Origin of the sequence: Saccharopolyspora mangrovi, from assembly GCF_035320975.1 — a bacterium.
Classification (GTDB): Bacteria; Actinomycetota; Actinomycetes; order Mycobacteriales; family Pseudonocardiaceae; genus Saccharopolyspora; species Saccharopolyspora mangrovi.
In genome coordinates this window covers 112,937-170,295 of record NZ_JAWLNX010000013.1, presented here as the reverse complement: position 1 = coordinate 170,295, position 57,359 = coordinate 112,937, and the positions used below count along the sequence as shown (strand labels likewise).

The 57,359-nt window shown below is 70.2% G+C and carries 51 protein-coding genes, 1 tRNA gene and 1 other RNA gene (2 of these 53 running past the window's edge); 23 read left to right on the top strand and 30 right to left on the bottom strand.

Translation table 11 applies throughout. The features are described from left to right. Positions 1–33: the beginning of a GlxA family transcriptional regulator gene (locus R4I43_RS19585; RefSeq protein ID WP_407691275.1), read on the bottom strand. Its footprint begins 981 nt before the window's first position; 33 of the gene's 1,014 nt are visible here — the first part of the coding sequence; it begins with the start codon at positions 31–33; its stop codon lies beyond the left edge, outside the window. 229 nt (positions 34–262) lie between these two features. On the opposite strand from R4I43_RS19585, the gene R4I43_RS19580 reads away from it, so the two are divergent. Then, positions 263–847: a recombinase family protein gene (locus R4I43_RS19580; protein ID WP_324267099.1), complete on the top strand. Its 585-nt coding sequence runs from the start codon at positions 263–265 to the stop codon at positions 845–847. A 531-nt stretch (positions 848–1,378) separates the two neighbouring features. Here the strand turns inward: R4I43_RS19580 and R4I43_RS19575 are convergent. Further along, complete coding sequence (locus R4I43_RS19575; protein ID WP_324267098.1) at positions 1,379–2,725, bottom strand: hypothetical protein; 1,347 nt, start codon at positions 2,723–2,725, stop codon at positions 1,379–1,381. A 267-nt stretch (positions 2,726–2,992) separates the two neighbouring features. Then, on the bottom strand, positions 2,993–3,703 hold the full coding sequence (locus R4I43_RS34330) for a ribonuclease HI (RefSeq protein ID WP_407691272.1): 711 nt from the start codon (positions 3,701–3,703) through the stop codon (positions 2,993–2,995). A gap of 264 nt (positions 3,704–3,967) precedes the next feature. On the opposite strand from R4I43_RS34330, the gene R4I43_RS19565 reads away from it, so the two are divergent. Then, positions 3,968–4,426, top strand: coding sequence for a TspO/MBR family protein (locus tag R4I43_RS19565; protein ID WP_324267096.1), 459 nt, complete (start codon positions 3,968–3,970; stop codon positions 4,424–4,426). 90 nt (positions 4,427–4,516) lie between these two features. Next, positions 4,517–4,966 carry a DUF1203 domain-containing protein gene (locus R4I43_RS19560; protein ID WP_324267095.1) on the top strand — a complete coding sequence of 150 codons (450 nt, stop codon included), beginning with the start codon at positions 4,517–4,519 and terminating at the stop codon, positions 4,964–4,966. Here the strand turns inward: R4I43_RS19560 and R4I43_RS19555 are convergent, their stop codons facing one another. After that, positions 4,967–5,914: an EamA family transporter gene (locus R4I43_RS19555; RefSeq protein WP_324267094.1), complete on the bottom strand. Its 948-nt coding sequence runs from the start codon at positions 5,912–5,914 to the stop codon at positions 4,967–4,969. Between the two features lie 38 nt (positions 5,915–5,952). Between R4I43_RS19555 and R4I43_RS19550 the strand changes: the two genes are divergently transcribed. Then, positions 5,953–6,486, top strand: coding sequence for a CGNR zinc finger domain-containing protein (locus tag R4I43_RS19550; RefSeq protein WP_324267093.1), 534 nt, complete (start codon positions 5,953–5,955; stop codon positions 6,484–6,486). A gap of 46 nt (positions 6,487–6,532) precedes the next feature. Continuing rightward, the gene (locus R4I43_RS19545; protein ID WP_324267092.1) at positions 6,533–8,368 is read left to right on the top strand and encodes a S9 family peptidase; all 1,836 of its coding nucleotides are present in this window, start codon (positions 6,533–6,535) and stop codon (positions 8,366–8,368) included. Between the two features lie 89 nt (positions 8,369–8,457). Here the strand turns inward: R4I43_RS19545 and R4I43_RS19540 are convergent, their stop codons facing one another. Beyond that, positions 8,458–9,006: a GNAT family N-acetyltransferase gene (locus R4I43_RS19540; protein WP_324267091.1), complete on the bottom strand. Its 549-nt coding sequence runs from the start codon at positions 9,004–9,006 to the stop codon at positions 8,458–8,460. Between the two features lie 62 nt (positions 9,007–9,068). Here R4I43_RS19540 and R4I43_RS19535 point away from each other — a divergent pair, with 62 nt between their 5' ends. Beyond that, complete coding sequence (locus R4I43_RS19535; protein WP_324267090.1) at positions 9,069–9,593, top strand: TetR/AcrR family transcriptional regulator; 525 nt, start codon at positions 9,069–9,071, stop codon at positions 9,591–9,593. 47 nt (positions 9,594–9,640) lie between these two features. Further along, positions 9,641–10,708, top strand: a complete 1,068-nt coding sequence (locus R4I43_RS19530; protein ID WP_324267089.1) for an NADH:flavin oxidoreductase/NADH oxidase — start codon at positions 9,641–9,643, stop codon at positions 10,706–10,708. A gap of 99 nt (positions 10,709–10,807) precedes the next feature. Here the strand turns inward: R4I43_RS19530 and R4I43_RS19525 are convergent, their stop codons facing one another. Then, positions 10,808–11,335, bottom strand: a complete 528-nt coding sequence (locus tag R4I43_RS19525; RefSeq protein ID WP_324267088.1) for a Dps family protein — start codon at positions 11,333–11,335, stop codon at positions 10,808–10,810. 78 nt (positions 11,336–11,413) lie between these two features. Continuing rightward, positions 11,414–11,971: an NADPH-dependent FMN reductase gene (locus R4I43_RS19520; RefSeq protein ID WP_324267087.1), complete on the bottom strand. Its 558-nt coding sequence runs from the start codon at positions 11,969–11,971 to the stop codon at positions 11,414–11,416. A 174-nt stretch (positions 11,972–12,145) separates the two neighbouring features. On the opposite strand from R4I43_RS19520, the gene R4I43_RS19515 reads away from it, so the two are divergent. After that, the gene (locus R4I43_RS19515; protein ID WP_324267086.1) at positions 12,146–13,213 is read left to right on the top strand and encodes an alpha/beta hydrolase; all 1,068 of its coding nucleotides are present in this window, start codon (positions 12,146–12,148) and stop codon (positions 13,211–13,213) included. Between the two features lie 118 nt (positions 13,214–13,331). Here the strand turns inward: R4I43_RS19515 and R4I43_RS19510 are convergent, their stop codons facing one another. Together R4I43_RS19510 and R4I43_RS19505 are read right to left on the bottom strand one after the other, a co-directional pair. Further along, positions 13,332–15,791, bottom strand: a complete 2,460-nt coding sequence (locus tag R4I43_RS19510; RefSeq protein WP_324267085.1) for a helix-turn-helix transcriptional regulator — start codon at positions 15,789–15,791, stop codon at positions 13,332–13,334. Between the two features lie 121 nt (positions 15,792–15,912). Continuing rightward, complete coding sequence (locus R4I43_RS19505) at positions 15,913–17,268, bottom strand: Hsp70 family protein (RefSeq protein WP_324267084.1); 1,356 nt, start codon at positions 17,266–17,268, stop codon at positions 15,913–15,915. 297 nt (positions 17,269–17,565) lie between these two features. Between R4I43_RS19505 and R4I43_RS19500 the strand changes: the two genes are divergently transcribed. From R4I43_RS19500 to R4I43_RS19490, 3 genes are all read left to right on the top strand, one after another. Further along, on the top strand, positions 17,566–19,359 hold the full coding sequence (locus R4I43_RS19500) for an IniB N-terminal domain-containing protein (RefSeq protein WP_324267083.1): 1,794 nt from the start codon (positions 17,566–17,568) through the stop codon (positions 19,357–19,359). A gap of 176 nt (positions 19,360–19,535) precedes the next feature. Then, entirely contained in the window at positions 19,536–21,347 is a 1,812-nt protein-coding gene (locus R4I43_RS19495; RefSeq protein ID WP_324267082.1) for a dynamin family protein, read from the top strand. After that, the gene (locus R4I43_RS19490) at positions 21,344–23,404 is read left to right on the top strand and encodes a dynamin family protein (protein WP_324267081.1); all 2,061 of its coding nucleotides are present in this window, start codon (positions 21,344–21,346) and stop codon (positions 23,402–23,404) included. The genes R4I43_RS19495 and R4I43_RS19490 overlap by 4 nt, the downstream gene beginning before the upstream one ends. A gap of 212 nt (positions 23,405–23,616) precedes the next feature. On the opposite strand, the gene R4I43_RS19485 is transcribed toward R4I43_RS19490, so the two are convergent. The 4 genes from R4I43_RS19485 to R4I43_RS19470 all read right to left on the bottom strand — a co-directional run bounded on the left by R4I43_RS19485 (position 23,617) and on the right by R4I43_RS19470 (position 28,202). Next, positions 23,617–25,095 (bottom strand): gluconokinase, encoded by a 1,479-nt coding sequence (locus tag R4I43_RS19485; protein ID WP_324267080.1) that lies wholly within the window; start codon positions 25,093–25,095, stop codon positions 23,617–23,619. Positions 25,096–25,151: 56 nt separating this feature from the next. Then, positions 25,152–25,757: a Uma2 family endonuclease gene (locus tag R4I43_RS19480; RefSeq protein WP_324267079.1), complete on the bottom strand. Its 606-nt coding sequence runs from the start codon at positions 25,755–25,757 to the stop codon at positions 25,152–25,154. Between the two features lie 127 nt (positions 25,758–25,884). Next, positions 25,885–26,937 carry an aspartate-semialdehyde dehydrogenase gene (locus R4I43_RS19475; RefSeq protein WP_324267078.1) on the bottom strand — a complete coding sequence of 351 codons (1,053 nt, stop codon included), beginning with the start codon at positions 26,935–26,937 and terminating at the stop codon, positions 25,885–25,887. Beyond that, positions 26,937–28,202: an aspartate kinase gene (locus tag R4I43_RS19470; protein WP_324267077.1), complete on the bottom strand. Its 1,266-nt coding sequence runs from the start codon at positions 28,200–28,202 to the stop codon at positions 26,937–26,939. Before R4I43_RS19470 ends, R4I43_RS19475 begins: the two co-directional genes overlap by 1 nt. Positions 28,203–28,609: 407 nt before the next feature. Here R4I43_RS19470 and R4I43_RS19465 point away from each other — a divergent pair, with 407 nt between their 5' ends. Next, on the top strand, positions 28,610–29,722 hold the full coding sequence (locus R4I43_RS19465; RefSeq protein WP_324267076.1) for a hypothetical protein: 1,113 nt from the start codon (positions 28,610–28,612) through the stop codon (positions 29,720–29,722). A 19-nt stretch (positions 29,723–29,741) separates the two neighbouring features. Then, entirely contained in the window at positions 29,742–30,356 is a 615-nt protein-coding gene (locus R4I43_RS19460; RefSeq protein ID WP_324267075.1) for a nitroreductase family protein, read from the top strand. Between the two features lie 86 nt (positions 30,357–30,442). On the opposite strand, the gene R4I43_RS19455 is transcribed toward R4I43_RS19460, so the two are convergent. Then, positions 30,443–30,682 carry a DUF3817 domain-containing protein gene (locus R4I43_RS19455; protein WP_324267074.1) on the bottom strand — a complete coding sequence of 80 codons (240 nt, stop codon included), beginning with the start codon at positions 30,680–30,682 and terminating at the stop codon, positions 30,443–30,445. Positions 30,683–30,684: 2 nt separating this feature from the next. Then, positions 30,685–31,110 (bottom strand): hypothetical protein, encoded by a 426-nt coding sequence (locus R4I43_RS19450; RefSeq protein WP_324267073.1) that lies wholly within the window; start codon positions 31,108–31,110, stop codon positions 30,685–30,687. An 85-nt stretch (positions 31,111–31,195) separates the two neighbouring features. On the opposite strand from R4I43_RS19450, the gene R4I43_RS19445 reads away from it, so the two are divergent. From R4I43_RS19445 to R4I43_RS19435, 3 genes are all read left to right on the top strand, one after another. Then, positions 31,196–31,528, top strand: coding sequence for a PadR family transcriptional regulator (locus R4I43_RS19445; protein ID WP_324267072.1), 333 nt, complete (start codon positions 31,196–31,198; stop codon positions 31,526–31,528). Next, entirely contained in the window at positions 31,525–32,148 is a 624-nt protein-coding gene (locus R4I43_RS19440; protein ID WP_324267071.1) for a permease prefix domain 1-containing protein, read from the top strand. The genes R4I43_RS19445 and R4I43_RS19440 overlap by 4 nt, the downstream gene beginning before the upstream one ends. Positions 32,149–32,361: 213 nt before the next feature. Continuing rightward, positions 32,362–33,489 (top strand): aminotransferase class V-fold PLP-dependent enzyme, encoded by a 1,128-nt coding sequence (locus tag R4I43_RS19435; RefSeq protein WP_324267070.1) that lies wholly within the window; start codon positions 32,362–32,364, stop codon positions 33,487–33,489. Between the two features lie 5 nt (positions 33,490–33,494). Here the strand turns inward: R4I43_RS19435 and R4I43_RS19430 are convergent, their stop codons facing one another. After that, positions 33,495–35,297: an FUSC family protein gene (locus tag R4I43_RS19430; RefSeq protein WP_324267069.1), complete on the bottom strand. Its 1,803-nt coding sequence runs from the start codon at positions 35,295–35,297 to the stop codon at positions 33,495–33,497. 131 nt (positions 35,298–35,428) lie between these two features. Beyond that, positions 35,429–35,779 carry a hypothetical protein gene (locus tag R4I43_RS19425; protein ID WP_324267068.1) on the bottom strand — a complete coding sequence of 117 codons (351 nt, stop codon included), beginning with the start codon at positions 35,777–35,779 and terminating at the stop codon, positions 35,429–35,431. A gap of 252 nt (positions 35,780–36,031) precedes the next feature. On the opposite strand from R4I43_RS19425, the gene leuA reads away from it, so the two are divergent. After that, a complete protein-coding gene (gene leuA / locus R4I43_RS19420; protein ID WP_324267067.1) occupies positions 36,032–37,825 on the top strand; it encodes a 2-isopropylmalate synthase in 1,794 nt (597 codons plus the stop codon). 163 nt (positions 37,826–37,988) lie between these two features. Here the strand turns inward: leuA and R4I43_RS19415 are convergent, their stop codons facing one another. Then, the gene (locus R4I43_RS19415; protein WP_456115130.1) at positions 37,989–38,621 is read right to left on the bottom strand and encodes a DedA family protein; all 633 of its coding nucleotides are present in this window, start codon (positions 38,619–38,621) and stop codon (positions 37,989–37,991) included. Between the two features lie 460 nt (positions 38,622–39,081). Between R4I43_RS19415 and R4I43_RS19410 the strand changes: the two genes are divergently transcribed. Together R4I43_RS19410 and R4I43_RS19405 are read left to right on the top strand one after the other, a co-directional pair. After that, positions 39,082–39,294 (top strand): hypothetical protein, encoded by a 213-nt coding sequence (locus tag R4I43_RS19410; RefSeq protein ID WP_324267065.1) that lies wholly within the window; start codon positions 39,082–39,084, stop codon positions 39,292–39,294. Then, entirely contained in the window at positions 39,291–40,904 is a 1,614-nt protein-coding gene (locus R4I43_RS19405) for an alpha-amylase family protein (protein WP_324267064.1), read from the top strand. The genes R4I43_RS19410 and R4I43_RS19405 overlap by 4 nt, the downstream gene beginning before the upstream one ends. 58 nt (positions 40,905–40,962) lie before the next feature. Here R4I43_RS19405 and R4I43_RS19400 read toward each other — a convergent pair whose 3' ends face one another. Next, positions 40,963–41,868, bottom strand: coding sequence for a LysR family transcriptional regulator (locus R4I43_RS19400; RefSeq protein ID WP_324267063.1), 906 nt, complete (start codon positions 41,866–41,868; stop codon positions 40,963–40,965). 72 nt (positions 41,869–41,940) lie between these two features. Here R4I43_RS19400 and R4I43_RS19395 point away from each other — a divergent pair, with 72 nt between their 5' ends. Beyond that, positions 41,941–42,840 carry an EamA family transporter gene (locus R4I43_RS19395; protein WP_324267062.1) on the top strand — a complete coding sequence of 300 codons (900 nt, stop codon included), beginning with the start codon at positions 41,941–41,943 and terminating at the stop codon, positions 42,838–42,840. A gap of 17 nt (positions 42,841–42,857) precedes the next feature. Here the strand turns inward: R4I43_RS19395 and R4I43_RS19390 are convergent, their stop codons facing one another. The 8 genes from R4I43_RS19390 to R4I43_RS19355 all read right to left on the bottom strand — a co-directional run bounded on the left by R4I43_RS19390 (position 42,858) and on the right by R4I43_RS19355 (position 50,229). After that, a complete protein-coding gene (locus R4I43_RS19390; RefSeq protein ID WP_324267061.1) occupies positions 42,858–43,037 on the bottom strand; it encodes a hypothetical protein in 180 nt (59 codons plus the stop codon). Positions 43,038–43,112: 75 nt separating this feature from the next. Continuing rightward, positions 43,113–44,162: an ABC transporter ATP-binding protein gene (locus R4I43_RS19385; RefSeq protein ID WP_324267060.1), complete on the bottom strand. Its 1,050-nt coding sequence runs from the start codon at positions 44,160–44,162 to the stop codon at positions 43,113–43,115. Between the two features lie 70 nt (positions 44,163–44,232). Then, the gene (locus R4I43_RS19380; RefSeq protein WP_324267059.1) at positions 44,233–45,231 is read right to left on the bottom strand and encodes an ABC transporter ATP-binding protein; all 999 of its coding nucleotides are present in this window, start codon (positions 45,229–45,231) and stop codon (positions 44,233–44,235) included. Between the two features lie 11 nt (positions 45,232–45,242). Continuing rightward, positions 45,243–46,175 carry an ABC transporter permease gene (locus R4I43_RS19375; protein WP_324267058.1) on the bottom strand — a complete coding sequence of 311 codons (933 nt, stop codon included), beginning with the start codon at positions 46,173–46,175 and terminating at the stop codon, positions 45,243–45,245. A 6-nt stretch (positions 46,176–46,181) separates the two neighbouring features. Further along, the gene (locus tag R4I43_RS19370) at positions 46,182–47,192 is read right to left on the bottom strand and encodes an ABC transporter permease (protein ID WP_324267057.1); all 1,011 of its coding nucleotides are present in this window, start codon (positions 47,190–47,192) and stop codon (positions 46,182–46,184) included. 83 nt (positions 47,193–47,275) lie between these two features. Next, positions 47,276–48,970 (bottom strand): ABC transporter substrate-binding protein, encoded by a 1,695-nt coding sequence (locus R4I43_RS19365; RefSeq protein WP_407691271.1) that lies wholly within the window; start codon positions 48,968–48,970, stop codon positions 47,276–47,278. A 325-nt stretch (positions 48,971–49,295) separates the two neighbouring features. After that, positions 49,296–49,892 carry a recombination mediator RecR gene (gene recR / locus R4I43_RS19360; RefSeq protein ID WP_324267055.1) on the bottom strand — a complete coding sequence of 199 codons (597 nt, stop codon included), beginning with the start codon at positions 49,890–49,892 and terminating at the stop codon, positions 49,296–49,298. Positions 49,893–49,908: 16 nt separating this feature from the next. Continuing rightward, entirely contained in the window at positions 49,909–50,229 is a 321-nt protein-coding gene (locus tag R4I43_RS19355) for a YbaB/EbfC family nucleoid-associated protein (RefSeq protein ID WP_324267123.1), read from the bottom strand. Between the two features lie 173 nt (positions 50,230–50,402). On the opposite strand from R4I43_RS19355, the gene R4I43_RS19350 reads away from it, so the two are divergent. Further along, positions 50,403–52,205 (top strand): S9 family peptidase, encoded by a 1,803-nt coding sequence (locus R4I43_RS19350; protein WP_324267054.1) that lies wholly within the window; start codon positions 50,403–50,405, stop codon positions 52,203–52,205. Between the two features lies 1 nt (position 52,206). Here R4I43_RS19350 and R4I43_RS19345 read toward each other — a convergent pair whose 3' ends face one another. Continuing rightward, positions 52,207–54,423, bottom strand: coding sequence for a DNA polymerase III subunit gamma and tau (locus R4I43_RS19345; RefSeq protein ID WP_324267053.1), 2,217 nt, complete (start codon positions 54,421–54,423; stop codon positions 52,207–52,209). Positions 54,424–54,482: 59 nt separating this feature from the next. Further along, positions 54,483–54,577, bottom strand: an RNA gene (gene ffs, locus R4I43_RS19340) — signal recognition particle sRNA small type. Between the two features lie 122 nt (positions 54,578–54,699). Here ffs and R4I43_RS19335 point away from each other — a divergent pair. After that, positions 54,700–54,785, top strand: a tRNA-Ser gene (locus R4I43_RS19335). Between the two features lie 159 nt (positions 54,786–54,944). Here R4I43_RS19335 and R4I43_RS19330 read toward each other — a convergent pair. Further along, positions 54,945–55,169, bottom strand: a complete 225-nt coding sequence (locus R4I43_RS19330) for a hypothetical protein (protein ID WP_324267052.1) — start codon at positions 55,167–55,169, stop codon at positions 54,945–54,947. A gap of 999 nt (positions 55,170–56,168) precedes the next feature. On the opposite strand from R4I43_RS19330, the gene R4I43_RS19325 reads away from it, so the two are divergent. Next, on the top strand, positions 56,169–57,359 hold the 5' portion of the coding sequence (locus R4I43_RS19325) for an FAD-binding oxidoreductase (RefSeq protein ID WP_324267051.1). It continues 177 nt past the right edge of the window; the window shows 1,191 of its 1,368 coding nt (coding positions 1–1,191); the start codon lies at positions 56,169–56,171; its stop codon lies off the right edge, out of view.

Below are 57,359 nucleotides of genomic sequence, written 5' to 3'. Positions count from 1 at the left end.
GAAGAGGACGATGAGCACGGTTTGGGGCCGCATGGAGATCATGTTGTCCTAGACCGGCAGATGGCCACAATGTCGAATTTCCCAACTTTTCTGACATGGGTTGCGCTCGCTGGCGGCATACACGCGGCCGCAGCCCAGTGTCGAAAAACGGTCGTTTGCCGACATCTTGGGCTGGCGAAGCCTTTCCGCAGGTGATCAGTGTCGACAACTCGCGTCGACAAACAACGTTGATAAACGGTGTGATCGACTATTGTCGACGCTCATGGAGATCGGCTACATGCGCGTGTCCACTGGAGACCAGAACCCCGACGCCCAGCGCGACGCGCTGATCCGTGCCGGCGTCGCCGAGGAGAACATCTACGTCGACCACACCTCCGGCGCGAAGTCCTCCCGGCCGCAGTGGGACGTGGTGAACAAGGTGCTGCGCGCCGGGGACGTGCTCGTGTGCACCCGCCTGGACCGAGTCGGGCGCTCGACCGCGCATCTCGTCTCACTGCTGGACGAATTCCGGCAACGCGATGTCGCCTTCCGGTTCCTGGAGCAGGGCATCGACACCACCACCGCCGAAGGACGCATGGTCTACCGGATGCTCGCCGCCGTCGCCGAATTCCAGCGCGACCTCATCGTGGCCAACACCAACGAGGGCCTGGCCGCCGCTCGTGCGCGCGGCAGGAAAGGCGGCCGTCGGCCGAAGCTCACCACACACCAGGCCGAGCTCGCCCAGCAGCTCTACGACGCACGCGAGAAAACCGTCCAGGAGATCGCCGACCTGTTCACCGTGCCCCGCAGCACGATCTACGGCTACCTCAACAAGGAAACCCGCACCGTAGCCGCTGATCAGAGCTAAGCGTTGTTTTTTCGGCGTGTGCTACCGGGACGCCTATTTACGGCAAATGCGCGTTCAAACGACCAAACAGGACGACAAAAAGACTGGTCAGAAGGCATCTGGCTGAGAGCCTGTAAATCAGCTGGCGACAGGCTTTGGTCGTGGTTTCGGCTGGAGAGGTGACTCCGCTCCTGCGTAGCCGTTCGTTGCGTGACGCAGCAGGGGCCCTGCAACCGGATTGGGAGTCAGATTGGGAGTCAACCCCGCAAGCGGGAGCAACTGAAGCCTACGGACACCAACGCAGCCCGAAGGGCTGACCTGCACCTTTCTTAGACCTCGCTGGTACAGATCATCGCGAACCTTCGTTCGGGTCGAAGAGGTCGTGGGTTCAAATCCCGCCACCCCGACAAGGCAAAGGGCCTGGTCAGGACTCCACAAGGAGTTCCGACCAGGCCCTTTTCCCATGTCCGGATCCGCCGCTGGGAGAAAATGGGGAGAAGATCTTGGTATTTGGACTTGCGTACGCGTGCCCACGCACACAAGTCCGAAGGGTCAGGGCACCGTGTCGACGAGGACGAGAGTGCGCGGCCGCTCGGCCGAATCCAACAGCTCCCAGCGAGCCACTTCCCGCCCGGGCACGGGAACTGGGCCAGGAAACACGAGTCGGTAGCGCAGTGGTTGAGCCGGCGGCACCACCTCCCGGTGGGCCCAGTTCCAACGCAGCAAGGTCTGCTTTAGCGGTCCGGCGGCGTTGTAGCGCTCCTCGAGCAGCGGCTGAGTCACGGCCGGGTCAGTGAGGTAATCGACAACAGGCACTGACGCGTGGAACGCAAGCGCACCGACCTCCCCTGGGCTCGCGACGGGCTGTCCGCCCGTGAGCCGTCCAAGGTCGGCAGCGACTGCGGCGTATTGGGCGGTACGGGCATAGTTCCCGGTCAGATAGCCCATAGTCCAAGGGACTGGAAACGACGCGGCGAGCGACCCAGTAGCCAGAACAAGAGCAACAGTCATCGCGGTAGCCCCGAGCCACGTTGAGCGGTACGGAGTAAGTGCCGTAGCCAGGATCGAACAGATCACCAGTGGAGCGAAGTACCAAAATTGCGGGTACGCCTCGCCCAGCAACATCACCACCCAGTGAGCCCATCCCGCAGCCAGGACTACCAGCACCACGCGAGCACGACGGTCTCTCCTGATCAGAGCCCACACACCGCACATGAGTCCCGTGAGCACTGGCAACGCAGTCAGCACCGTCGCAACTGGCCACAAGGCGGTGTAAAACGACCCCACCGAGGTCACCATGGTGAAGGACGAGCCGCTGTTGCTCTTGAGCCACGTCGTATCCGGCACGGCGCCGCCGAGCGCGAACCACGACCACAAATGCCACGGCGCAACGACCATGGCACCGATCACGGCAACAGAGAGCCAGCGCCTCCATGGCAGCATCCCAAAGATCAGCATGGCCGCTGGCACTACTAGGTCAAGACGAGTCAGCAACGCCAAACCGGCGAGCACCGCGACTCCCACAACTCGGCCTTCGACCGCGTAGCGAGCGACGCCTGTGAGTGCCGCAACCCCGAGATAGGTCTCGAGACCCACAGTCGACGCCAACAGCGGGGAACATGCCAACAAAGTCAAAGCGACGTATGGCGCTGCTGAGTGAAGCCCGAGAGTGCGACGCAGCCTTTGAGTCCACCAACCAGTCATCGCGAATGCCGCAGCCAGCACGAGCCCAGCGGCAGTCACCACGTGACCATCGGTGAGCACGCCCCCCGCAGCCAGCAACCACATATTCAGCGGTGAGCTCTGCGTGTTCGCAGTAACGCCAGGCAGCGCTCCCCACACACCGTGCTCAGCAAGGTTGCGGGCATACGTCAGCGTGATCATCGCATCGTCAGACATGGCCCGGTAGGTGACCAAGAACAGTGCCAGCCCAAGAAAGGCGCCATACGCTGCCGGAGCCCACTCGCCCAGGCTTGGCCACCGCCAGCGGGTCGGAACGCTGTCTACGACCCCGGTTGCTTTTTCCGTTTCCGACAAAGCCGTCACTCCGGGGAAGATTCCGCCTAGAGCTCCTCTCGAACCGCATGTCACTCCTGAGAGGGCGTGTCGTCTGCGCGCAGGAGGCAGGTGGTCGCCGCGTTTGGGAGAAAGACAAGACCAACGGATCTACCTGCGCATATGCGCAGCGATGCGGGCTGCGGCGGTCGAAGAAGCCACCGCAATACAAAGGGCCTGGTCAGGACTCCGCAAAGAGTTCCGGCCAGGCCCTTTTCCTATGCCCAGATGCGTCGCTCGGAGAAGAGCTTGGTCTTTGCCTCTCCCCCGTTCTCTCCACACCGTGCCTGCAGAAGGTCGTCCAGGACGGCCACCGCGCCGCCGACTCCAGTTCGATGCGCGGGAACGATCAGGCGTCACAGGCTCCTGACCGACGCTGATCGCGTTAGCAGCCGGGCCCGTCCAGCGCCGTCCCCGGCGACTGCGGACGGCCTCTTGGGCGGCATGATCAGCATGGGCGTTGAGGAGATCACCATCGGCCTGGTGCGCGGGAACCCATTTGAACGTCACGTCTCGACCGGAGAGCATCCGCTGGATGCGTGCGGCCAGATCCAGGTTCTTGGACGCCCCGCTCCGCCCGGTCACGACGTTCATCGCGTACTGGGAATCGATGCGGATTTCCAGGGGCACGCCAGGATCCGTCGAGTCGAGCAGTTCTGCCACTGCGGTGAGCTCGCCGATGTTGTTCGTGGCATTCCCCAAGAACCCGGATTCACCTCGGCTGGGACGACCTTGGGCGTTCCCCAGCACCCACGCCCACCCCGTTGGTCCGGGATTGGGCTGAGCTGAGCCATCCGTTGCGGCGATCACGCGTTCCGTCATGGCCCGGCACGCTAATCCCACCGCGGCAAGGTGTTCCACCAGCACATTCGCTGGTGAAGGTGCGAGGAGCGCAAGCGCCCACGTGGGCTCGCACCTTAGTACTGTGGGGCAAATCACAAGACGGCTTGAGGGTCCACTCGCACCCGACGCTGGGGAGGGCGCTGTAAGGGCTCCCGCCGCGCTGGGGGGTCAAAACCTTCCCCAACGCGATGCTCAGCCCGGGTTTGCTGAGCGGGTTGTTCGGGAGCGGTTGAGAATCGGGGGATGCGGTGGAGGGTTCTGGGCGGCACGGGTGCCGCGGTCGTCGCGACCGCGGTCGTCGGTGCGGCTGCGGTGGAGGCTGACGGGTCGTGGTTCCGGGGTTTGCGCAAGCCTCGTTGGCAGCCGCCCCCTGCGGTGTTCGGGCCGGTGTGGACCGCCCTGTACGCCGACATCGCCGTCGCCTCCGCCGCGGCGTTGTCCCGGGTTCCCCGGGGTTCTCGTTACGTCCCGGCCCTGGCCGCGAACCTGGTGCTCAACGCCGGGTGGACCTGGGTCTTCTGGGGCGCTCGGCGGCCCTGGTCGGCGGCTGCGGAGGCCGGGGCGCTGACCGCCAGCTCGGTCGACCTGCTCGCGCGGACGGCACGAGTCGATTCGCGCGCCGGAGCCGCCTTGGCTCCGTACGTGGCGTGGTGCGCGTTCGCCACCGCTCTGTCGGCGGAGATCGCCCGCCGCAATCCCTGATCCGGCGCGATGGCCGATTCCCGCCGGATCGGGGCGGCTTCGGCGGTGACCATCGAGGCATGGACTTTCGAGTGCTGCCGATCGCCACTGATGTGCTGGCGGAGCTGCGGGAGGTCGACGGCGGGTCGCCGGGTCGAGCCGTTCGTCGACGAGGTGGGCGGTGGGCCGTTGCGGTGCTGCCTGCGGCGGATCCGGGCCGGTGAGCGAGTCGCGCTGGTGGGCTACGCGCCGTTGCGGCGGTGGGCCGCGGAGACCGGGGCCCACCCTGGGGCTTACGACGAGGTCGGGCCGGTGTTCATCCACTGCGAGTCCTGCACGGGCCCGGACCTTCCCGGATGGCCGGAGCAGATCCGGGGCGCTCGGCGGGTCCTGCGCGCGTACTCCGCCGAGGGCCGGATTTCGGGTGGATGCCTGCTGGCGGGAAACACCGAACTCGCCGAGCGAACCGCGTCCGACCTGCTGATGGATCCAGCAGTGGCGCTCGTGCACGTACGCGCGGTCGAGTTCGGGTGCTTCCTGTTCGAGGTGCGCCGCCGTTGATCAGGTGGGGTTGCGGTCGCCGAGGCGGACGAGGACCACGCCGGTGATGATCAGGAGGCCGCCGAGGACGATCGCCGCGCCCGGCCGCTGGTCGAGCAGGGCCCAGGCGAACAGGGCGCTGGCGAGGACCTCGGTGAGGGCGACGAACGAGGCCAGGCGGGAGCCGAGGCGGCGGGTGGCGGCGGTGCCCGTCACGTAGGCGACCGCGGCGGAGACCACGCCCAGCGCGACCAGCGGTGCCCACCAAGGCGTTTCGCCGATGGCGTAGGCGGCGGGATCGAAAGTCGCGTGCATGGGCAGGATCCCGACCGCGCCGAGGACCGCGAGGATCACCGCCGACAGGGCGAGCCCGACGCCGGCCAGGGTGATGGGCGGGAGGACCCCGTCCGTCTCGCCTGAGATCAGGAAGTACGCCGCGTTGCCGATCATGGCCGCGAAGGCCCACGCCGCACCGGTCCACGCGACGTCCGCGCCCGAGGCCAGGTCCAGCGCGAACACCAGGCCCGCGATCGCCGAGGCCGCGCCCAGCAGCGTCAGCGGCCCGGGGCGCTGACCTCGCCGCAGCCACAGCCAGCCGACGATCGCCACCGGTGCGGTGAACTCGATGAGCAGGGCGGGAGCCACGTCCATCGTGCTCACCGCCGAGAAGTAGCAGAACTGCGTGCCCGCCATCCCCAGCGCGCCGTAGATCAGCACCGGGCGCGCCTGCGCCCGCAGCAACCACCACCGGCCGCGCAGCGCGATCAGGGCGAACGGCGCCAGCACCAGCGCGCCGACGCTGAGCCGAGCGAGCACCACCGCACCGGGGCTCCACCCGGCTTCGAGCAGACCGCGCGCCAGCGCGCCCGACATGCCGAACGAGCCTGCCGAGAGCAGGGCGAGCAGCAGTCCGCCGCTGATCCCCGGAGCAACGCGCACACCAGCGCTGTCATCTGCTAACTGAGTCATGGCAAATGACATTATGGAGGGCCATGTAATATGTCAACATGATTTTTGGGCATGACACGGAGGAGGCGCTGCAGGCTGCCGTCTCCCTGGTCAACAGCGCCGGAGATCCCGATTCGCTGACCACGGTCGAAGCCGTCGACGCCTGGTACGCCGAGCACCGCTACACCGGGCGCCGCGACCGCGACGAAGCCGAGCTGGAGGAGCTCCGCGCGCTGCGGCCCGTCCTGCGCGACCTGCTGACCACCGACCGCGACCGCGCGGCGAGCCTGGTCAACGGCATGCTCGCCGAGGCCGGGGCTCTCCCCCAGCTGGTGCGCCACGGGGGCGAGGACTGGCACCTGCACGCCGTCGCCTCCGACGCGCCGCTGGCCCACCGGGTGATCGTCGAGGCCGCGATGGCGATGGTCGACGTGGTCCGGCTCGACGAGATGTCGCGGCTGTCGGTGTGCGCGGACGAGAACTGCCAGGGCGTCGTCATCGACCTCACCCGCAACCGCTCCCGCCGCTTCTGCAGCACCGCCTGCGCCAACCGCAACGCCGTCGCCGCCTACCGGGCCCGCAAGAACCGCTGAGACCGGGTGCGCGCACCGGTCGAACCGATCGGGCAGTATCGGGGGCGTGAGCACCTATCCCGAGGCGAAGATCCCCACTGCCCTGTTCGAGGACCCGGAGCGCGAGACCCGGTGGCGGACGCGGTTCACCGCTCCGCGCGTGTCGTTGCCGGACTGGGCCCGGGACGCCCCGCAGCGCAGCCTGTACGTGTCGAACACCAGCGGCACCTGGGAGATCTACGCCTGGGACCGGCACTCCGACGAGCACCGCCAGGTCACCGACCGTCCACAGGGGACGTTCCACGGGACGCTGTCGGTCGACGGCGGGAAGATCTGGTGGTTCGACGACACCGACGGCGACGAGTTCGGCAGCTGGATCGTCGAACCGTTCGCGGCGGGCACCGCCGAACCCGCCGTTCCCGGCACCCACCCCGGCTACCCGGCCGGCCTGGAGCTCGGCAGCTCGGTGATCGGGCTGGGCATGTCCACCGACGACGGCGTGACCGTGTGGGTGGTGCGCGACGGCGGCGAACCCGAGGTGCTCTACCAGCACGAGCAGGACGGCGGCCTGTCCGCGATGTCCTGGGACGAGACGATGCTGGTCATCTCGCACTCCGAGCACGGCGACTCCCGGCACCCGGCGCTGCGGGTGCTGCGCGTCGACGGCTCCGCGGTCGCCGAGAAGTGGGACGGGCCCGGCAAGTCGCTGGACGCGCTGGCGTTCGCGCCGGTCACCGGCGACCCGCGGCTGCTGGTGCTGCACGAGCGCCGCGGCAAGGAAGAGCTGCTGATCTGGGACGTCGCGGCCGACACCGAGACCGAGATCGAACTGGACCTGCCCGGCGAGGTCTCCGCCGACTGGTACCAGGACGGCAAGGCGCTGCTGATCGCCCACACCCAGCACGCGCGCACCACCATGCACCGCTACGACCTGCACTCCGGCGAGCTCACCGAACTCGCCACTCCCCCGGGCACGGTCGCGGGCGCGGCGGTGCGCCCGGACCACGCGGTGGAGTACGTGTGGTCCTCGGCGGCGACGCCGTCGCTGGTGCGCACCGTGTCGGCCACCGGCGACGACCAGGTGCTGCTCACCCCGCCCGGCGAGCGCCCGCCGGGTTCGCAGGCCGTGGAGGACGTGTTCGTCGCGACCCCCCACGGCCCGAACGACACCGTGCACGCGCTGGTCGCGCGGCCGGAGGGCGCTGGGGACGGCCCGCTCCCGGCGGTGTTCAACCTGCACGGCGGCCCGCACGCGGCTGACGAGGACCGCTTCTCCGCCTACCGCGCGGCCTGGCTGGACGCCGGGTTCGCCGTGGTGGAGATCAACTACCGGGGCTCCACCGGCTACGGCTCGGCGTGGCGGGACGCCATCGAGGGCAGGCCGGGCACCACCGAGCTCGAAGACGTCGCGCGGGTGCACGACTGGGCGATCGAGGCCGGGCTGACCACGCCGGAGCTGAGCGTCGTCGCGGGCGCGTCCTGGGGCGGCTACCTGACGCTGCTGGCGCTGGGCACCCAGCCAGAGCGCTGGGCGGGCGGTGTCGCCGGTGTGCCGGTGGCCGACTACGTCTCGGCGTTCGCCGACGAGATGGAGCCGCTGCGGGCCTACGACCGCGCGCTGTTCGGCGGCTCCCCGGAGGAGATCCCGGAGGTCTACGAGAAGGCCTCGCCGATCACCTACATCGACCAGGTGCGCGCGCCGGTGCTGGTGCTGGCCGGGGACAACGACCCGCGCTGCCCGATCCAGCAGATCCTCAACTACCTGGACCGGCTGGGCGAGCGGGAGATCCCGTTCGAGTTCTACCGCTACGACGCCGGGCACGGCTCGCTGGTCGTGGCGGAGACGTTGCGACAGGTCGCGACCGAGATCCACTTCGCCCGCCGCGCCGTCGGCCTGGCCTGAGCCCGTCTCCGAGGTGGTGTCGAATTTCGCGCGAAGTTCGACACCACCACATCGGATTCGAATTTCGCGCGAAATTGGAACCCCGCTGGTCAGGACCGTACTTCGCGCGCGTGGGGTGCGCCAGGGTTGGCGGGTCGGGTCAGGTGCAGGTCGTAGCGGAGTTCGTCGAGGTCGTGGCCCCACTGCCGGACCGGGTGGCGTTCGGTGACGCGGAACCCCGCGGCGAGGTAGAGGTGCGCAGCGGCCTCCAGCCGGTCGACGGTCCAGAGCCGGATCTGGCGGTAACCGCGTTCCCGGGCGTGCTCGAGCAGGACGCCCAGCAGACGTCGCCCCAGCCCGGTTTCCCGAGCCGAGGGTTCCACCAGGAACCAGCGGAGCTGCGCCAGCCCGCCGCCCTCGTCGGTCAGCGCCACCGTGCCGACGACCTGTCCGTCGCGTTCCGCCGCCCAGAGCCTGCCCGGTTCCCCACCGGCCGCCCGCGCTGCGGCGAAGCCGGCGAGACCGCGCGCCACGTGCGCTTCGAATTCCTCGTCGAAGCCGTGCTCGCGGGCGTAGAACTCGCCGTGCATGGTCAGCACCTTGCCCAGGTCCCCGGGACGCGGGCCGGTGCGGATGGTGATCTCGGCCGTCTCGGTCATGACGCGACTCCACGGTGGGTGAAACAATCGTTTCACCCGTCAGAGTAGCCGAGAGGACCACCATGACCCAGCCCGGACGACGCGAGGAACTGCTGGCCAAGCTGCTCGACTACTCAGCTGACCACGGGCTGTCGGAGGTGTCGCTGCGTCCGCTGGCGGCGGCGGTCGGGTCGAGCCCGCGGATGCTGCTGTACTTCTTCGGCTCCAAGGAGGGGCTGGTCCGCGAGGTGCACCGGCACGCCCGCGACGTGCAGCTGGAGCTGCTGTCCGAGGCCCTCGCCGATCACCCGGACCGGATCGACGCGCTCCGGGCGCTGTGGCGGTGGCTGCGCGATCCCGCCCACCACAACGTCATCCGCTTCTTCTTCGAGAGCTACGCCCGCTCGCTGCACGGCGGCGCGTGGGACGGCTTCGGCGAGTCCAGCGTGCGCGAATGGCTCCCCCGGCTGCGCACAGCGCTGGGCGATTCGGAGACCGAGGCGACGCTGACGCTCGCGGCGCTGCGCGGACTGGTGCTGGACCTGCTCGCCACCGGTGATGCCGAACGCGTCGACGCGGCCTTCGAAGAACTCCTCGCCCGGTTGTGAGCGACGCCCCTCGTCGGGGCCGGAATATCTCGTTCCGCGCGGTCGTCATGCTCGGTGTGAGCCATCTGTTTGAACCGATCAAGCTGCGTGATCTGACCGTCCGCAACCGCGTGTGGGTCTCGCCCATGTGCCAGTACTCGGCCACCGACGGCGTGCCCGACGACTGGCACCTGGTCCACCTGGGCCAGTTCGCCATCGGCGGCGCCGGTCTGGTCATCGCGGAGGCCTCCGGGGTCGTGCCGGAAGGCCGCATCACCCCGCACGACACCGGCATCTACAACGACGAGCAGGTCGCCGCGTGGCGCCGGATCAACGACTTCGTGCACGCCCAGGGCGCCGCCACCGGCATCCAGCTCGCGCACGCCGGCCGCAAGGCTTCCACCGACCAGCCGTGGGCGGGCGGCACCACCGTCGAGGAGTCCGAGGGCGGCTGGCAGACCGTCAGCTCCACGGCTAACGCCTTCGGCGACCTGGCCGCGCCGCGCGCGCTGACCGCCGAGGAGATCGCCGAGCTGCCCGAGCAGTTCGCCGCCGCCGCGCGCCGCGCCGACGAGGCCGACTTCGACGTCGTCGAGCTGCACTTCGCGCACGGCTACCTGGCGCACCAGTTCTACTCGCCGCTGGTCAACGACCGCACCGACGCCTACGGCGGCAGCTTCGAGAACCGGGTGCGGGTGCTGCTGGAGATCGCCGACGCGGTGCGCGCGGTGTGGCCGGAGGGCAAGCCGCTGTTCGCCCGCCTGTCCGCGACCGACTGGGCCGAGGGCGGCTGGACCGGCGACGACTCGGTGCGTCTGGCCCGGCTGCTGGCCGAGCGGGGCGTCGACCTGATCGACGCCTCCACCGGCGGGGCGATCCCGGACGCGCAGATCCCGGTGCGGTCCGGCTACCAGGTCCCGTTCGCCCGGCAGATCAAGCTGGACGCCGAGGTCCCGACGGCCTCCGTCGGGCTGATCACCGCGCCGGAGCAGGCCGAGGAGATCGTCGCCTCGGGTTCGGCCGACGCCGTGCTGCTCGGTCGCGAGCTGCTGCGCGACCCGCACTGGCCGATGCACGCGGCCGACCGGCTGCGCGCCGACAGCCTCTGGCCCGTCCAGTACGAACGCGCCCGCTGAGCGCGGAACCCGGGGGCGAGAACCGCAGTCTTCGCACTGACGGATCCTGCGGTTCTCGCCCCGGGGTGGAGCGTCCGGGCTTCCCAGTCGCTGGTCGTCTCAGGCGAGTTGGGCCTGCCACATCCAGTGGGACTTCTCCAGCTCGCTGGAGATGGAGATCAGCAGGTCCTGGCTGACCAGGTCGGTCTTGTCGGTCTCGTCGATGCGCTTGCGCAGGCGCGCCACGACCTCGGTCAGCGTGGCCACGATCGCCTCGATCACCTGCTTGTCGCTGCGCCAGTCGGCGGGGAAGTCGGGCAACCCCGATCCCTTGGCGACGGTCGCGGCGCGGCCGTCCGGCGAGATGCCGATGGCCACCGCGCGTTCGGCGACGTCGTCGGCGAAGCCGCGGGCGGAGGTGACCAGCTCGTCGAGCTGCAGGTGCACGTCGCGGAAGAACTTGCCCACGACGTTCCAATGCGCCTGCTTGGCCACCAGGTGCAGGTCGATCAGGTCGAGCAGGGTGTCCTGCAGGACCCTGCCGGTGATGTCGCGGTCGGAATCGCTGAGCGGGCTGGTGATGGGTGCCGCGCTCTTCTTCGACGTGCTCTTCTTCGAATCGGCCTTGGCGGCGCTCTTCTGGGCCATCGGTTCGCACAACCTCCTCGAGAACGTGCAGACCCGCTTCAGGGTGCTGCCCCGGAGGTACCCCCGCACGTCGAGCGCTCACACCCGCTGTTCGGCGAACTCCACGACTTGGCGCCCGATGGTGCGCAGGGTGTTGGCGACCTTCTCGTCATCGCACTCGCCGCCTGCCCGGAAGCGGGTCTCCGCGGAGTTCACCGCGCCGCCCAGCGAGGTCGGCCAGCCGCGCAGCGCGTGCACGACCGAGCGCAGGGCCTGCAGCGTGGTGACGCTGGCCTGCCAGCCGTAGGCGATGCCGATGCAGCCGACGGCGCGTCCGTCGAGGTAGGGGCGGCTGTCCTCGCGCAGGTCCTCGACGTAGTCGAGGGCGTTCTTGACCAGGCCGGACACCGTGCCGTGGTAGCCGGGCGAGGCGATCAGCACGCCGTCCGCGCCGCGCAGCGCTTCGACGAGTTCGCTGGCGTGGGTCGAGCGCTCGGCCACGTGCGGGTCGTAGAACGGCAGCGCCAAGTCGGCACCGGTGATCGCCCGGACCTTCGCTCCCGCCTCCCGGGCGCCTTCCAGCGCGGCGTGCAGCGCGCGCTCGGACTGCGAGTCGGGGCGGACCGAGCCACCGATCCCCACCACGGTCACCGTCATGTGCCGATCCTTTCACCCGAACCTGGGACGTGTCGCCCCCGTTGTGCTTGTGCGGGGTCACGCTAGGACTTCGAGTCCGCTTGAGGTCAAGGTCGGCGAGCTGTCGCCGGAAACTTGGCTACTTGTGGGTAACGTAGAACACAACACCACCACCTTCCCGGGAAGGTCACGCTCATGCCCAACGTCATCGAAGCGCTGCAGCCGGCACTGGAAGGAGCGGCGATGCGCGCCGTTTTCGCACTTCCGCAGCCCTTCCGCAGGCTCATCGCGGGTCCTCCTGTCCGGCTGGACGACCAGGAACTCGCGCTGGACGCGCAGCTGCTGCTCAAGCTGCAGAAGCTGACCGGCCAGACCGGGCTGGCCGCCGCGACGGCGGAGAAGGCCCGCGCCGCCATGATGCACGCGACGAAGATCACCTCCGACGCACCGCTGCCCGGCGTGGTCGTCGCCGAACGGAACATCCCGACCGACAACGGTGACCTCCCCGCGCGGCTCTACCGGCCCCGGGAGCTCACCGAAACGGGCCCGCTGCTGGTCTTCTACCACGGTGGCGGCTGGGTGATCGGCGACCTCGACAGCCACGACGACCTGTGCCGCTTCCTCGCCAAGCACGCCGGGATCCGGGTGCTGTCGGTGGACTACCGGCTGGCCCCCGAGTACCCCTTCCCGGCGGCGCTGGACGACGCGCTCGCCGCCTACTCCTACGCGGTGGACAACGCGGCCGAGCTGGGCTCCTCCAGCGACGCGATCGCCGTCGGCGGCGACTCGGCGGGCGGCAACCTCGCGGCCGCAGTCGCCCTGCAGACGACCCGTTCGGGTGAGCAGAAGCCGGTGTTCCAGCTGCTGCTGTACCCGGCGGTGGACGCGAGCCGGCGGCGGCGCTCCCGGGAGCTGTTCGGCAACGGCTTCCTGCTCACCGACCACGACATGACCTGGTTCATGGAGCAGTACTCGCCCGACGAGTCCAACCTCAGCGACCCGCGGCTGTCGGTGCTGCTCGCCGACGACCACTCGGACCTTCCCACGGCGTACGTCGTGACCTGCGGGTTCGACCCGTTGCGCGATGAGGGCGAGGCCTACGCCAAGGCCCTGTCGGACGCCGGCGTGCCGGTCGTGGCCCGCCGATTCCGGGACCTCATCCACGGCTTCGCCAACATCCGCCCGGTCGGTCACCGCTTCGAAGAAGCGCTCTTCGAGATCGTCGGCACGATCCGGGCCGCGCTCGACCTCCACAAGGTCTGACCCGGGGCGTTCTCGGCGCACCAGGGGGCAGTTCTCGGCACAACGACCGATTTCGCCCGGTCAACGTGGACCAGAACCGCCCCCTGGTGACGCGCGCACCGCAGCGATCGAGCTCGCCTCACTCGGGGTTGCCGAGGAGTTCCCTGAGGCGGCTGAGCAGTTCCTCGCGGTTGGCCGAGCCGAGGCGCTGCTTGATGCGGCTGATGTGGTGCTCGACCGTCTTCGCCGAGATGAACAGGCGCTTGCCGACCTGCTTGTAGGTCAGGCCCGCCAACACCAGCTCCGCGACTTCCTTCTCCCGCTCGGACAGCAGTTCCGCGTCCGAACCCGTCGAGTTGACCGCGCGCGGGCGCGCGGGCTTGCCCTGCAGCGCTCGGGCGCACTCCAGCAGCGCGAGCATCGCGCGGCGGTCGTGGGTGCGGATGGCGGCCTGGCCCGCGAGACGGGCGCCGTCCCAGGCCAGGCCCGCGGCGTGCAGACCGCGGGCGATGCGCTCGACCTCGTCCTGGTCGACCTCGCCGGCGAGGACCCGCAACCACATCCGGGCGGCTTCGGACATCGCACCGGCCAGCGCGTTGTGGTGCGCGAGGACGTCGAGCCGGTCGGCGAGCAGGCCCGCTTCGCCGATCTCCTCCAGGACGATGGCGGCCTGCAACCGCTTCCACAGCAGCATCGACATCCACAGCGGTGGGTTGCCGAGCCGGTCCAGCAGCGCCTCGGCCTCGTCGAGGTACGGGATGATCCACTCCTGGTCGCGCAGCCGGGCCGCGGCCACCACCAGCTCGCCCAGCGGCAGCAGCGAGAACAGGTCCACCGAGTGCTCGGCGGCGACCTGCCTGGCCTGGGCGCGGGCGTTGGCCAGCGCGGTCATGTCGTTGTCCCGGCTGGCGATCCCGGCCTCGATCGCCGTGGCCATCAGCCGGTCGCGGGCGGCCATCTCGCCCGCGTCGGGGAGCTTCGCGCGCGCGGTGACGGTGTCGCCCTTGACCAGCGGCAGCCACGCCGCCAGCAGCCGGTGCCGGTTGTGCAGCAGCGCGCCGCCCGTCCCGGTCTCCACCGCGCGGTCCAACGTGGACTGAGCGACGTCGAGCTCACCGCAGTGCAGCGCGACCAGCGCGGCCACCGCAGCCGGTGTGTCGGGCACCAGGACACCGCGCCCCAGCGGTTCCGACAGCGAGGCCGCCCGGACCAGGGTGGACAGCGCCGTGGTCGCCGAGCCGACGACGGATTCGTGCACGCCCACCGCCATCTGCGTGGCGGCACCGGTCATCGAGGTCGGCGGGCCCGCGTCATCACCGGCCTTGAGCAGCTCCTCGGCCTCGGCCAGCCGCCCGGCACCGATCAGCCCGACGGCCGCGAAGGCGTTGTCCCCGGGCCAGCGCAGCTTCGCCGAAGACCAGCGGCACAGCTCCGCCGAGCGCTCCAGCAGGCCCCGGTGGGCGAGCACGCCCGCGGCGACCTGGACGCCGAGTTCCCGCTCCGGCGCGGTCTCGTCGACGATCACCCGGTCGGCCAGCCGCAGCGCTCCGTCGAGATCACCGGCCACGGCCGCCGCCCGGGCCTGCCGGGCGATCACCGACCCGGCCGGGACACCGGCCGAGACCGCGGCGGCCAGCAGTCTTCCGGCCAGGTGCGGGGCGACCTGCACGGCCTCGTCCCCGGCGCGTTCGAAGGCCTTGGCCAGCGTCGCCTCCGGCAGCAGCGCCATCGGCGCCTCCAGCAGCGGCGCGACCAGCGGCAGCACGGGTCCGCCCCGGGACAGCTGGAGTTCCACCAGCTTTCGCGTGATGCGCAGCCGCCGTTCCCACGACGTCAACCGCAGCACGGCCACGCGCACGATCGGCAGCAGCCCGTCCTCGGCGCCGAGCATCGCGCCGGAGCGCATCGCCGCCAGCACCGAACCGATCGCAGCGCTGTCGGTGCCGGCGACGGCGGCGAGCAGGTCCGGGTGCGGGGTGGCGCCGACGGCCATCGCCGTCGCGCACTCCCACCCGGTCTCGCCGAGCTGGTCGAGGTCGTGCTGGAAGTGGTCGAGCGCGCGGGCGGGCAGTTCAGCGCGGCCCGGTTCGGCCTCGGCCAGCAGCCGGGCGACGTAGCGCGGAACCCCGCCGGTCTGGGTCTGCACCCAGCCGACCCAGTCCAGCGCGCACCCGCCGGCCCGCTCGGCGATCTCCTCCAGACCGAGGGCGGCGAGCAGCACCGGAGCCCCGAGCTCGCCGATCAGCTCGCCCAGCGCGGCGCTGCGCGGCCCCGGCCGGTAGGCGACCACCAGCCGGACGCCCGGCTTGCGGGCGATCTCGCCGAGCCGCAGCAGCAGGTCGTCGCCGAGCCGGTGCGCGTCGTCGACCAGCAGCGCGCCGTCCTCGGCGCGGTCGAGGTCCCGGACTCCCAGCACCGGCACGCCCGCGTCGCGGTAGGTCGCGGCGATCGACTCGAGCAGGGTGGTCTTGCCGAACCCACCCGCGCCCTGGATGCCGGCCAGGATCGGCGAGCCCGGGGAGGACTCGATGGCCGACCGCAATCCGCTCGCGTGCCCGTCCGGGACCAGGGCGGCGCGGGATGTCGTCGAGTGATTCACGCCTGCCTTCCTTGTCGTCCGGTCACCTGGGTCTAGCGGTCTTGATCAGTTGGCTGACGGTGGTGGGGCCCAATGGCGTTGCTCGGTATGCCGTTCCGTTAGCGAAATCGCGGCTCCGCAACTACTTGAGGAGATCCATCACGCCGGTGATCGAGTGGTCCTTGGTCATGAAGGTGATCACGATGCCCACGGCGATCAGCAGCGCCGCCGCCACCAGCTTGATGATCTTCATGCGCTTGGCCCGCGCCTCGTCGGGAGGTTCGATCGGCATCGGCTCGACCTCGATCGGAGGGCGTTCCACGGGTTCGGGTTCGTCGTCGATGTCGTCGACGGCGTCGAAGCCCTCGACGCGCATCAGCACGCTGGTCTCGGCCACCGCGCCGCGATCGGTGTCGGTGGACAGCACCTGCTGCGCGGCCAGCGCCGCGCCGCTCGCCGCGGTCAGCTCGGGGGCCACGTCGACCAGCGGCGGGGTCTGCAACCGCTCGGCGACCAGTTGCTTGAGCAGCGGGGTGCGCGCGGTGCCGCCGGCCAGCAGCACCGTCTCGACGTCGTCCGGGCGCAGCGACGCCGACTGCACGGCCTGCGAGATCAGCTCCGGCACCCGCTCCAGGTGCGGGCGGGCCAGCTGCTCGTAGCGGGCGCGCGAGATGCCGAACTCGGTGCGCACGCCGGGCACGTCCACCCACATCGACACACCGGGCTGGTGCGAGAGGGCTTCCTTGGCGCGCACGCACTCGGCGCGGAGCTTGGCCAGCGCGGCCCGGTGGTTGACGTCGGAGGCGTCCAAAGCGCCGAGCTGGGCCGAGAACTGCTCGCAGACCAGCTCGAACAGCGCGTCGTCGAGGTCCTGGCCGGAGGGGTGCCCGGTGTTCAGCGGCGACCCGACCACCTCGAAGCCGGGGTGGCGGCGGCGCAGCACGGTCGCGTCGAAGCCGCTGCCGCCGACGTTGGCGACCACGAGCGGATGCTGATCCTCCACTCGCTGCTTGCTCGCGTAGTCCAGGGCGACGGCCGTCGGCTCGGGGATCATCGACACGTCGGTGATCCCGAGCTGGGCCAGCGCCTGCTGCACCAGGTGGACCCGGTGGGGTCCCCAGCTAGCGCTGTGGGCGACCGCGATGTGCTCGGGCGGGTGCCCCTGCCGCTGGGTGACGGCGTCGGAGACCCACTCGATCATCGCGGCGACCAGGCGCTGCGCCGGGACGAACTCGCTGCCGACCACCAGCGGGAGGTCGTCGCCGAGCCGGGCGGTGAAGCCGCGCGCGACCCACTCGTGGTGGCTGATCTCCTGGCGGGCGGCGGCTTCCCCGGCCACGAAAGATCCGTCCTGGACCTTGCACAGCACCGTCGGCACCACCGGGCCGCCGGTCGCCAAGGGCACCGGGACCGTGGCCGTCCAGCGGCCACCGTTGCGCCTGGCCGTGGCGGCGGTCGTGACCGTCGCGCCCAGGTGAACGCCCAGGACGTAAGGCATGCGTTCCCTTCACTGTCACCGACTCGGCCGTGCCAGGGTCCCCGATCGGGGGCCTCGAGTACGGCTCGGGTGCCCACAATTTAGCGGCATCTCGTTACGGAGCGGTTCCGGACTCCCCTAGCGACCCCCCAACGGCCTACCCAACCGATCCCCTAATAGAGATCTCGATAACTAGGAGTCGTACCCGATGGCTGGGGGGCGGGTCATCCCTACGGTGATCAACACAGGAGTGAGGGAACGGCACGACCTCACTCGGTCCACCTAGCCGAGTACCGCTGAGCATCGGGAGGTCCGACGATGGCGAACCCTCAGCACCCCTCCGGTCAGGCCGAGTCCCCCATCTCCGACCCCGGGACGCACTCCAACTCCGGCCTGTCCGCGGAACCGACGCTGCACGAGTTCCTCACGCGCCTCGTCAGCGATCCGGCCGCACGGTCGGCCTTCGACGCTGATCCGCAAGCCACGCTGGATCAGGTCGGACTCGGGGAAATGAGCGCGACGGACGTTCTGCAAGCAACGTCGCTGGTCCTCGACTACGCGCCAGTCGAGGTGGTCAACGCGTACGACCGCTCGCTTTCGAGCAGCGTCGAGAAGTTCGCCGCGAGCAACCAGCACGTCGCGATCAGTGAACTGCATCCCGCACATCCACACGAGCAGGAAGAACTCAGCATGCTGAAGAACACCCCCTCTGACGACTTCGGCAAGGGCGGCGACATCGACGCCCAGCTGCCGGCTCCGGCCCCGGCCCCCGCTCCGAACGGTGAGACCAACATCGACATCGAGCACAACGACGTTGACTCCCACAACATCGTCAACGTGCACGACGTGCTCTCGGGCAACACCGTGAACATCGGTGGCGACAGCCAGGAGATCTCCTCCACCGTCGGCTCGATCACCAGCACCGCCACCCACGTCTTCGACAGCTCGGTCGACGTGGCCTCCGCCACCGGTTCGCTGGTGCACGGCGACGTGACCGGCGTGGTCGGCAACGCCACCAACGTGGTGGGCGACGTGACCTCCGGCAACGTCACCGACGTGGTCAACAACGCCCCGGTCGTGGGCGACGTGGCCGCCAACGTGACCCAGGTCGTGGGCGACGCCCCGGTCGTGGGCGACGTCGTCGGCGACGTGACCTCGGGCGACATCACCGGCGTTGCCGGTGACCTGACCTCCACCGTCTCCGAGGCCCCGGTCGTCGGCGACGTGGTGGGCAACGTGACCTCGGGCGACATCACCGGTGTCGCGGGCGGCCTGACCTCCACCGTCTCCGAGGCCCCGGTCGTCGGCGACGTGGTCGGCTCGGTCACCGCTGGCGACGTCACCGGCATCGCCGGCAACCTGGGCGACACCGCCGCCGGCCTGCCGGTCGTGGGCGACCTGGCCGGCGCCGCCACCAGCGGTGACCCGCTGGGCGTCGTGGCCGGTGTCCCGGTCGTCGGCGATGTGGTCTCCACCGCCACCAACACCGTCGGCTCGGTCCCGGTCGTGGGTGACGTCGCCAGCGACGTGACCTCGGGCGACGTGACCGGCGTTGCCGGCACGCTGACCGACGCCGGCGCGAACGTCCCGGTCGTGGGCGACGCGCTGGGCGACGTGGCCTCGGGCGACGTGGCCGGCGCCGTCTCCAACGTCCCGGTCGTGGGCGAGGTCGCCGACACCGCCACCGGTGCCGCGGGCACCATCCCGGTCGTGGGCGACGTGGCCGCGGGTGCCGCGGGCGGCGACCTGGTGAACAACGTTCCGGTCGGCTCGGAGGCCTTCGGTGACATCACCGGCACGGTCACCGACGCGGTCTCCAACGTCCCGGTCGCCGGCGACCTCGCCAGCTCCGTGACCGACACCGTCGCCGGTGGCGACGTCACCGCGCTGCCGGTCGACGACCTGGGCTCGGCCCTGCCCACCGACGCGCTGCCGGTCGAGGACGTCACCTCGGCGCTGCCGGTCGACGCTCCGCTGGCCCCGGTCGGCGACGTGGTCTCGCACCTGCCGGCCCCGAGCGACCTGCCGGTCGCGGGCCCGGTCGTCGGCGAGCCGGTCGAGGAGCTGACCCACACCGCCACCGACGCGCTGCCGCTGGACGGCCTGCTCTGATCGCTCTCCGCGACTGAGCCTTGAGAATGCCGGGATCCGCTCCCTGAGTGGATCCCGGCATTTTTCACTTTCCGGAAAAAATTCGCACCCCCGAACAACACGGCGAGTGCGCGATCGCGATGTGAGTTCAACCGATTGGGTTTGACTAACCGCCGCGGCACGACACAATGGCCGCCGTGATCGAGACGGCGTTGGTGGAACTGATCGATCGCGCTACTGCCGAGTGCGCCGAGCAGCAGCGCGCCGATCTGCACGGCCGCCTGCGCCAGATCAGAACCAGGGTGCTCGACCCGACGCAGCTCGTGCTGGTCGTCGGCGAGTCCAAGCAGGGAAAGTCCGCGCTGGTCAACGCCATCGTGAACGCCCCCGTGTGCCCGTCGGGCGACGAGGTCACCACGACCGTGCCCACGCTGGTGCGCTACTCCGACGAGCCCACCGCGCTGCTGATCGAGCAGGAGCCCGCGCACGGTCCAATCGCCCTGGACCGCACACCGGTGCCGATCGACCAGGTCCGCGAGCACATGGATCGCGCCGCCGCGAACGGCCGCCCGGTCACTCGCGGTGAGATCGGCATCCCCCGCGCGGTGCTGCAGAACGGCCTGGCGCTGATGGACACGCCAGGTGTGGGCAGCGTCTCATCGTTCCTCACCAGCACGACGCTGTCCGTGGTCGCCGAGGCCGACGCGCTGCTGATGGTGTCCGACTCCACTCAGGAGCTGACCACCAACGAGCTCGCGTTCCTCAAGCAGGCGACCGCGCTGTGCCCGAACATCGCGCTGGTGATGCCCAAGATCGACCGGACCCCGCACTGGCGGAAGGTCCTGGAGGTCAACCGCAAGCACCTGAGCAACGCGGGCATCTCGGCAAAGCTGTTCCCGGTCTCGGCCGACATCCGGATGCGCGCCATGCAGTCGCGCAACACCAACCTCAACGCCGAGTCCGGTTTCCCGCAGCTGCTGGAGTTCCTGCAGACCGAGCTGGCCGGTCAGCACGAGCAGTTCACCCGGAGGCTCGTGGCGCACAACGTCTCCGAGGCGCTGACCCAGATCAACGACTCGCTGCGCGCCGAACTCGCGGCCCAGAACCCGCGCACCGCGGCGGAAACGCTGGTCGAGCTGGAAACCGCGCAGCGCCGGGCCGAGGACCTGCGGCGCATCTCGCAGCACTGGCAGAAGACGCTCAACGACGGCATCTCCGAGCTGTTCACCGACATCGAGTACGACTTCCGGGAACGCACCTGGGCGGTGCTGCACGAGGTCAACGAGATCTTCGAGGTCGCCGACCCGCTGCCGATCTGGGACGACTTCACCCGCTGGCTGCAGGCCCGGCTCACCGACGCGATCACCGAGACCTTCGGCTGGCTGGAGCAGCGCCAGCAGCGGCTGGCCGAGATGGTCGCCGAGCAGATGCCGCCGCAGCAGATGAGCCGCCCGCCGGAGCTCAACCAGGTGCTCCCGCCGGATCCGCTCGACGACGTCCCCGGACCGAAGCTGCCGACCGGCGCCGACTACAAGAACTCCGACAAGGTCCTGACGGGTCTGCGCGGCTCCTACGGCGGTGTGCTGATGTTCGGCCTGATCACCACGATGGCCGGGCTGCCGCTGATGAACGTCGTGTCGATCTCGGCGGGCGTGCTGCTGGGCACCAAGAGCCTCAAGGAAGAGAAGGACATGCGGCTGCGCCGCCGCCAGACCGAGGCCAAGAGCAACGTGCAGCGGCACATCGAGCAGGTGATCTTCCAGGTCAACAAGGACTCGAAGGACACCATCCGCGCGATCCACAAGGGCCTCCACAAGTACTTCACCCGGATCACCGAGGACGCCCAGATGGAGATCAGCCAGTCCATCCAGGCGATCAAGCGCTCCGCGGAGCGCAGCGCGGTCGACCGCGACCAGCGGGCGCGGGAGATCAAGCAGAAGCTGGAGGAGATCACCGTGCTGCGCCGGCGGGTCACCCAGCTCACGCAGAACCGGATCACCGCCGCATGAGCACCGAAGCACTCCTGGAGCGGGCCAAGGGCCTGCTGCTGCGGACGATGACGTTCTACCGCGACGACCCGCGCACCACGACGTGGTTGCGGGACCGGCTGGAGCGGCTCGACCAGCCGCTGCGGATCGCGGTCAGCGGGCGGGTGAAGTCGGGCAAGTCGACGCTGATCAACGCGCTGATCGGCACCGACCTGGCGCCGACCGACGCCGAGGAGCGCACCCAGGTCACGACGTTCTACCAGTACGGGCCGGAACCGAAGATCCTGGTGCACACGCCGCACGGCGCGGTGCAGAACGTTCCCGTGTCCACTTTGGACTCAGCGACGATCCGGGATCTGCAGCACTGGCGCCCGGACGAGGTGTCGCGGCTGGTCATCGAGTCCCCGACCCCGGGGCTGCAGGCGATCACGCTGATCGAAACGCCCGGCGTGGCCTCGGCGGCCGTGCAGGAGACGGGCCGTTCCGCGCTCGCGCAGATCCTGTCCGAGTCCGACGCCGTGCTCTACCTGACCCGGTACCCGCGGCAGACCGACCTGCAGTTCCTGCAGTCGGTCAACGAGCTGCAGACCGCGCGCTGCGTGCCGATCAACACCGTCGTCGCGTTCTCCCGCGCCGATGAGACCGGCGACGGCGGCTCCGACGCGCTGGCCGCCGCCGAGCGGATCGCCGAGCGCTACCGCACCGACCCGACGCTGAGCGCGTTCGCCCAGCACTTCATCCCGGTGGTCGGGCTGCTCGGGCAGGCCGCGTCGACGATGACCGAGGACGACTTCAAGATCCTCGCCTACCTCTCCCGGTTGTCCGACACCGACCGCGACACGCTGCTGCTGTCGGCGGAGCGGTTCATCAAGGCCGGTCTGGAGGCGGTGCCGTCGGAGATCCGGCAGCGGCTGCTGGAGCGCTTCGGCCACTACGGCATCGCGCGGTCGCTGGACCTGCTGCGCGGCGGAACCGGAACGGCTCAGCAGCTGCAGCAGGAGCTGCTGGAGACCAGCGGGCTCACCACCCTCCAGGAGACGGTGCACTCGCAGTTCGTGGAGCGCCAGGACGCGCTGCGCGCCCGGTCCGCGCTGCTGGCGGTGGACATGGTGCTGCGCGCCAATCCCCGGCCCGGGGTGCAGCAGCTGCTCGGCGAGTTCGAGCGGGTGCTCACCAACGCCCACGAGTGGAACGAGCTGCGCGCGCTGTCCGCGCTGGACTCCGGGCAGATCCGCTTCGCCCGCCCGCTGCAGGCCGAGGCGAAGCGGCTGCTCGGCGCCTCCGGTCACTCGGCGCACGCCAAGCTCGGCCTGGACGAGACCGCCGCGATCACCGACGTCGCCGACGAGGCCACCGCGACGCTGTCCCGCTGGCGGGAGCAGGCGGTCAACCCGCTGCTCGACCGCGCGCACCGCGACGCCGTCCGCACCGTCCTGCGCAGCGCGGAGCGCGTGATCCTGCACCAGGTCCAGAACCAGGGCCAACCCCAACCGGACCGCGCCCAACAGGTGGCTCAGCAGGCCGCTCAAGCCCAAGCCCAGCAGCAGGCGCAGGCCGAGGCGGAGCGGGCCAGGCAGGCGGCCGAGGCCGAGCAGGCCAGGCGCGCCGCCGAAGCCGAGCAAGCCCGCCAGGCGGCGGAAGCGGAACGGGCGAGGCAAGCCGCGGAGGCCGAACGCGCGCGTCAAGCCGCCGAAGCCGAACAGGCCCGGCAGGCGGAGCAGGCCCGCCGAGCGGCCGAGGCGGAGCGGGCCAGGCAGGCGGCCGAGGCCGAGCAGGCCAGGCGCGCCGAGGCGGAGCGAGCCCACCAGGGCGAGTGGTCGACCCCGTCCCGCAGCGCCGACGATCCGAACAGGACCCCGGCCACCCGGTTCCTGCAGCAGCACGAGCACCCCACGGGCCGCCGCGCCCTGCGCGAGGTCGGCACCAGCACGGGCGGTCGACGCCGAGCCCCGGAACCCGGCGAATCAGGTCCAGCCCGCTCCAGCGTCAACCAACCCACGGGCAGCCACGCCAAACCGGACCCCGACGAGTCCCACCACGTCGACCCCACCCCCTCAGGCCGCCACTCCCGAGGCTGACCCCACCGGTCGAAGTTCCCGATTTCAATGGAACTCGGAACCCCGATTTCCATTGAAATCGTGTCCCCACGTGGGCGCGCGGCGGGTGTCGGCTGCTCCGCCGCAGGCTGAACGGCGCCTCCGGTCGCGAGCCCGGTCACTCCGACGATCTGGGAACCGCCGCACGCGGAACCGCCCACCCGGCCGGCCACCAGCCGGGGCCGGGCGGGGGTTCACCCCGGCAGGGGCAGGTCGCGGAGGGTTCCGTGGAGTTGGTCGATGAGGGGGCGGCGGCGGGCCAGGAGGTCCGCCGCGGCGGGGTCCGGGGAGACCTGGGACTCGACCGTGACCAGTTCCGCGGCGTGGGCGAGGGTGTCGATCTCGCCGAGGGCCCGCCAGGCCAGCAGGACCGCGCCGAGGCCCGAGCCACCGCTGCCTTCGGCCAGGTCGATGTCCATGTTCATCGCCGAGGCGATGGTGTCGGCCCAGACGTCGCTGCGGAATCCGCCGCCGGTGGCGCGGATCGCGCGGACCTCGGCACCGGTGTCGATGACGGCATCGCGCACCAGGGCCAGCTGCTGAGCGACGCCCTCGATCACCGCGCGCGTCATCTCGGCGCGCCCGTGCGAACGGCGCAGTCCGAGGAACGCGCCGGTCAAGCCCGGTTCCCACCACGGAGCGCGCTCGCCGAGCAGGTACGGCAGGGCCATCAGGCCGTCGGCGCCGGCCGGCACCGCGGCGGCCTCCTCGAGCAGGTCGGCGACGTCCACGCCGAACGCCTCGGCCGCCCACTGGCCCACCACGCCACCGTTGCTGACCGCGCCGCCGATCACCCACAAGCCGTCGGCGAGCGCGTAGCTGAACGTGCGGCACCGCTCGTCCACACCCGGCTTGTCGCGGGTCACGCGAAGAGCACCGCTGGTGCCCAGCGACAGCGCCGCGACACCGGGAGCCACCGCGCCCACCCCGAGGTTGGCCAGCGGCCCGTCACCACCGCCGAGCACCACCGGCAGCCCCGCCGGGAGCCCGACGGCCTCGGCGACCTGCGATCCGAGCGGGACCGACGCCGTCGGCTCGCGGAGCTCGGGCAGTTGCGCGGCGCGGATCCCGGCGACCTCCAGCGCGGGCTCGTGCCAGCTCAGCGTCTGCATGTCCTGCAGACCGCTGCCGGAGCTCAGCGAGTGCTCGGTGACGAACTCACCGGTGAAGGCGGTGACCACGAAATCCTTGAGCGCGCACCAGTGCTCGACCTCGCCGATCTCGGCTCCGCCCGAGGTCAGCCAGGCCAGCTTCACCATCACCGACTGGGTGTGCACGGGAGTTCCGGTCGCGCGGTGCAGCGCGGAGGACGTCTCGGGCTCGGAGCGCAGCCGCGCGGCCACCTCGGAAGCCCGGGTGTCGGCCCAGTTGAACGCCCGCGTCGCCGGTTCGCCCCGGGAGTCCAGGCCGACGAGGGTGTGCATCGCGCTGCTGAACGACAGCCCGGCGACCTCGTGGCCCTGCTCGCGCGCCCACGCCACGCACTCGGCCAGCGCCTCGACCGCGGCCCGCAGCACCTCGGCGGCGTCCTGGGTGGCCTCACCCGACTCGTCGGTGCGCAGCGGGTACCCGCGCTCGGTGGTGTGCAGGACCCGAGCATCGGTGCCTGCGGCGACGACCTTGGTAGCAGTGGTGCCAAGATCGACACCCAGCACGACCGGGACAGAACTCATGCCCTGAACCTATCCGCCCGGACCGCACCAACTCGGCCCAGGCATGGTGCCCAGCATCACTCCCGCGTCGGCGCGATCCTGGTTCTCAAGGCGTCGAGATCGATCCGCAGGCCGAAGGGCTGATCGGTCATGAACACCCCGGTGCCGTTGAAGTCCTCCTTGTAGACACCATCAACCAGCCGCTGAGCGGTGAGCCTCGGCTGGTCAGCGACATCTAGGATCCAGTAGGAGGGAATCCCCGCCTCGGCGTACTCGGCACGCTTGACGAGATCGTCCACGCGTTTCGAACCGGGAGACAGCACCTCGAATGCGAGCGCGACGTCCTGCGCGTGGTACCTCACCGGCTGCTCCAGAATCCGATCCAGGCCCAGCACGATGACATCTGGAATCCGGATCGTTGGCGGATAGGCCTGCTGGATCACGACTTCGGACTCGCTGACCGCTGCCCAGCCTTCCGGCAAAATCCGGTCGAGCACAGCAGAAAGTCGAGTGAGCACGAACTGGTGGAAGCCGGCGGCTTTCGGGGTCACGTGGAGGACGCCTTCCTGGAGCTCGTAGCGCCGCGAGTTGTCCTCGGGGAGTTGCTCGAACTCCTCCAAGATCATCAGGTGGTCGGGCCAGCTCATCACGGACATGCCTCCACTGATGGCCGCGTTGATCACGCGTTCCCAGCTCCACGAAGGGCAAACACAGGTTCGAGTGGATCTTGAATCCGCCGCAATGGAAACAAGAAGGGCGCCCACCCCCTGTGGCCAGGGAGAAGGCGCCCTTGTCGTGCCAGTGATCAGGTCACTTGGCGAGGGTTTCGGCGATCTCGTAGGTGTTGAGGGCCGCGCCCTTGCGGAGGTTGTCGCCGCAGACGAAGAAGTCCAGCGTGTTCGGGAAGTCCAGCGCCTGGCGGACGCGACCGACGTAGGTGGGGTCGCCGCCGACGACGGCCGCCGGGGTCGGGAACACGCCGTTGTCGTGGTCGTCCTGCAGCACGATGGTCGGCTGGTCGGAGAAGACCTTGTGCGCCTGGTCCACCGACACCTCGCGCTCGAAGGTGGCGTGCACCGCCAGCGAGTGCGTGGTCAGCACCGGAACCCGGACGCAGGTCGCCGAGACCTTCAGCTCCGGGATGCCCAGGATCTTGCGGGACTCGTTGCGGACCTTGAGCTCCTCGGAGGTCCAGCCGTCGTCCTTGCGGGAACCCGCCCACGGGACCACGTTGAGCGCCAGCGGCGCCTTGAACGGGGTCTCGGCGGACAGGCCCGCCGCGGCCAGGGCCTCGGCGACGTCGCCGGCGCGGACGCCGAGCTGCTTGCCGGCCACCGCCTCCAGCTCCGCGTAGAGCCGGTCGATGCCGTCCTGACCAGCACCGGAAGCGGCCTGGTAGGAGGACACGACCAGTTCGCGCAGGCCGAACTCGCGGTGCAGCGCACCCAGCGCCGCCATCATCGACAGCGTCGTGCAGTTCGGGTTGGCGATGATGCCCTTCGGGCGCTCGTGCACCTTCTCCGGGTTGACCTCGGGCACCACCAGCGGCACCTCGGGGTCCATCCGGAAGGCGCCGGAGTTGTCGACCGCGACGGCACCGCGCGAGGCGGCCACCGGGGCCCACTCGGCGGAGATCTCGTCCGGCACGTCGAACAGCGCGATGTCCACGCCGTCGAAGGCCTCCGGGGCCAGGGCGACCACGGTGCGGTCCTCGCCGCGCACGGTGATCTTCTTGCCCGCCGACCGCGGCGAGGCGATCAGCCGGATCTCACCCCACGGCACGGAGTCGCGGTTGTTGATGATGTCGATCATAACGGTGCCGACAGCGCCGGTGGCGCCGACGATCGCGAGCGTGGGTGCCATCAGCGACCACTCCCCGCGTAAACAACGGCTTCCTCGTCGCCACCGAGCTCGAAGGCCTCGTGCAGCGCGCGCACGGCGGTGTCGAGCTGGGTGTCCTGGATCAGCACCGAGATGCGGATCTCCGAGGTGTTGATGATGTCGATGTTGACCCCGGCGTTGGACAGCGCCTCGCAGAAGGTCGCCGTCACGCCCGGGTGCGAGCGCATGCCCGCGCCGACCAGCGAGACCTTGCCGACCTGGTCGTCGTAGACGACCTCCTCGAAGCCGACCTCACCGGAGATCTTCTCCAGCTCGGCCACGGCCACCGCGCCGTTGCTGCGGGCCACCGTGAAGGTGATGTCGGTCTTGCCGGACGCGGTGCCGGAGACGTTCTGCAGCACCATGTCGATGTCGATCTCGGCGTCGGCGACGACGCGGAAGATGCGGCCCGCGACGCCCGGGTTGTCCGGCACACCGCGCACGGTGACCTTGGCCTCCGACCGGTCGTGCGAGACGCCGGTGATCATCGCCTGTTCCACGGAAAGGTCCTCCACTGAACCGGACACTGTCGTGCCGGGCTTGGGCGAGTAAGACGAGCGGACGTGCAGCGGCACGCCGTAGCGGCGGGCGTACTCCACCGCGCGCAGGTGCAGCACCTTCGCGCCGGTGGCGGCCATCTCGAGCATCTCCTCGTAGGTGATGTGGTCGAGGTGCTTCGCGTCGGGCACGATGCGCGGATCCGCCGTGTAGACGCCGTCCACGTCGGTGTAGATCTCGCAGACGTCGGCGTTCATGGCCGCGGCCACCGCGACCGCGGTGGTGTCCGAGCCGCCGCGACCGAGCGTGGTGATGTCCTTGGTGTCCTGCGAGACACCCTGGAACCCGGCGACGAGCGCGACCTGGCCCTCGGCCAGCGCCTCCTGGATGCGACCCGGGGTCACGTCGACGATCCGCGCGTTCTGGTGCGCCGAGGTGGTGATCATGCCGGCCTGCGAGCCGGTGAACGACTGGGCTTCCACGCCGAGCGACTCGACGGCCATCGCGACCAACGCGTTGGAGATGCGCTCCCCCGCGGTCAGCAACATGTCGAGTTCCCGCTCCGGCGGTGCCGGGTTGACCTGTTTGGCGAGGTCGAGCAGCTCGTCAGTGGTGTCACCCATCGCGGAGCAGACGACCACGACGTCGTTGCCCGCTTTGCGGGTCTCGACGATGCGTTCGGCGACCCGTTTGATGCGATCAGCACTCTCGAGTGAGGAACCGCCGTACTTCTGGACGACGAGCGCCACGTGAAACAAACCTCCTCGACCGCTGCGGTCGTCCCGGGCACGGGTTGTCCCCGCGCTGACACCGGGTGGACGAAGAGCAGTGGCACACCCGGTCTTCGGGATGCGCCCTCCGCCCCGCGACCGGGCGGGAGGCAGCGTCGGCCGATCACGGCCGAAACGGCCTTCTACCAGGTCGCTCCGCTGCCGGACTAGCCTACCGACCACTGGGGGTGAACCCCAATCACGAACGTCACGTCTACCCTGTTGGACGCGATTGTCGACAAGAGCGGAGCGTCGGGTTGTCCACCACGCAGGGCGCGCTGGAACCACCCCTGGGGGATACCGGAAACACTGCTGCTACGCAGCGGAAACAGCAGGCGACACGATCGAGTGGCAGCGCACGCCTGGGTACACCGCGGCAACGCCGAATGATCATCGCGCTGACCCCGGCTGTGGTCTACCTCGCAATCCGGCTGGTGGGACTGCTGGTCCTCGCCTGGCTCTCGGCGGTCAACGACGAGTCGCTGCTGGGCAACCTCAACGCCTGGGACGGGCAGTGGTACACCGAGATCGCCGCGCACGGTTACGGCGGCGTGAACCCGAGCATGGTGGACGGCTTCGGGCACCGGTACCCGGAGACCCCGCTGGCTTTCTTCCCGGGATATCCGCTGCTCATCATGGCCATCGCGCTGATCCCGGGCGTGACGACCATCGGCGCGGCGATCACCGCTAGCCTCGTCTGCGGCGTGGTGGCCGCCTACGGTCTCGCGCGGCTGGGCGAACGGCTCGGCGGAACCCGCCGGGTGGGGTTGCTGCTGGTCGTGCTGTTCGCGGCGGCACCGATGTCCGTGGTGCTGTCGATGGCCTACTCGGAGGCGCTGTTCTGCGCGCTGTCGATCTGGGCGCTGATCGGCGTCGTCGAGCGCAACTGGCCGCTGGCCGGGCTGTGCTGCGCCGCCGCGGGTCTGATCCGGCCGACCGCCGCCGCGCTGGTCGGGGTGATCGGACTGGCCGCGGTGATCTCGATCGTGCAGCGCCGGGACTCCTGGCGGCCGTGGTTGGCGGTGCTGCTCGCGCCGCTGGGCATGCTCGCCTACATCGGCTGGGTCGGCGTGCAGACCGGCACGCTCAACGGCTACTTCGAGCTGCAGGCGCGCGGCTGGTCGTCGGCGTTCGACGGCGGCGCGAAGACCGCGCAGTTCGTGGTCGAGGCCCTGACCGAGGACAAGTCGGTCTTCGAGACGTTCACGGTCTGGGTGGTGCTGGCGGCGCTGGTGCTGCTGGCGCTGTGCGTGTGGCACCGGCTGCCGTGGCCGCTGGTGCTGTTCGCCGCGGCCGTGCTGGTGCTGGACCTAGGCTCGGACGGGCTGATGTACTCCAAGGTGCGGTTGATGTTGCCGGCGTTCCCGCTGCTCATCCCGGTCGCGATCGGGCTGAGCAAACGGCGTCCGGCCACGGCCGTGACGACTGCGGTGCTGCTCGTGTTCTTCGGCTCCTGGCTGGGCGCCTACTCGCTGACGGCCTGGGAATACGCCATCTGAGCACTCTCGGGAGGTTTTGGTGACCGAACTGGACAAGACGGCGCAGGGCAAGACCGCGGACACCGCCGTCCCGCTCCACCCGCTGCTGGCGCAGCGCTGGAGCCCGCGCGCGCTGGACCCCGCGGCCACGATCAGCCACGAGCAGTTCACCGCGCTGTTCGAGGCGGCCCGGTGGGCACCGTCCTGGGGCAACACCCAGCCGGCCCGGTTCATCGCCGCCCGCCGCGGAGAGCCGACCTTCGACCGCATCCACGGGACGCTGTCCAGGGGGAACAAGGGCTGGGCGGGTGACGCGGCGGCGCTGGCGATCGGCGTCGCGCAGTCGGTCAACGCCGAAGGCGAGCCGATGCCCTACGGCGAGTACGGGCTCGGGCTGGCCGCTCAGAACCTGGTGCTGCAGGCCGTCGCGGAGGGCTTGCACGCGCACCAGATGGCGGGCTTCGACCGCGAGGCGGCCCGCGTGGAGTTCGCCATCCCGGACGACTTCGAGCCCCTGGTCGCCATCGCCATCGGCGACCTCGGCAGTCTCGACGGGATGCCGGAGCGCCTGGTCGAGAAGGAACTCCGCCCCAGGATCCGAAAGCCCCTCACCGACCTCGTCTTCACCGAATCGTGGGGCACTCCCCTCTTCTGACCTGCGATTCCGGACCCCCATTCCAATTTCGCGCGAAATTCGAGGGCCGAAGTCCCCGCTCGAACTTCGCGCGAAATTCGAATTGCTCACCCGGCCGGGGGACGGCGGGAGAGGACGAGGACGCCGCCGATTCCGGGGATGAGGGAGAGCCAGCGGGCTCGGGTCGAGATGGTGCTGAGGGCTGCCGCGATGGTGATCAGGTAGGCCGTCCCGTGGACGGGGCCCAGCAGGGAGCTGAGCTCCGGCGCGTGGACCGTGACGAGGTTGAGCAGCAGCAGCGCCAAGGTCACGGCTTCGGCCGCCGCGGCGATCTTGAGGGCGCGCATCGTCAGACCCCCGTGGACGAGCCGGGGCGGACGATCATGAGGACGACCACGACCGCCCAGAGCAGGTTGAACGCGCCGGTGGTCGTGCTCAGCCGCTTGGCCGTGGACGCGACGGGCTCGGCCAGCATCTCGACCTGCGCCGGGAGAATCACCAGCGCCAGCAGGAGCGCGGCGGCGACCGTCAGCGCGATCGAGATCAGCAGCCACGGATCGCCCAGCACCCCCATCTGCAGACCGGTGGCCAGGCCGAACACCGGAACCGCGATGCCGGCCAGCGCGTAGCCGCGGCAGATCCGGTGCAGCAGCCGGGGCACGCCCGAGCCGGGTTCGGTGCGGGCGTACCGGGGGAACAGCGAGGCCGCGACGGCGATCGGGCCGATCAGCACGATCGCGGCCAGGACGTGCACGGACAGCAGCAGCGCGGTCATCGGGGACCTCCGGGATCCATCGCGCAACCAATAGGTTGCCACGCAATATATACCCTGTCTACCTTCACCCGATATGATGAGCCGCATGAAGGCGGACGCGGTGCGGGGACACCTGGACGGACTGCTGCTCGCCGTGCTCGAACCCGGTCCGCTGCACGGCTACGCGATCATCACCTCGGTCATGAACCGCAGCGGCGGCGCGCTCGAACTGCGGACCGGCACCATCTACCCCGCGCTCAAACGCCTGGAACGGCTCGGGCTGCTGGCCAGCAGCTGGGAGTCGGTCGGCGAACGGCGACGTCGGCGTTGCTACCGGCTCACCGACGCCGGGCGGCGCAGTCTGGCCGGGGAGCGCGCCGACTGGCGGGAGTTCACCACCGCGATCGGCGCCGTGCTCAACCCCGGGAGCAACGCGTGAACGCCATCGAGACCTACGTCGCCGAACTCGCCGCCGAGCTGCGCGGACCGGCACGGGTCAAGGCCCGGATGATCCAGGAGGTCCGCGACGGCCTGACCGACACGGTCGCCGCGCGCACCGACGCCGGACTCCCGCCCGAAGAGGCCGTGCGGGACGCGCTGCGCGAGTTCGGCACGCCCGCCGAGGTCGCGCCCAGCTGCCAGCGAGAGCTGACCGTCGCCCAGACCCGGCACACCGCGTTCGCACTGCTGGCGACCGTGCCGGTGCTGCTCGGCTGCTGGCACCTGGCCTGGTCGATCGGCCGCGATCAGGGAGTTCCGCCGTCGCAGACCGCGCAGCTGTTGGCCACCATCGCGGGCACCTCCGCGCTCGTGGGCTGCGCCGCGCTGGTGATCACCCGGCGGCTGTCGGTGCCCGGCCGACTACCGCTGCTGATGGGGTGGACCGGCACGGCCGCCAGCATCGCGATGCCGCTGACCACGATCGCCCTGGCCACGACGCTGCCGCTGGCGGAGAACTGGGCGCTGCTGCTGCTCATCGCCGCGGGGACGATCGCGGCGCACTCGGCGCTGGCGAACTCGGCCAAGACGTGCCGGGAGTGCGCGACCCAAGTCGAATGAAGCACCGTGAATTCACAGAATTCGCGAACGGTTCATCGGGAAAGTCCACCATCGCAGCTGAACGGACCACGGCAATGGTCCGGCCGCATCACGCCTCCTCCCATTTTCGGCAATTGATCACCACTTTGGTTACATGCGGTTCGCTGATGCGGTATGACTTCACTCGTGTGGACGAGTATCAGAACGACCGCGGAAGCGCTTGATGACGCCGACGTGCTCGCTGGACTGCGCCTGCGCTACGACCTCGTCCCCGGAGTCATCCGCGTGGACGGCCACAGCGGTGGCCCGATGCCGCGCACCTCACCCGCGCGACTGCGCCGGTTCGTCCAGCACCGCTGGGAACCGCGCAGCGGTCGCGCCTCCGGCGAGTCGGACTGGCGGCGCGAGGCGCGGCTGGCGGCCGGCGCGCTGGCACCGCTGGTCGGCGCGACCGCCGGCGAGCTCACCGTCGCCGAGTCGACCTCGATCAACCTGTTCAAAGCCCTGGTCGCCGCCGCGAAGCTGCGGCCAGGACGACCGGTGCTGGCCGTCGGGCGCGACTGCTTCGCCACCGACCGCTGCCTCGCCCAGTCCGCGGCCGACCACATCGGCGGTCGGCTGCAGTTGATCGACGGCGTCGAAGGTCTGGCCGCGCTGCCGGTCGAGGAGGTCGCGGTGGTCGCCCTCTCGAACGTGGACCTGCGCTCCGGCGCCGTCCGCGACGCGGAACCGATCACCGCCGAGATCCACCGCGGTGGTGCGCTGACGTTGTGGGACCTCAGCCATTCGGCCGGGGCGCTGGACGTGGACCTGCACAGGTGGAACGCCGACTTCGCGATCGGCTGCGGGCACAAGTACCTGGGCGGCAGCACCACCGCGCCGTCCTTCGGCTTCGTGGCCGAGCGGCACCTGGAGCCCTCACCGACCGGCGGGCTTCGGCATCCGCTGGCGGAGGGCTTCGCCGGGCCGGCCGCGACGCTCGCGGCGACCGAGCTGCGCGACGTGCTGGCCATCCTCGACGGCGTCCCGGTGAGCGCGCTCGAGGCGAAGACGACGGGCCTGGTGGAGCTGTTCCTGGAGCGCATCGGCGAGTTCTGCCCGGAAGCGGCGGTCGAGGTGCGGGGGTCGGGGTCGCAGCGCCGGGCGCAGGTCTGCATCCGGCACGACCAGGCCCAGCGCATCGCGGACCTGCTGTCCGATCGCAGCGTGCTGGTCGAATACGCCGAACCCGATCTGCTCCGCTTCAACTTCGCCCCCGCCTGGCTCTCCTACGTCGACGTCTGGCAAGCCGCGGAACGCCTCCACGCCACCCTCCACGAGATCGGGATGAGCGACTTCAGCGAGCACGGCGATCTCCGCTGAAGCCGTCACGCCTCGGCGAGGTGGTGGTGGATGGCGTCGAGTTCGGCGCGGAGGGCTTCCGGGCGGACGTCGGGGTCGGTGCGCAGCCGGCGGTTGACCGTGCGGATCGTGGAGACCAGGCGTTGCGCCTGCTGGAGATCGGTGTCGCGGGCGCGCACGGCCTGTTCGGTGGCCGCGTCGACTACCCGCTCCAGGACCGCGATGGTCGGCCACCAGGCCTCGGCCTCGACGTGCCGGGCCGGGTTCATCAGCAGCTGCTGCAGGCGGGAGCGCAGGTCCGCGAGCTGCCGGTAGGTGCGGCGGCGCAGCGCGGAACGGCCGTGCTCGGCCCCGGCCAGCGAGCGCGAGACGTAATCGGCCACCGACTCGACGGCGTCGGCGAAGCCCTCCCGCAGGGACGGACCGCTGCGCACCCGGCGCAGCAGGAACCCGACCACCAGCACGATCGCGCAGCCGACGAAGGTGTCCACCAGCCGAGCCGCCGGGTAGAACTGCGCCTGCTGGCTCATCTGCAGCAGCACCAGCGCCGTCACGACCGCGCTGAACAGGCCGTAGTGCCTGCTCAGCGCCACCGGTAGCTTCCCGGCCAGGGCGACGATGAACGGCACCAGCAGCCAGCCGGTCGGCAGCAGCACCAGCAGCGCCCAGGCCACCAGCACGCCGAGGATCGTGCCGAGGGCGCGCAGCACGGTTCGGGCGAACACCGAACCGGAGTTGGGCCGCAGCACCAGCGCGACCGTCAGCGCGATCCAGTAGCTCTGCTCCAGGCCCGCGAGCAGGCCGAACCCCTCGGCCAGCGCCAGGCACAGCAGCATCCGCAGCGCTTGCCACCAGGTGGTGGCGCCGATGCTCACCCGCTGCCGCTGCCTGCCGGGAACCGGCGGCCGCTTGGCCTCGCGGAACGAGTCGATGAGCTCGGCGATCCCCTCGTCCAGCGCCCTGACCAGCGCGGACTCCTGATCGCCCGGGTGGAACCGGGGTGGGGTCCCGCCGGTGCGGACGCAGCGCGCCAGCTCGGCCAGGGCCTCGCGCGTGCGCAGCGGCGGGGTGATGCCCGCGTGCGCGACCGACACCGCCGCCTCCACCACCGGGGTGGCGCGCAGGTGGATCAGGTAGAGCCGGTCGCGGACGCGGCTGCGCGACATCGAGGCGCCGCCGATCAGCACGTCGTGCGCGGTGTCGAGCGCCTTGGTGAGCTGCTGCCGCGCGGCGGCGGTCTCGCCGGGCCCGAACATCCGCAGGATCGACGTGAACACCTCGGCGACCGCTCCCCTGGCCGGGGCGGTTCCGCGCAGCGGCCACGTCGCCGCCGCCAAGGCCAGGACCAGCAGTTCTCCGGCGAAGAACCAGGCGACCTGCTCCTGCAGCGGCAGCACCTGGGAGCGCTGGCCGGTGGCCACGACGCAGAAGGTCAGCATGTGCGCGCCGCCGGAGGACCACAGCTCCCCCAGCCTGCTGGCCAGCACCGACGGCACCGACACGGCCAGCACGGCGACCATCGCCCACAGCGGATCGGGAGCCGCTGCTCCTGCGGCGAAGCCGATCGCGCCCAGCACCACGGCGATCGCGAGCCGGCGCAGCCGGAACCGGTAGGAGCCGGTCACGTCGGAGAAGCTGGCGCACAGCGCCCCGACCGAGGCCAGCACGGCCTCGTCGATGCGGCCGGTGAGCAGGCCAAGCACCTGCGGGGTTCCCACTCCCGCGGCGGCGACGGCAACGCGGGTCCAGTCGGTGGGGATGTTGATCGGGCGCAGCATGTGCCGCAGCCACGGTGGAGCTTCGAGTCTCGGGAGCGCGCCGGTGGTCAACCGCCATCCCTTCGGGTCGCCGGGCCTGCGCTCCACGCCGAGCGACCGGGGTCGAGCCCGATCCTCCCAGGCCAGGCGATCGCGGAAGCGGCTGCGACGACGGGATCACACGACGGTGTCCGTCACACCGATCAGCGCAAGGCGGTGAGGATCTTGGTGGCGATGGAGGTGATGACCAGCCAGAAGACCGCGGCGATGCCGTAGTTGAGCAGGACCGCCAGCTGCGGGTCGGCCGGGGTGAACAGGTCCTGGAAGCCCAGGGCGAGCGGATCCGCCGCGGAGGCGACGAACTGGGTGATGCCGTTGCCCGGATTCGCGCTGCCGATGGTGAGGATCACATGGATCGCCAGCAGCGCGGCGCACACCAGGCCCGCCCAGCGCACCACCTGGATCAGCACGCCGACGAAACGACCCCACCCGCGCCGCAGGTCAGCGCGCCGCAAGCCGCCCTCGTGGGCCCCGGAACGAACATCCTCGGTCACGATCACAGTGTGGCACGAGAACCGCCGGTTCCGGCAGGGTTCGCCGGCCGCCGCGAGCCCCGTACCTCTCACCATCTGGAACGGTCGCTTGCACAGCAGGCCCGTGTTGCGGTTAGCCTGGGTCCGTGGCTCGCGTTCTCCTGCTTCGCCGCCGCGACGGGGTCTCCTAGACCGGCCCCTCGTCGCGGGGTACGAACGCGCCGGTCTCACCGTCAACCCGAGAACCGGTAAGCGACCAGGAGAACGCCTCTCATGAGCAGCAACACCCCCGACGCGCAGGCCCCGTTCGCCGGCCGAGTGCGCAAGCCCTCCAAGCCCGCGCCCGCCGGCCAGCCGTCGTGGAACCCGCAGCAGGGCAGCTCGATGCCCTTCCACCGCTACAAGCCGTTCCACGAGCTGGTCGAAGACGTAACCCTGCCCGACCGCACCTGGCCGGACAAGCGGATCACCCAGGCCCCGCTGTGGTGCGCGGTCGACCTGCGCGATGGCAACCAGGCGCTGATCGACCCGATGTCGCCCGCCCGCAAGCGCCGCATGTTCGAGCTGCTGGTGCAGATGGGTTTCAAGGAGATCGAGGTCGGTTTCCCGGCGGCCAGCCAGACCGACTACGACTTCGTCCGCGAGATCATCGAGGACGGCGCCATCCCGGACGACGTGCGCATCCAGGTGCTGACCCAGTGCCGCCCGGAGCTGATCGAGCGCACCTTCCAGGCCCTGGAGGGCGCGCCGAAGGCCGTCGTGCACATCTACAACTCGACGTCGATCCTGCAGCGCCGCGTGGTGTTCCGCGAGGAGCGCGAGGGCATCAAGAAGATCGCGAAGATGGGCGCCGAACTGGCCCTGGAGCTGTCCGGCAAGTACCCGGACACCGACTTCCGCTTCCAGTACTCGCCGGAGTCCTACACCGGCACCGAGCTGTCCTACGCCGTCGAGGTCTGCGACGCGGTCACCGAGATCTGGCAGCCCACCCCGGAGAAGCCGGTCATCCTGAACCTGCCCGCGACCGTCGAGATGGCCACGCCGAACGTCTACGCGGACTCCATCGAGTGGATGCACCGCAACCTGGCCCGCCGCGACTCGGTGATCCTCTCGCTGCACCCGCACAACGACCGCGGCACCGGCATCGCCGCCGCCGAGCTGGGCTACCAGGCCGGCGCCGACCGCATCGAGGGCTGCCTGTTCGGCAACGGTGAGCGCACCGGCAACGTCGACCTGGTCGCGCTGGGCATGAACCTGTTCAGCCAGGGCATCGACCCGCAGATCGACTTCTCCGACATCGACTACGTCAAGCGCACCGTCGAGCACTGCAACCAGCTGCCGGTCGCCGAGCGTCACCCGTGGGGCGGCGAGCTCGTCTACACCGCGTTCTCCGGCAGCCACCAGGACGCCATCAACAAGGGCCTGGACGCGCTGCGCACCGAGGCCGAGCGGGCCGGGACGCCCGTCGACAAGCACCCGTGGGAGGTCCCGTACCTGCCGATCGACCCCAAGGACGTGGGCCGCAGCTACGAGGCCGTCATCCGGGTCAACTCGCAGTCCGGCAAGGGCGGCGTGGCGTACGTGATGAAGACCGAGCACCAGCTGGAGCTGCCGCGCAAGCTGCAGATCGAGTTCTCCAAGGTGGTGCAGGCCCACACCGACGACGAGGGCGGCGAGGTCAGCCCGGCCGACATGTGGACGGCGTTCTCCGCCGAGTACCTGGAGACCGACGCGCCGCTGACGCTCGTCCGGCAGAGCTCGTCCGGTGAGTCCGGCGACGAGAGGATCACCGCCACCGTCGTCGTGGACGGCTCGGAGCGGGAGATCACCGGCCGCGGCAATGGTCCGGTGTCGGCGTTCGTCGACGCGCTGAGCACCGTCGGCTACGACATCCGCGTCCTGGACTACCACCAGCACGCGCTCACCGCGGGCGACGACGCCCTGGCCGCGGCCTACCTGGAGTGCGCCGTGGGCGACGACGTCTTCTGGGGCGTCGGCGTGGACACCTCCACCATCGCGGCGATGCTGCGCGCGGTCGTCTCAGCCGCCAACCGCGCCTCCCGCTGACCCGACGCACCCCGGCGTGTCGGCTCCCGACACGTCGGGGCTGGGTCCGGAGTTCGAATTTCGCGCGAAGTTCGAACTGGAAAGTTCCCGCTCCAATTTCTCGCGAAATTCGAATTTCCTGGCTCCGCCGGGTGAGGGCCCGGCGTGTCGGGGCCCGGGGCCGTCAGGAGGATTGGGCGGGTTCTGGTTCTTCGGCTTCGGCTCGTTCGACCCGCTTCTGGATGATGCGGGTGCTCCACCAGGCGAAGGCGACCGCGATGACCAGGCCGATCCACGAGAACCGGTGGAACCACTGGCCCGCGACCAGGCCGAACGCGTACGACAGGGCCGTGACCAGGCCCGCCCACGCGATGCCGCCCGTGGCGTTGGCCAGCAGGAACTTGCGGTAGGGCATGCCGAGGCTGCCGGCCAGCGGCCCGGCGAGGATGCGCAGGATCGCCACGAACCGGCCTCCGAAGACCGTCCACGCGCCCCAGCGCTCGAAGAGCCCCTCCGCCTGCGCCAGCGGCTTGGGGCCGAAGTGCTTCGGCAGCTTCGTGCCCAGCCAGGTCAGCAGCTTTCGGCCGTAGCGCTTGCCGATGGCGTAGCCGATCGAGTCGCCGACGATCGCCCCGAGCGCCGCGAAGCTGCCCAGCAGCACCGGGTTGACCACCCCGGCCGAGGACGCGACACCAGCGCTGACCAGCAGGATCTCACCGGGTAGCGGGATCCCGACGCTCTCCAGCCCGATGACCCCCGCGACCACGAGGTAGATCACGCCGGAAGGGATCGTGTTCAGCCACTCGATCATGGACATCCGTTCTGGTCGGGGGCAGCGCAGTTCGGCTCCTGCAAGGGTACGGATCCGAAGTCGACCACCACCGGGCACGGGGTGGCGAGAAATCGCCGGTCACGGAGGCGGTGCCGGTGCGAGGGCACGACGGCCCGGACCACCGCGAACGGGCTAGGGGTTCGCTGGGCCACCTGGCGCAACTTAGAGGGCGTTCACCAGCGCTAAATCGGGGAACTCACTCGACCAAAGTCGGTATTGCCCGAGGCGACGACCAGGCATCATGGAGTCACGTCGAGGGGATGCTAGGGGATGCAGGCGCTACCCCTGGGGATCATCGGATGAGGAGAAGCGGTCTCGGAGAAAGACGGGGGACACGTCGGGGCACCGAGCCGCTTCTCCTCTTCTGCTTCCCGACCCAGCGCGGCCACTCGAACGGTCTACGGAACTTGATGTTCGAGGTTTCGCACGGTTCAGTGATGTGGCTATGTGGCCGACCGAGGATCCGACGGAGCAGCTGCGGTGGCGCATCCAGTGCGCCACGACGAGCGGCGGCGGGAACGTGACCGTGCTCGTCATGGGTGACCGCGTCGGCATCGTGCTCCCTCCCGGTGACACCCTCGTCTTCACGGCCGAGGAGGCCGAGAGCCTCGCCTACCTGGTCGAGAAGGCGGTCGGCTACACCGCGGTGGCGGAATGAGCCTGATCGACACCGACCTCGGCTTCGATCCCCGCGACCCCGCCTTCCCCGCTCCCGGCCAGCCGCTCCGCTGGTCGGTGCAGGTCTTCACCACCGTCAACGGCTACGGCCTCCGCCCGGCCGAACCGATCGTCGAGGCCGATCGCGTGCGCGTGCGCACCGGCTACGCCGCGCTCGGGCAGCAGCGGACCGTCGACGCCGGTGAGGTCGACGTCGAGGTGCTGACCCGGGACGGCGTGCTGATCTGGTCGATCACCGCGCACCACGCCGAGCCGATCAAGGCCGTCAAGCTGCTGCTGCGCGGTCTGCCGGAGCGGCAGCTGGCCGCCGGCTGGTGGGCGCCGAACACCGGCCGCTCGCACAGCCACCACGAGCGCTTCCAGCTGGAGCACCCGAGCCGGGACTGGGCGACGCCGTGGGTGGCCGTCGGCGAGGAGTCCGACTGCTCGGTGCTCAGCGTCCGGGACCCGCTGGTGCGCAGGCACGTCCTGCACGTCAACCGGCCCGCCCACTCGCCCGAGCCGGTCGTGGAGCTGCTGCACGTCCCGGCCGCTTCGGCGCGCGGGACCCGTTGCCGCGTCCCGGAGATCCGGTTCCGCCCGAACGCCGACGCCGATCGGGACCTCGACGAGCACCTGCGGTTCGTGGCGGACGCGCACGGGCTGCGGCCCTGGGAGTCCCGACCGGACGTGCCCGACTGGCTGCGGGAGACCGCGCTGGTCGTCACGCTGCACGGCCAGCACTGGACCGGCCACGTGTTCAACACGTTCTCGCAGATGAGCGAGGCCTTGCGGTTCGTCGCGCAGCACATCGACCCGCACCGGGTGCTCGCCTACCTGCCCGGTTGGGAGGGGCGCTACTACTACGCCTACCCGCGCTACCGGCCCGGCGCGGACCTCGGCGGGGACGAGGAGTTCGCCGAGCTGGTCCGCACCGCGCACGAGCTGGGGTTCCGGCTGATGCCGATGTTCGGCGGGCACGGCGCCAACGTCACGCAGTACCCGGACTGGGAGCGGGCGGTGATGCGCAACGACACCGACCGCTACGTCGAGCTGCTCAACCGCCCCGACTGGGATTCCGACCGGGTGGGTGAGGGCGACCAGGTCTTCCTCAACCCGGGCGAGCCGGGGTTCCGCGCGCACCTGGTGGAATCGATCTCCGCGCTGGTGGACGAGTTCGGCGTCGACGCGGGGTTCCTGGACACGCTGGGGTACTACTTCAACGATCCGCGCCACGACGTCTTCGACGGCTACCGACGGCTGGTCGAGGAGCTGCACGCGCGCCACCCCGGCCTGGTGCTGGCCGCCGAGGGCTGGTGGGACGCGCTCAGCGGGCTGTTCCCGTTGAGCCAGCAGTGGTTCGGAACCGATCGTGACCTGCGCAAACCCCGGGTCCTGTCGCGCTACGCCCGCACCACCGGGCACCTCGCCGAAGGCACTCCCGGGCTGGGCAGCACCGGCGTGCACGAGAAGGGCTACGTCCCCCGGCCGCCGGACGTGGTGCGCGAGGGCCACATCCCGGTCGTGGGCGTCGTGGACGACACGCTCGCCGAGCATGCCGACGAGCTGGCGGCGATCTGCCGCTGGGCGGCTGCGAACGCTTCTCGGTGAGAGTGCGGTTCTCGCCGGAGAAGTCCCGTGATCACGTCCGTTCTGACCAGGACCGCCCTCACCCGGCCGAGTCCGTCCGCTCCCTGGCTTCCGCGGTGAGCACGTCCAACGTGGCCTGCACGGCCGGGCGCTCGGTGGCGCCCTTGCGGGAGACGACCTCGATGTTGCGGCCCGCCCGGACACCCGCGAGCGGGCGCATCACCAGCTCCGCGCTGTTCGCGGTGTAGCGCGGCAGCAGCGCGATGCCGTGCCCCGCGGCGACCAGCGCTTCGGTCACGCGGAAGTCGTTGATGCGCTGCACCACCGTCGGTCGCACCCCGGTGCGCACGGCCAGCGAGCGCAGCACGTCGTCGACCGGGAAGCCGATGTCCACGCTCAGCCACGGCTCGCCGACCAGCTCGGTGAGCTCGACGCGATCGCGCCCGGCCAGCGGATGCCCCACCGGCATCGCGACGTCCAGGGGCTCGCGCAGCAGCGGGGCGACCGCCACGCGTTCGCCGTCGTGCGGCGGCGCCTGGTCGTCCCGGTGCGTGACGACCAGGTCGAAATCGGCCGTCAGCCGCGGCACCTCGGACGGGACCATGTCGATGTCGCGGACCTCCAAGCGCACCGCCGGGTGCGCGGTGATGCGCCGCAGCAGGCCCGGGAGCAGCAGGAACGCGGCGGACGGGAACACCGCGACGCGCACCACACCGCGCGGCGTCGAGCGGTAGGTGTCCAGCTCGGCCTCAGCGCGGTCGAGCGCGGCCAGCACCTCGTCGGCGCGGGTTGCCAGCGCCCAGCCCGCGTCGGTGAGCCGCAGTCCGCGCCCGGCGGGCTCGGTCAGCCGCACCCCGACCTCGGCCTGCAGCGCCCGGATCTGCTGCGAGACCGACGAAGGCGTGTAGGACAGGGCGTTGGCGACGGCGGTGACCGTGCCGCGATCGGCGAGCTCGCGCAGGAGTCTCAGCCTGCGAACGTCCATAGAGGAATCCTACACATTGCTTGCAGATAGTGTTGCTTGTGCTTCACAGACGTTCCCCGCAGGCTGATCGGTATGACCACACGAGATCGCCTGCTGGCGGTGGTCGTCGCAGTGCTCTGGGGCGGCAACTTCATCGCGTTGGACCAGGGACTGGGCCACTTCCCGCCGTTCTTCTTCGCCGGACTCCGGTTCGCCGTGCTGCTGCCGATCCTGTTCTTCGTACCGCGCCCGCAGGTGAAGTGGCGCTGGCTGATCGGCTACGGGCTGTTCTTCGGAACCCTGCAGTTCGCGTTCCTGTTCGTCGCGATGCGGATCGGCATGCCGACCGGTCTCGCCTCGCTGGTGCAGCAGGCCTCGGCGCCGTTCACCGTGCTGCTGGGCGCGTTGCTGCTGCGGGAGAAGCTCTCGCCGGTGCAGGTGCTGGGCATCACCACGGCCGTGATCGGGATGGCCGCGATCGGCTGGCACCGCGCGCAGACCGCGACCCTGCTGCCGATGCTGATCACGCTGTGCGGCGCGTTCTCCTGGGCGCTGGGCAACCTGTGCAGCCGCAAGGCCGCGGCGCCGAACCCGCTGCACCTGTCGCTGTGGATCTCGATCGTCCCGCCGCTGCCGATGTTCGCCGCATCAGCCCTGTTCGAGGGGCCGACGACCGGTTGGCACGCCCTCGCCACGGTGCTGGACTCGCCTGCCGGGACGGCCGCGCTCAGCGGCCTGGCCTACACCGCCCTGCTGTCCACGGTCATCGGATCGGGCCTGTGGACGACGCTGCTCGGCCGGTACCCGGCCAGCACGGTGGCCCCGTTCTCGCTGCTCGTGCCCGTGGTCGGGTTCAGCACGGCGTGGCTGATCCTGGGCGAGCAGCCGGACCCGTTCGAACTCGTCGCAGGCGCGGTGGTCGTCGCCGGGGTGATGCTGGGGAGCATGCGGCTCGCCCGGCGCGAACCGGCCCTGGAGCCGGCACCGGTCTGATGCCCGAGGGGCCCGGTCTAGGCGACCGGGCCCCGCTCGAACTCCGGGTTCCTGATGTGCACCCCGTTTCCCACCGGGCAGTCGAAGAGCACCAGCACGTGGTGCGATTCGGCGACCAGCTTGGCGGCGACGGCTCGGTCCAGGATCGCCCGCTGCTCGCAGGCCGAGCACCGGAGCGCGCTGCTGTACCTCAACACGCGACCTCCCTTCCCAGCTGCGCATCCTAAGTGGACGTCAACTCCGGGGGAACGGGATCGCGAGAACCGCCAGCGTCAAGCCGTGGTCACCGCTGCTTCCGGCGTCACCTCGTGCGGCTGGAGCTCCCCGTCGCGGATCTCCTCGGCGTAGTGGCAGGCCACCCGGTGGCCCGGTTCGAGCTCGCGCAGGACCGGGCGTTCGGTGTCGCAGCGCTCCGCCTGCCGCCACGGGCAGCGGGTGTGGAAGCGGCAACCCGACGGCGGGTTCGCGGGCGAGGGCAGGTCACCGGTGAGCAGGATCTGCTCGCGATCGTCCTCGACCTGCGGGTCCGGCACCGGAACCGCCGACAGCAGCGCCTTGGAGTACGGGTGCAGCGGCTGCTCGTAGAGGTCGTCCGATGTGGACTCCTCGACGATGCCGCCCAGGTACATCACGCCGACCCGGTCGGCGATGTGCCGCACCACCGCGAGGTCGTGGGCGATGACCAGGTAGGTCAGCCCGAACTCCTCCTGCAGGTCCTCCAGCAGGTTGAGCACCTGCGCCTGCACCGAGACGTCCAGCGCCGACACGGGTTCGTCGGCCACCACCAGGTCGGGCCCGACCGAGAGCGCGCGGGCGATGCCGATGCGCTGGCGCTGACCTCCGGAGAACTCGTGCGGGTACTTGCGCAGCGCGCTGGCCGGCAGCCCCACCGCGTCGAGGAGTTCCCGCAGCCGCTCGTCGGTGGCCGCCTTGTCACCGGCCAGACCGTGCGCGCGCATGCCTTCCACCAGCAGCGATTCCACCGACTGGCGCGGGTCGAGCGAGGACAGCGGGTCCTGGAAGACCATCTGCATCCGCCGCCGCATGGTGCGCAGCTTCTCGCCCTTCATCCCGGACAGGTCGGTGCCGTCGAAGACGACCTCGCCGCCGGTCGGCTTCTCCAGCCTCAGCACCGCGCGACCCAGAGTCGACTTCCCGCAACCGGATTCGCCCACGAGCCCGTAGGTCTCGCCGCGGTGGATGGTCAGCGACACCCCGTCCACGGCGAAGACGTGGCCCACCGTCCGGTCGAGCACCACGCCCTTCTTGATGGGGAAGTGCACCTTCACGTCGTCGAGCTCGACGAGCACGTCCTCGCTCATGACGCCTCCGTGTTCTGCGGGACACCCGCACCCGGCCGGCTCGCATGAGCGCCGGGCACCAGATTTTCGCTCATGACGCCTCCATGCTGTTCGAGATCGGCTCGCGGACCGGGTTGTGGCAGCGCAGCAACCGCGCCCCCACGTCGACGCTCACCTCGGGCGTCTCGCGTTCGCACACCTCGATCGCGTTCGGGCAGCGCGGGCAGAACGCGCACCCCGCGTCCCACGGGATGTTGTCGGCCACCGAACCCGTGATCGGCGAAAGCCGTTGCCCGCGAGGCGAATCCAGTCGCGGGATCGAGGCCAGCAGACCGGCGGTGTAGGGGTGCTTGGGCCGGGCGAACAGCTCGTGCCGGGCCGCGCGCTCCACCACGCGCCCGGCGTAGAGCACGTTCACCTCGTCGCACAGGCCCGCCACCACGCCGAGGTCGTGCGTGATCATGATCAGCGCGGTGTCGGTCTCGGCGACCAGCTCGGAGAGCAGCTTGAGGATCTGCGCCTGGATCGTCACGTCCAGCGCGGTCGTCGGCTCGTCGGCGATGAGCAGCCGCGGCTTGCAGGCCAGCGCCATCGCGATCAGCGCGCGCTGCCGCATGCCGCCGGAGAGCTGGTGCGGGTACTCCTTCAACCGCCGCCCCGGGTCCGGGATGCCGACCTTGCGCAGCAGCTCCTCGGCCTCGGGCATCGCCTCCTTGCGAGGCAGCCCGCGGTGCCGCTCGATGACCTCGGAGACCTGCAGACCGATGGAGACCACCGGGTTCAGCGAGGTCAGCGGGTCCTGGAACACCATGCTCAGGTCCTTGCCGCGCCGGGCGTCCAGTTCCTTCTTGGGCAGTCGCAGCAGGTCGGTGCCGTCGAAGAACACCGAGCCCGACACCTCGGCGCCGCGCGACGGCAGCAAACCCATGATCGCCAGAGAGGTCACCGACTTGCCGCAGCCGGATTCCCCGACCAGGCCGACGGTCTTGCCCGGCTCGACGTCGAAGGAGATCCCGTCCACCGCGGTCACCGGCGGCTCGCCCCTGCGGGCGAAGACCACGGAGAGGTCGCGAACTTCCAGCAGTGCCATGCCTTCTCCCCTCACCGGCGCCGCTTGGGGTCCAGCGCGTCGCGCAGCGACTCGCCGACCAGCGTGAACCCGAAGGCGACGAGGATGATGCAGCCCGCGGGCCAGAACGCCAGCTGCGGATGCGAGTCGATGATGTCCTGCGCGCCGCCGAGCATCTGGCCCCACTCGGGAACCGAGTCGTCGGCCGCACCGAGCCCCAGGAAGGACAGCGCCGCCGCGTCGATGATCGCCACCGCCAGCACCAGCGTGGCCTGCACGATCACCGGCCCCAGCGCGTTGGGCAGCATGTGCCGGAACACGATCGCGCTCTCCTTCACCCCCAGCGCCCTGGCCGCCAGCACGTGGTCGCTGGCGCGCTGCGCCAGCATCGTGCCGCGCAGCAGGCGCCCGAAGATCGGGACCTGCACGATCGCCACCGCCAGGATCACGGTGAACTGGGTCTGCTCGGCGAACAGCGCGCCGATCGACACCGCCAGCAGCAGCGACGGCACCGACAGCATCACGTCGGCGATGCGCATGACCAGCGCGTCCACCCAGCCGCCGAAGGCACCGGCGAGCACGCCGAGCACCAGCCCGCCACCGAGACCGATGACGGTGGCCAGCACCGCCACCAGCAGCGTCTGCTGCGAACCGAGCAGCAACCGGGACAGCAGGTCCCGGCCGTACTGGTCACCGCCGAGCGGGAACCCGGGCTGGGAGGGCGGAATCGTGTTCTCCGCGCGCGAGACCTGCGCTTCCAGCAGGCGTTGCGCCGGGTCGTGCGGCGCGAGCAGCGGCGCCAGCAGGGCCAGCAGCACGAACGCCACGATGACCAGCGAGCCGACGATGAAGACCGGGTTGCGGCGCAATCGTCGCCAGGCGGACGCCGCGAGGCTGACCCCGGCGTCGGAGGCCGTGTCCGCCAGCGCGTCGAGCTTGTCCTTGCGCTGCGTGTTGAGCACCATCGTCCCTCACCGTGTCCGCAGTCGTGGGTCGATCAACGCGTACGAGAGGTCGACGACCAGGTTGACCAGCACGTAGACCATCGCCGAAGCCAGGATGACCACCTGCAGCACCGGGAAGTCCTTGCGCTCGAAGCCGATCGCGACGGCCTGCCCGATGCCGGCGATGTTGAACACCCGCTCGGTCAGCACCGCGCCCGCCAGCAGCGCACCGGTCTGCAGGCCGATCGTGGTGACCACCGGCAGCATCGCGTTGTGCAGGATGTGCCGGCGCCGGATCACCATCTGCCCCAAGCCCTTCGCGCGCGCGGTGCGCACGTAGTCCTCGTCCATCACGTCGAGCACCGCGGCCCGGGTGATCCGGAAGATCACCGCGAACGGGATGGTCGACAGCGCGATGGCCGGCAGGATCAGGTGCACGAACGCGTTCCAGGAGGCGTCCCACTCGCGGGTCAGCAGCCCGTCGAGGATGTAGAAGCCGGTGACGCGGGTGGCGTTGATCGCCGACTCCTGCCGCCCGGAGGCCGGGAGCGCTCCGAGCTGGATGGCGAAGACGAACTTCAGCAGGAACGCCAGGAAGAACACCGGCACCGCGACGCCCACCAGCGACCACGTGATGCTCAGGTTGTCCAGCCAGCCGCCGCGCCTGCGGGCGGCCAGGTATCCCAGCGGGATGCCGATCACCACGGCCAGGACCAGCGCCAGGATGGACAGCTCCAGCGTCGCCGGGAAGCGGGTGAGGAACACCTCCAGCGCGGAGTCACCGCGCTGCACCCCCGTCGAGGTGCCGAAATCGCCTGTGACGGCGCGGCCGAGGAACTTGAAGTACTGCACGAAGATCGGCTGGTCCAGCCCGAGGTCCTTCTCGAGCTGCGCCCGCGCGGCCGGTGTGGCGCGGTCGCCCAGCAGGGCCGAGACAGGTCCGCCCGGCAGCATGCGCAGCCAGCCGAACAGCAGCATCGACAGGACGAAGACGACCAGCACCAGCTGTCCCAGTCGTCGAACGGTGAAGCGGAGCACGCGAAACCCCCGTGGTCAACTCAGCGAACCCACGCGTCCGCGCGGGACCGGCTCGCACCGGTCCCGCGCGGAACGCGCTGGGATCACTGCTCCGAGACGCTCACCGAAGCGAACTCTTCGGCGGTCAGCGGAGAGGTCACCAGACCCTGGACGCGGGGGCTGGTCACGATCGCCGGCGGCGAGTGCGACAGCGGAACCGCGGGCAGGTACTCGGACATCAGCTTGCGGTTGATGTCCTGGTACATCGTGGTGCGCTTGCCCTCGTCCGGCTCGGAGTCGGCCGCGCGCAGCTGCGCCGCCAGGTCCTCGCCCCACGGCGAGCCCGCGGTGTGGAAGCGGTTGGTCGGCGTGCCGAAGAACGTGCCGATGAAGTTGTCCGGCGTGTTGTAGTCACCGGTCCAGCCGAGCAGGAAGATGTCGGCCTTGGCGTTGTCGACGTCGTCGATGTAGCCGCCGTTCCACGGCTTGCTCACCGGGTTGACGGTGATGCCGGCTTCGCGCAGGTCCTCGGCGAGAGCGTTGTAGATGCCCTGCGGGTCCGGCATGTAGGGCCGGGTGACCTCGGTCGGCCAGTAGAAGTTCACCGTCAGGTTCGACGCGCCCGCCTCGGCCAGCAGCTGCTTGGCCTTGGCCGGGTCGTGCGGGTACTGCTGCACGTCGGGCGCGTAGCCGTCGACGTTGTCCGGGTAGAACTGGCTGGCCACCGAGGCGCCTTCCGGCAGGTTGGCCTTGACCAGCGTCTCCCGGTCCACCGCGTGGGCGAGCGCCTGCCGCACCTTGAGGTTCTGCAGCGCCGGGTTGTTCTTCTGGGTGATGCCCAGGTACATGATGTTGAACGGGTCCCGGACCTGGACGTTGTTGCCCGCCTCGCGCAGCGCCTTGAGGTCGGCGGCGTTGGGCAGGTCGTAGCCGTCGATCGAGCCCGACTCCAGCTCCTGCTTGCGCACCGTCTCGTCCGGGATGATCCGGAAGATCAGCTCGTTGACCTTGGTCTTCTCGCCCCAGTACTGGTCGTTGCGGACCAGCTTGATGGTGCCGTTGGACTGGTCGTAGGAGTCGAACTTGAACGGCCCGGTGCCGGTCGGGTGGGCCTTGGCGTACTCGGGGTAGACGAAGCTGTCGCCCTGCGCCTGCACGTCGTTGGCCTTGTACTGCTCCATCGCGGTCGGCGACTGCATGCTGAACGACGGAAGCCCCAGCAGGTCGGGGAACTTCGAGGTCGCGCGGGTCAGGTGCACCACCGCGGTGCCCGGATCCGGGTTCTCGCAGTTCTGGAACAGCGAGGGCGCCTTGCCGTCCGCGAAGCCGCCGAAGTTCTCGATCCAGTAGTAGGACAGCGCGTTGTTCTGCCCCGCCCCGGTCTGGTTGTACCAGCGCTGGAAGTTCTTGCAGACCGCCTCGGAGTTGAAGTCCGTGCCGTCGTGGAACTTCACGCCGCTGCGCAGCTTGAACGTCCAGGTCTTGCCGTCCGGGGTGTGCTCCCAGCTCTCGGCCAGGGCCGGTTCGACGTCGACCGATCCGGGCTTGAACCCGACCAGGCCCTCCATCATCTGCCGCGTGACGCGGAAGGTCTCCCCGTCAGAGGCGTAGAAGGGGTCGAACAGGTCTGGAGCGCCGGCCGCACCGAAGGTGAGGGTGCCGCCTTCTCCGCCGCCGGCCCCGCGCTCGGATTGCGCGCAGCCCGCCAAGGACGCAGCAGTCGCGAAGGCGATTCCGACGGTGATGATCCGACGCAGAGAGCGGGTTCCGCTTCGCCGCACCGATGGAGCTCTACTCATTGGATTTACCCACCCGTTTGTGTCCATAGGCAGCAGAGTTCCGTGAGAGTAGCCCTCGAAAGGAGGGGAATGGAACATTCAAGGTTACGATTCCGCTACTTAGGCATCCCTTAGCGAATGGGGAGCAATCCGACAAAGGAGGGAACTTGTCAGAACTGCGAGATCTCCGCTAAACGCGGGCGAATAGAGGAATGAATCGTCCGAGTCAAGACTCTGGCGAGTAGTTTCCTCAACATGAAGACGGCGCCTGACCTCCCGGGAAACCGAGAAGAAAGGCGCCGCTCCGCCGAGTATTGAATTGTTCGCGCTGAAACCTACTCGCCGACTACATCGAACGCCGACCGGACAGCGCCCGGCCGAGCGTCAATTCGTCGGCGAACTCCAGGTCGCCACCCATCGGAAGTCCGGAAGCGAGTCGCGTGACGTTCAGGCCCGGGAAGTCGCGCAACATCCGCACCAGATATGTCGCGGTCGCCTCGCCCTCGGTGTTCGGGTCCGTCGCGATGATCACCTCGGTGATCTCGTCGGTCCCGATCCGCGTCAGCAGTTCCCGGACCCGGAGCTGATCCGGGCCCACGCCCGACAGCGGATCCAGCGCACCACCGAGCACGTGGTAGCGGCCCTTGAACTCGCGGGTGCGCTCCACCGCGAGCACGTCCTTGGGCTCCTCCACCACGCACACCAGCGTCTTGTCCCGCCGGGCGTCCCGGCAGATGCGGCAGGTCGTCTCCTCGGAGACGTTGCCGCAGACGTCGCAGAACACCACGCCCTCCTTGACCTGCTGCAGGACCTCCTGCAACCGGGTCACGTCCGCCGGCTCCGCGGCCAGCAGGTGGAAGGCGATGCGCTGCGCGCTCTTCGGACCGATGCCGGGAAGCCGTCCCAGCTCATCGATCAAATCCTGTACCGGACCCTCGTACACGTCGACTCGCCCCGGATCACATACCCGGCAGGCCGAGGTCGCCCAGGCCGCCGCCCAGGCCGCTCGTCAGCGGGCCCATCTTCTGCGCCTGCAGTTCCTGCGCGGCCCGGTTCGCGTCGCGGACGGCCGCCACGACCAGGTCCGCCAGCGTCTCGGTGTCCTCCGGATCGGCCGCCTCCGGGTCGATCACCAGGCCCTTGAGCTCTCCGGAACCGGTGACCGTCGCGGTCACCAGCCCGCCGCTCGCGCTCCCGGTGACCTCCGCCTCGGCGAGCTCCTGCTGCGCAGACATCAGCTGCTCCTGCATCTTCTGCGCCTGTTCCATGATCTGCTGCATGTTCGGCTGGCCACCTGGCTGCACCGTTGACTCCTCCTAAGCCTGGCTCGCACCCCAAGCTCGGGGCACAAGTCCAGCGTAGAGGTTCCGGCCTCCTTCCTCTGAACTCACCTTGATTCCCGTGCGAGTCTCAGGTTCTTGGTCGTCGTCACGCGACGTGAAAAGGTGCTCATGTGACGCTGGAGATCTCGCGGCTGCTGGAACTGACCACCTGGCGGGCGTTCGACGTGGCCGACGACGGGCGGGTGCTCGCGGGCTGCGACGAGTCCGGATCGGTGCAACTGGTGGAGCTCGCCGAGGACCGGCGCACCGAGCTCACCGCGCTGCCCGGCGCGGTGACCGGCCGCTACCTGCCCGGCGAGCGCGCCGTGGTGGTGCAGCACGACAGCGACGGCAACGAGCGCGGCCAGCTCTCGCTGCTGCGGCTCGACGACCGACGCAGCAGGCCCGCACCACTGTCCGAACTGGAACCGCTGGTCCGCGACCCCGACCACGTTCACCGGCTGCTCGACGTGCTGCCCGGGCGCATCGTCTACGCCACCAACCGCCGCAACGGCGTCGACTTCGACGTGGTGGTCCGCAGCGTCGTCACCGGCGAGGAGCACGTCGTCCACGACGGCGGGGGCATGGTCTCCGAGGTCTCGGTCTCCCCCGACTCGCGGTTCGCCGCGATCACCGTCCCCGCCGCGAAACCCCTCTCCGACCAGGTTCTCCTCGCGAACACGATGCCCGAGACCGGCGCCGACCGGTTGCGCGAGCTCACCGGCCGCGACCTCGCCGCGCGCCACCTGCACCCAGGCTGGCGAGCCGGCGGGCTGGTCGTGACCAGCGACGCCGGGCGCGACCGCACCGGGATCGCCGGGCTCGACCCGCGCACCGGCGAACACCGCTGGCTGGTGACCTCCGAGTCGCACGACCTCAGCGGCCGGCTGTCGCCGAACGGCGAGACCCTGCTGGTGACGACCGCCGTCGACGGCTCGCACCGGATCGCGCTGCACGACGCCGGAACCGGCGAGCACCGGATGGACGTCGCGCTGCCGACCGAGGGCTGGTGCGGCTACCCGCTGCCGGAACCCGTCTGGTCGCCGGACTCGCGGTTCGCGGCGCTGTCGTTCAGCTCCCCCACCACCCCCGGTGACGTGCTGCTCGTCGACACCGCCACCGGAACCTGCAAGCCGCTCACCTTCTCCGCCGCGCAGCTGGCCGGGGAGGTCGTCGCCGAGCCCAGCGTGCACCGCGTTCCCGCGCGCGACGGCCAGCACATCCCGTGCTTCCGCTACTCGCCCGCTTCGCCGGACGGGTCGGCGGTGCTGATCATCCACGGCGGGCCGGAGAGCCAGTCGGTGCGCGCGTTCAACCCGCTGGTGCAGGCGATGGTCTCCCGCGGCCACACCGTGCTGGTGCCCAACGTCCGGGGCTCCACCGGCTACGGCAAGCGCTGGTACTCCGCCGACGACGCCCGCAACCGGCTCGAATCCGTCCAGGACCTCGCCGACCTGCACCGATGGCTACCGTCGGTGGGCCTGGACCCGTCCCGCGCGGCGCTGTGGGGCGGTTCCTACGGCGGCTACATGGTGCTCGCGGGGCTGGCGTTCCAGCCGGAGCTGTGGGCGGCGGGCGTGGACGTCGTCGGCATCTCCTCGCTGGTCACGTTCCTGGAGAACACCGCGCCCTACCGCCGCGCCCACCGGGAGCGCGAGTACGGCAGCCTCCGCGCCGACGCCGACTTCCTCCGCGAAGCGTCCCCGCTCAACCGCGCGTCCGCCATCGCCGCACCGCTGTTCGTGCTGCACGGCGCGAACGATCCCCGGGTGCCGCTCAGCGAGGCCGAGCAGATCGTGGGAGCGGTGCGCGCCAACGACGTCCCGTGCGAGTTCCACGTCTACCCCGACGAGGGCCACGGGCTGGCGAAGCGCCCGAACCGGCTCGACGCCTACCCGAAGGCCCTGACCTTCCTGGCGCGGCACCTGAGCTGATTCAGCCGTCGATGCGGCGAGCGCCCAGCTCCCGCTCGAAGAGCTCGACGGCCCTGGCGTCGGGATCCGGACCGACCGCGGCACCGGCCTCCATCGGCGAGGACTCCGCGAGCATCGACTCCGCGTCCTCCTCGTCCGGTGGAGCGGGCTTGCGCTGCGGTTCCGGCGGCGGCGGGACGTCGTCCGGCGGCGGAGGTTCCTCGTCCGGCGGTTCCGGCGGAGGCGGGATGTCGTCGGGCTCCGGCGGGCGCGGGACCGAACCACCGCGCGTGCCACCGGGATTGCGCTGCTGAGCGGCACCGCCGACCTGCCCGTTGCCCGCTTGGCCGCCGGTCTGGCCGTTGCCGGTCTGGCCGTTGCTCGACGGGTTCGGCTCCGGCGAGGGCTTCTCGGCCGCGGGCTGCTGCGGCTGGGCGGGTGCCTCCCGGCGCTGCGGCGGTTGCGGCGGCGGCTTCGGCGCAGCGGCCGGACGCACGGGCGGGGCCGCCCCGGCCTCGACGCACTGGATGTCCCACTCGCCGCCGACGACCTCGCGCAGCGCCTCCCGGACGAAGTCCAGGCGTCGCTGCTGCGCGAGCTGCTTGACCAGCCCGGACGTCGGCATCGACAGCACCAGGACACCGTCGTTGAGGTCCTGCACGGTGGCGTTGAGCAGCAGCGCCTGCGTCGGCCGGTTGCGCTTGGCCACGCCCTGCAGCACGTCGGTCCACACCCGGCGCACGGCGGCGGCGTCGAACCCGCTGGGCGCGGCCGCTGCGGGCTGCGCGGGCGCGGGCTCGGGTTCCGCCGGGCGCTGCGGCTCGGCCGGGCGCTGGGGTTGCGGGGCTTCCTGCGCGGCAGAGCGTTCCGGCGCGGGCTCGGGCGCACGCGGAGCCGGTTTCTCCTGCGCCGCAGGGGTTTCCGCGGGCTTCTGGGGCTGGGCGGGCGGCTCGGGCTGCGGGGCGGATTCGGCAGCGGCCCGCTCGTGCGGCCGCTGGAAGACCCTCTTGGGCTTGTCGTCGTCGCCCGGGACAGCCGCCGGTGCACCGGTTTCCGCGGCCGGGGCCTCTCCCGGCGCGATGGTCATCCGGCGCTCGACGCGCTCGATCCGTTGCAGCAGAGCGGTTTCCGCGTCCGACACCGCGGGCAGCAGCATCCGCGCGCACAGCAGTTCCAGCAGCAGCCGCGGCGCCGTGGCGCCGCGCATCTCGGAGAGTCCGGTGTGGACGATCTCGGCGAACCGCGACAGCGTCGCCGCGCCCAGCTGCTCGGCTTGCTGCTGCATGCGGGTCAGCTCGTCGCCGGTCGTCTCGACCAGGCCGCGGTCGCCCGCGTCCGGCACCGAGTTGAGCAGCACCAGGTCGCGCAACCGGTCCAGCAGGTCGGAGCCGAAGCGGCGCGGGTCGTGCCCGGCCTCCACCAGCCGCTCGACCGTGCCGTACACCGAGGCGGCGTCGCCCGCCGCGAGCGCGTCGACCATGTCGTCGATCAGCGCGACGTCGGTGACGCCGAGCAGCGCGACGGCGCGCTCGTAGGTGACGCCCTCTTCGCCGGCCCCGGCCAGCAGCTGGTCGAGCACGCTCAGGGTGTCGCGCGCGGAACCGCCACCAGCCCGGATGACCAGCGGGAACACCGCTGGTTCGACCTTCACGCCCTCGTCGGCGCAGATCCGCTCCACCAGCTCGCGCATCACGCCCGGCGGCATCAGCCGGAACGGGTAGTGGTGCGTCCGGGACCGGATGGTGGTCAGCACCTTGTCCGGTTCGGTGGTGGCGAAGACGAAGATCAGGTGTTCCGGGGGCTCCTCCACGATCTTCAGCAGGGCGTTGAAGCCCTGCGTGGTGACCATGTGGGCCTCGTCGATGATGAAGATCCGGTACCGCGACTGGGCCGGCGCGAAGAACGCGCGGTCGCGCAGCTCGCGGGTGTCGTCCACACCACCGTGGCTGGCCGCGTCGAGCTCGACGACGTCGACGCTGCCGCCGCCCTCGGGGGCGAGCGCCACGCAGGAGTCGCATTCGCCGCACGGGTCCGGAGTCGGACCCTGGGCGCAGTTCAGCGACCGGGCCAGGATGCGCGCGCTGGAGGTCTTGCCGCAGCCACGAGGCCCGGAGAACAGGTAGGCGTGGTTGATCCGCCCGGCGGCCAGCGCGGTCCGCAACGGCTCGGTGACGTGTTCCTGCCCGGCGACCTCAGCGAAGGTCGCCGGACGGTACTTGCGGTAAAGGGCGAGCGCCACGGTCGGAACCCTACGCGGTCGGACTGACAACTCGGACCAGGGTGAGCTTCCCCTGAAAAGTAAGGGGACCCCGTGCACCCGTCAGAGCCCGCTTACCCTTGCTGCCTTCCGGCCCTGGGGGAGTTCACAGGATGGACGCCGCACGAGGTCCACGGACAGTGTACCCAGACGGAGAACGGCTTTGCGAAGCCGGGGCCCGCGACCTGAGTCACCAGCGGAACCCGCTGCTCATGCCCCCTATCCGCTTCGCCGAAAGGCCCTGCTAGGCTTCCGCACGGAGGATTGGCCGAGCGGCCTAAGGCGCACGATTGGAAATCGTGTTGGGTTAATAGCCCTCACGGGTTCGAATCCCGTATCCTCCGCAGGTCAGAGGCCCGGAAGCAAGTTCGCTTCCGGGCCTCTTGCATGTCCAGTCTCAGTTTTCGTCTCAATAGGCCCTGTCAAGCCAGCCCGCAGGCGGACTGGACCCACTACGTCAGACTGCGCGCACGGCCAGTAGACCCGTCGCCACCCTGCTCTGGCTAAAGGTCACGGTCGCGCCGTGACTTGGGGTCGCCGGAGGTGTGCAGGTCGGCGCTCTCCATCGCGGTCCAGTATCGGTTGGCATCGCCGATGGCCGTGGCCAGCCTGTCGCTGAGATCGGCCAGATGCGTTCCCGCGATTCGGAGTTTGTCGGCGGGGTGATCGCTGGTCGCCGCCCGTTGCATCTCGTGTCTGTCGAAGCCCCCGACCTGGTCGGCCAGCACGGAGCTGAGGTGGCCAAGCTCCATGAGCGTGCCGACGATCGCGGAGCCGAAGGCGTAGAGGTCTTCAGGGATGTTTGCGGGGTCCTGGCCTGCTGGGTCACCGCGACCGCCACTGCGTCACGCGCTTGGTGCAGCGCTTCCAGGGGATGTTCCGCTTCTGAAATAGGATGTCTCCTCGCTGATCTTGCCGAGCCCACGGCATCATCGCCGCCCCTGTCGGGGCTCGCCGTGGTTGATCACCGCGGGGGTGCAGCCACGCTACGGGATCACACTCGCCCCAGCCCTGCAAACATCTCAGTGTCGGCCAGCTCCCCCACCGACGCGCGAAGGTGGCGAATGAGCTTCCGCTCAGACGAAGGCTGGCAGGTGTGCACACCGGGCGGCACCCAAGCTTGTGCCCTGGGCTATGGCCGCTATGGCTACTCAGATGCCTGGTCATCGCGGCCAGGTGCCTCTAGCCAGCCCTCTAGACCTAGAGAGCTTGAGGTCTAGGTCTAGAGGGCGTGCACAGTCATCGCTGAGATGCGTTGCTAGCCGCGATGCGGACTCGAACCGGGCCGGATCGCCGCCGTGGACATCGGTCTGGAGAGGCCGTCTCACGCGGCGCCGAGATCGCTGTAGAGACGCTGAACGGGCGGGGTCAGTATCTCTGGACCCCTGACCCCTCACAGGCGATCTGAGCCGGGCCATCTTCGGCTCAGTTTTCGTCTCAGTCTCAGGCGGGATCAACGCCCCCCACTGTTCCAGCAATTCCCCTCACCAGGGGTTTTGCACGGAAGGACACCCCTTGAGACCCCGGGGAGTGGAATTGGAAATCGTGTTGGGTTAATAGCCCTCACGGGTTCGAATGCCGTATCCTCCGCTCGCGAAGAGCCCCGGACCACGCGGTCCGGGGCTCTTTCTCGTCGTTGCCGGGCCGAACGCCCCTGTGCAGCGCACCGCCGCGGCCGCACGCTCCAGACCTGGGGAACGTGCCGAAGCGGAGCGGAGGCGGCTGTCGTGGGAACGACGATCGAACAACTGCGGGAACAGGTCCGAGGCCCGGTGACCACGCCCGGCGATCCCGATTACGACGCGGCCCGGCGGGTGCACAACGCCATGATCGACCTGCGCCCGCAGGCCGTGGTGCGCTGCGCCAACACCGGAGACGTCAGCTCGGTGATCGACTTCGCGCGGGACAACGGGGTGGACCTGGCGGTGCGCGGCGGCGGCCACAGCGTTCCCGGCTTCGGCACCTGCGAAGGCGGCGTGGTGGCCGACCTGTCCGGGATGCGCGGTGTGCGCGTCGACGCCGGTCGGCAAACCGCCCGCGCGGAAGGCGGCGCGACCTGGGGTGACTTCAACGCCGCCACGCACGCATACGGACTGGCCACCACCGGCGGCATCATCTCCACCACCGGCATCGGCGGGCTCACCCTCGGCGGCGGCATCGGGTACCTCGCCCGGGGTCTCGGGCTGTCCTGCGACAACCTCATCTCGGCCGACGTGGTGCTCGCCTCCGGCGAGATCGTGGTGGCCGACGAGCTGAACAACCCCGACCTGCTGTGGGCACTTCGCGGCGGGGGCGGCAACTTCGGCGCGGTGACCTCGTTCGAGTACCGGCTCAGCCCGGTGCGCGAGATCTACGGCGGCCCGATCTTCTTCGACATCGAGCACGCGACGGACGTGCTGCGCGGGTTCCGCGACGTGATCGCCAACGCGCCCGAGCAGCTCGGCGGCTTCCCGGCCTTCCAGATCGCCCCGCCGCTGCCGTTCATCCCCGAGCACCGGCACGGCGTTCCGCACGTCGCGGTGGTGACCTGCTGGTCCGGGCCCGTCGAAGAGGGGCCGGACGCGGTGGCGGCGCTGCGCGACCTGGCACCGGTGGTCGCCGAGCACGTCGGCCCGATGCCGTACCCGGCGCTCAACGCCGCCTTCGACGCCCTGGTCCCGCCCGGTCTGCAGCACTACTGGAAGGCGAACTTCGCCACCGAGCTGACCGACGAGATGATCGCCGCGCACGTCCGGCACGGGCCGCGCGTGCCGGTGGTGAACTCGACGGTGCACATCTACCCGATCGACGGCGCCTGCCACCGGGTCAGGCCGGACGAGACGGCCTTCGCCTTCCGGGACGCGAACTTCGCGACGGTGATCGCGGGGATGTGGCCGGACCCGGCCGACAACGAGGCGAACATCGCGTGGGTCCGGGAC

Coding starts and splice junctions, on each gene's coding strand:
- R4I43_RS19505 (WP_324267084.1), bottom strand. CDS start 17,268: ATGCCTTACGTCCTGGGCGTTCACCTGGGCGCGACGGTCACGACCGCC.
- R4I43_RS19405 (WP_324267064.1), top strand. CDS start 39,291: ATGAGCCTGATCGACACCGACCTCGGCTTCGATCCCCGCGACCCCGCC.
- R4I43_RS19555 (WP_324267094.1), bottom strand. CDS start 5,914: ATGACTCAGTTAGCAGATGACAGCGCTGGTGTGCGCGTTGCTCCGGGG.
- R4I43_RS19385 (WP_324267060.1), bottom strand. CDS start 44,162: ATGAGCGAGGACGTGCTCGTCGAGCTCGACGACGTGAAGGTGCACTTC.
- R4I43_RS19355 (WP_324267123.1), bottom strand. CDS start 50,229: ATGCAGCAGATCATGGAACAGGCGCAGAAGATGCAGGAGCAGCTGATG.
- R4I43_RS19400 (WP_324267063.1), bottom strand. CDS start 41,868: ATGGACGTTCGCAGGCTGAGACTCCTGCGCGAGCTCGCCGATCGCGGC.
- R4I43_RS19580 (WP_324267099.1), top strand. CDS start 263: ATGGAGATCGGCTACATGCGCGTGTCCACTGGAGACCAGAACCCCGAC.
- R4I43_RS34330 (WP_407691272.1), bottom strand. CDS start 3,703: ATGACGGAACGCGTGATCGCCGCAACGGATGGCTCAGCTCAGCCCAAT.
- R4I43_RS19540 (WP_324267091.1), bottom strand. CDS start 9,006: ATGACCGAGACGGCCGAGATCACCATCCGCACCGGCCCGCGTCCCGGG.
- R4I43_RS19410 (WP_324267065.1), top strand. CDS start 39,082: ATGTGGCCGACCGAGGATCCGACGGAGCAGCTGCGGTGGCGCATCCAG.
- R4I43_RS19395 (WP_324267062.1), top strand. CDS start 41,941: ATGACCACACGAGATCGCCTGCTGGCGGTGGTCGTCGCAGTGCTCTGG.
- R4I43_RS19485 (WP_324267080.1), bottom strand. CDS start 25,095: ATGAGTTCTGTCCCGGTCGTGCTGGGTGTCGATCTTGGCACCACTGCT.
- R4I43_RS19365 (WP_407691271.1), bottom strand. CDS start 48,970: ATGAGTAGAGCTCCATCGGTGCGGCGAAGCGGAACCCGCTCTCTGCGT.
- R4I43_RS19375 (WP_324267058.1), bottom strand. CDS start 46,175: ATGGTGCTCAACACGCAGCGCAAGGACAAGCTCGACGCGCTGGCGGAC.
- R4I43_RS19515 (WP_324267086.1), top strand. CDS start 12,146: ATGCCCAACGTCATCGAAGCGCTGCAGCCGGCACTGGAAGGAGCGGCG.
- R4I43_RS19415 (WP_456115130.1), bottom strand. CDS start 38,621: ATGTCCATGATCGAGTGGCTGAACACGATCCCTTCCGGCGTGATCTAC.
- R4I43_RS19500 (WP_324267083.1), top strand. CDS start 17,566: ATGGCGAACCCTCAGCACCCCTCCGGTCAGGCCGAGTCCCCCATCTCC.
- R4I43_RS19520 (WP_324267087.1), bottom strand. CDS start 11,971: ATGACGGTGACCGTGGTGGGGATCGGTGGCTCGGTCCGCCCCGACTCG.
- R4I43_RS19490 (WP_324267081.1), top strand. CDS start 21,344: ATGAGCACCGAAGCACTCCTGGAGCGGGCCAAGGGCCTGCTGCTGCGG.
- R4I43_RS19445 (WP_324267072.1), top strand. CDS start 31,196: ATGAAGGCGGACGCGGTGCGGGGACACCTGGACGGACTGCTGCTCGCC.
- R4I43_RS19575 (WP_324267098.1), bottom strand. CDS start 2,725: ATGTCTGACGATGCGATGATCACGCTGACGTATGCCCGCAACCTTGCT.
- R4I43_RS19525 (WP_324267088.1), bottom strand. CDS start 11,335: ATGGCCCAGAAGAGCGCCGCCAAGGCCGATTCGAAGAAGAGCACGTCG.
- R4I43_RS19560 (WP_324267095.1), top strand. CDS start 4,517: ATGTGCTGGCGGAGCTGCGGGAGGTCGACGGCGGGTCGCCGGGTCGAG.
- R4I43_RS19450 (WP_324267073.1), bottom strand. CDS start 31,110: ATGACCGCGCTGCTGCTGTCCGTGCACGTCCTGGCCGCGATCGTGCTG.
- R4I43_RS19565 (WP_324267096.1), top strand. CDS start 3,968: ATGCGGTGGAGGGTTCTGGGCGGCACGGGTGCCGCGGTCGTCGCGACC.
- R4I43_RS19535 (WP_324267090.1), top strand. CDS start 9,069: ATGACCCAGCCCGGACGACGCGAGGAACTGCTGGCCAAGCTGCTCGAC.
- R4I43_RS19530 (WP_324267089.1), top strand. CDS start 9,641: ATGCTCGGTGTGAGCCATCTGTTTGAACCGATCAAGCTGCGTGATCTG.
- R4I43_RS19475 (WP_324267078.1), bottom strand. CDS start 26,937: ATGGCACCCACGCTCGCGATCGTCGGCGCCACCGGCGCTGTCGGCACC.
- R4I43_RS19550 (WP_324267093.1), top strand. CDS start 5,953: ATGATTTTTGGGCATGACACGGAGGAGGCGCTGCAGGCTGCCGTCTCC.
- R4I43_RS19380 (WP_324267059.1), bottom strand. CDS start 45,231: ATGGCACTGCTGGAAGTTCGCGACCTCTCCGTGGTCTTCGCCCGCAGG.
- leuA (WP_324267067.1), top strand. CDS start 36,032: ATGAGCAGCAACACCCCCGACGCGCAGGCCCCGTTCGCCGGCCGAGTG.
- R4I43_RS19465 (WP_324267076.1), top strand. CDS start 28,610: ATGATCATCGCGCTGACCCCGGCTGTGGTCTACCTCGCAATCCGGCTG.
- R4I43_RS19455 (WP_324267074.1), bottom strand. CDS start 30,682: ATGCGCGCCCTCAAGATCGCCGCGGCGGCCGAAGCCGTGACCTTGGCG.